The 57,671-nt window shown below is 66.5% G+C and carries 50 protein-coding genes, 1 tRNA gene and 1 pseudogene (2 of these 52 cut by a window edge); 13 read left to right on the forward strand and 39 right to left on the reverse strand.

The features are described 5' to 3' along the window. Both hisD and AC1DIP_RS14535 read right to left on the reverse strand, forming a co-directional pair. Nucleotides 1-1,241, reverse strand: partial view of a histidinol dehydrogenase gene (hisD, locus tag AC1DIP_RS14530; protein WP_477734146.1) — the 5' portion only. It extends 133 nt beyond the left edge of the window; the window shows 1,241 of its 1,374 coding nt (coding positions 1-1,241); the start codon lies at nt 1,239-1,241; its stop codon lies off the left edge, out of view. A gap of 4 nt (nt 1,242-1,245) precedes the next feature. After that, entirely contained in the window at nt 1,246-1,779 is a 534-nt protein-coding gene (locus AC1DIP_RS14535) for a hypothetical protein (RefSeq protein ID WP_477734147.1), read from the reverse strand. A 127-nt stretch (nt 1,780-1,906) separates the two neighbouring features. Here AC1DIP_RS14535 and AC1DIP_RS14540 point away from each other — a divergent pair, with 127 nt between their 5' ends. Beyond that, complete coding sequence (locus AC1DIP_RS14540; RefSeq protein WP_141160838.1) at nt 1,907-2,407, forward strand: flavin reductase family protein; 501 nt, start codon at nt 1,907-1,909, stop codon at nt 2,405-2,407. 73 nt (nt 2,408-2,480) lie between these two features. Here the strand turns inward: AC1DIP_RS14540 and dnaE are convergent, their stop codons facing one another. The 23 genes from dnaE to dinB all read right to left on the reverse strand — a co-directional run bounded on the left by dnaE (nt 2,481) and on the right by dinB (nt 29,402). Beyond that, nucleotides 2,481-6,038: a DNA polymerase III subunit alpha gene (gene dnaE, locus AC1DIP_RS14545; protein ID WP_476210545.1), complete on the reverse strand. Its 3,558-nt coding sequence runs from the start codon at nt 6,036-6,038 to the stop codon at nt 2,481-2,483. A 49-nt stretch (nt 6,039-6,087) separates the two neighbouring features. Next, nucleotides 6,088-7,014, reverse strand: a complete 927-nt coding sequence (locus AC1DIP_RS14550; RefSeq protein ID WP_477734148.1) for an RluA family pseudouridine synthase — start codon at nt 7,012-7,014, stop codon at nt 6,088-6,090. After that, a complete protein-coding gene (lspA, locus tag AC1DIP_RS14555; RefSeq protein WP_476210542.1) occupies nt 7,007-7,579 on the reverse strand; it encodes a signal peptidase II in 573 nt (190 codons plus the stop codon). The genes AC1DIP_RS14550 and lspA overlap by 8 nt, the downstream gene beginning before the upstream one ends. A gap of 94 nt (nt 7,580-7,673) precedes the next feature. Further along, nucleotides 7,674-8,360 (reverse strand): DivIVA domain-containing protein, encoded by a 687-nt coding sequence (locus AC1DIP_RS14560; RefSeq protein WP_477734149.1) that lies wholly within the window; start codon nt 8,358-8,360, stop codon nt 7,674-7,676. 175 nt (nt 8,361-8,535) lie between these two features. After that, nucleotides 8,536-8,823, reverse strand: coding sequence for a YggT family protein (locus tag AC1DIP_RS14565; protein WP_141160843.1), 288 nt, complete (start codon nt 8,821-8,823; stop codon nt 8,536-8,538). A gap of 135 nt (nt 8,824-8,958) precedes the next feature. Next, nucleotides 8,959-9,489: a cell division protein SepF gene (locus AC1DIP_RS14570; protein WP_141160844.1), complete on the reverse strand. Its 531-nt coding sequence runs from the start codon at nt 9,487-9,489 to the stop codon at nt 8,959-8,961. Between the two features lie 90 nt (nt 9,490-9,579). Further along, complete coding sequence (locus AC1DIP_RS14575; protein WP_477734150.1) at nt 9,580-10,326, reverse strand: YggS family pyridoxal phosphate-dependent enzyme; 747 nt, start codon at nt 10,324-10,326, stop codon at nt 9,580-9,582. Continuing rightward, entirely contained in the window at nt 10,319-11,008 is a 690-nt protein-coding gene (locus AC1DIP_RS14580) for a purine nucleoside phosphorylase YfiH/LACC1 family protein (RefSeq protein ID WP_477734151.1), read from the reverse strand. Before AC1DIP_RS14580 ends, AC1DIP_RS14575 begins: the two co-directional genes overlap by 8 nt. An 8-nt stretch (nt 11,009-11,016) precedes the next feature. Next, the gene (ftsZ, locus tag AC1DIP_RS14585; protein ID WP_476210535.1) at nt 11,017-12,270 is read right to left on the reverse strand and encodes a cell division protein FtsZ; all 1,254 of its coding nucleotides are present in this window, start codon (nt 12,268-12,270) and stop codon (nt 11,017-11,019) included. 185 nt (nt 12,271-12,455) lie between these two features. Then, on the reverse strand, nt 12,456-13,379 hold the full coding sequence (locus AC1DIP_RS14590; protein ID WP_477734152.1) for a cell division protein FtsQ/DivIB: 924 nt from the start codon (nt 13,377-13,379) through the stop codon (nt 12,456-12,458). Beyond that, nucleotides 13,372-14,748: a UDP-N-acetylmuramate--L-alanine ligase gene (murC, locus tag AC1DIP_RS14595; protein WP_477734153.1), complete on the reverse strand. Its 1,377-nt coding sequence runs from the start codon at nt 14,746-14,748 to the stop codon at nt 13,372-13,374. The genes AC1DIP_RS14590 and murC overlap by 8 nt, the downstream gene beginning before the upstream one ends. After that, entirely contained in the window at nt 14,745-15,845 is a 1,101-nt protein-coding gene (murG, locus tag AC1DIP_RS14600; RefSeq protein WP_477734154.1) for an undecaprenyldiphospho-muramoylpentapeptide beta-N-acetylglucosaminyltransferase, read from the reverse strand. Before murG ends, murC begins: the two co-directional genes overlap by 4 nt. 6 nt (nt 15,846-15,851) lie before the next feature. Further along, nucleotides 15,852-17,186 (reverse strand): putative lipid II flippase FtsW, encoded by a 1,335-nt coding sequence (gene ftsW / locus AC1DIP_RS14605; RefSeq protein ID WP_477734155.1) that lies wholly within the window; start codon nt 17,184-17,186, stop codon nt 15,852-15,854. Nucleotides 17,187-17,188: 2 nt separating this feature from the next. Then, nucleotides 17,189-18,766 (reverse strand): UDP-N-acetylmuramoyl-L-alanine--D-glutamate ligase, encoded by a 1,578-nt coding sequence (gene murD, locus AC1DIP_RS14610; protein WP_477734156.1) that lies wholly within the window; start codon nt 18,764-18,766, stop codon nt 17,189-17,191. Next, nucleotides 18,748-19,857 carry a phospho-N-acetylmuramoyl-pentapeptide-transferase gene (gene mraY / locus AC1DIP_RS14615; RefSeq protein WP_476210526.1) on the reverse strand — a complete coding sequence of 370 codons (1,110 nt, stop codon included), beginning with the start codon at nt 19,855-19,857 and terminating at the stop codon, nt 18,748-18,750. The genes murD and mraY overlap by 19 nt, the downstream gene beginning before the upstream one ends. Continuing rightward, nucleotides 19,854-21,317, reverse strand: a complete 1,464-nt coding sequence (locus AC1DIP_RS14620) for a UDP-N-acetylmuramoyl-tripeptide--D-alanyl-D-alanine ligase (protein WP_477734157.1) — start codon at nt 21,315-21,317, stop codon at nt 19,854-19,856. Before AC1DIP_RS14620 ends, mraY begins: the two co-directional genes overlap by 4 nt. 6 nt (nt 21,318-21,323) lie before the next feature. After that, nucleotides 21,324-22,955, reverse strand: coding sequence for a UDP-N-acetylmuramoyl-L-alanyl-D-glutamate--2,6-diaminopimelate ligase (locus AC1DIP_RS14625; RefSeq protein WP_477734158.1), 1,632 nt, complete (start codon nt 22,953-22,955; stop codon nt 21,324-21,326). A 96-nt stretch (nt 22,956-23,051) separates the two neighbouring features. Then, nucleotides 23,052-24,854, reverse strand: a complete 1,803-nt coding sequence (locus AC1DIP_RS14630; RefSeq protein WP_477734159.1) for a peptidoglycan D,D-transpeptidase FtsI family protein — start codon at nt 24,852-24,854, stop codon at nt 23,052-23,054. Between the two features lie 48 nt (nt 24,855-24,902). Then, entirely contained in the window at nt 24,903-25,595 is a 693-nt protein-coding gene (gene ftsL / locus AC1DIP_RS14635) for a cell division protein FtsL (protein ID WP_476210519.1), read from the reverse strand. After that, on the reverse strand, nt 25,592-26,584 hold the full coding sequence (gene rsmH, locus AC1DIP_RS14640) for a 16S rRNA (cytosine(1402)-N(4))-methyltransferase RsmH (RefSeq protein WP_477734160.1): 993 nt from the start codon (nt 26,582-26,584) through the stop codon (nt 25,592-25,594). Before rsmH ends, ftsL begins: the two co-directional genes overlap by 4 nt. A gap of 167 nt (nt 26,585-26,751) precedes the next feature. Beyond that, nucleotides 26,752-27,180 (reverse strand): division/cell wall cluster transcriptional repressor MraZ, encoded by a 429-nt coding sequence (gene mraZ / locus AC1DIP_RS14645; RefSeq protein ID WP_018763545.1) that lies wholly within the window; start codon nt 27,178-27,180, stop codon nt 26,752-26,754. A gap of 365 nt (nt 27,181-27,545) precedes the next feature. Then, complete coding sequence (locus tag AC1DIP_RS14650) at nt 27,546-27,917, reverse strand: DUF3040 domain-containing protein (protein WP_476210514.1); 372 nt, start codon at nt 27,915-27,917, stop codon at nt 27,546-27,548. 252 nt (nt 27,918-28,169) lie between these two features. Continuing rightward, complete coding sequence (gene dinB, locus AC1DIP_RS14655) at nt 28,170-29,402, reverse strand: DNA polymerase IV (protein WP_476211871.1); 1,233 nt, start codon at nt 29,400-29,402, stop codon at nt 28,170-28,172. 124 nt (nt 29,403-29,526) lie between these two features. On the opposite strand from dinB, the gene AC1DIP_RS14660 reads away from it, so the two are divergent. Both AC1DIP_RS14660 and AC1DIP_RS14665 read left to right on the forward strand, forming a co-directional pair. Beyond that, nucleotides 29,527-30,045, forward strand: a complete 519-nt coding sequence (locus AC1DIP_RS14660; RefSeq protein ID WP_476210513.1) for a hypothetical protein — start codon at nt 29,527-29,529, stop codon at nt 30,043-30,045. Further along, entirely contained in the window at nt 30,042-31,136 is a 1,095-nt protein-coding gene (locus AC1DIP_RS14665; protein ID WP_476210511.1) for a polyprenyl synthetase family protein, read from the forward strand. Before AC1DIP_RS14660 ends, AC1DIP_RS14665 begins: the two co-directional genes overlap by 4 nt. Nucleotides 31,137-31,145: 9 nt before the next feature. On the opposite strand, the gene AC1DIP_RS14670 is transcribed toward AC1DIP_RS14665, so the two are convergent. After that, nucleotides 31,146-31,499 carry an Rv2175c family DNA-binding protein gene (locus AC1DIP_RS14670; RefSeq protein ID WP_168223113.1) on the reverse strand — a complete coding sequence of 118 codons (354 nt, stop codon included), beginning with the start codon at nt 31,497-31,499 and terminating at the stop codon, nt 31,146-31,148. Nucleotides 31,500-31,748: 249 nt separating this feature from the next. Here AC1DIP_RS14670 and AC1DIP_RS14675 point away from each other — a divergent pair, with 249 nt between their 5' ends. Both AC1DIP_RS14675 and pknB read left to right on the forward strand, forming a co-directional pair. Next, nucleotides 31,749-33,146 carry a lytic transglycosylase gene (locus AC1DIP_RS14675; RefSeq protein ID WP_477734161.1) on the forward strand — a complete coding sequence of 466 codons (1,398 nt, stop codon included), beginning with the start codon at nt 31,749-31,751 and terminating at the stop codon, nt 33,144-33,146. A 101-nt stretch (nt 33,147-33,247) separates the two neighbouring features. Next, nucleotides 33,248-35,326, forward strand: a complete 2,079-nt coding sequence (gene pknB, locus AC1DIP_RS14680) for a Stk1 family PASTA domain-containing Ser/Thr kinase (protein WP_476210507.1) — start codon at nt 33,248-33,250, stop codon at nt 35,324-35,326. A gap of 48 nt (nt 35,327-35,374) precedes the next feature. Here the strand turns inward: pknB and AC1DIP_RS14685 are convergent, their stop codons facing one another. Continuing rightward, on the reverse strand, nt 35,375-36,766 hold the full coding sequence (locus AC1DIP_RS14685) for a class II 3-deoxy-7-phosphoheptulonate synthase (protein ID WP_477734162.1): 1,392 nt from the start codon (nt 36,764-36,766) through the stop codon (nt 35,375-35,377). Between the two features lie 97 nt (nt 36,767-36,863). Further along, the gene (locus tag AC1DIP_RS14690) at nt 36,864-37,685 is read right to left on the reverse strand and encodes a 1-acyl-sn-glycerol-3-phosphate acyltransferase (RefSeq protein ID WP_476211870.1); all 822 of its coding nucleotides are present in this window, start codon (nt 37,683-37,685) and stop codon (nt 36,864-36,866) included. Between the two features lie 110 nt (nt 37,686-37,795). Here AC1DIP_RS14690 and AC1DIP_RS14695 point away from each other — a divergent pair, with 110 nt between their 5' ends. From AC1DIP_RS14695 to AC1DIP_RS14705, 3 genes are read left to right on the forward strand one after another with little or no spacing between them, the layout of a single operon-like run. Then, nucleotides 37,796-38,584, forward strand: a complete 789-nt coding sequence (locus AC1DIP_RS14695) for an alpha/beta fold hydrolase (RefSeq protein WP_476210503.1) — start codon at nt 37,796-37,798, stop codon at nt 38,582-38,584. After that, the gene (locus AC1DIP_RS14700; protein ID WP_476210501.1) at nt 38,581-39,387 is read left to right on the forward strand and encodes an alpha/beta fold hydrolase; all 807 of its coding nucleotides are present in this window, start codon (nt 38,581-38,583) and stop codon (nt 39,385-39,387) included. The genes AC1DIP_RS14695 and AC1DIP_RS14700 overlap by 4 nt, the downstream gene beginning before the upstream one ends. Next, nucleotides 39,374-39,934: a hypothetical protein gene (locus tag AC1DIP_RS14705; RefSeq protein ID WP_476210500.1), complete on the forward strand. Its 561-nt coding sequence runs from the start codon at nt 39,374-39,376 to the stop codon at nt 39,932-39,934. Before AC1DIP_RS14700 ends, AC1DIP_RS14705 begins: the two co-directional genes overlap by 14 nt. A 31-nt stretch (nt 39,935-39,965) precedes the next feature. On the opposite strand, the gene AC1DIP_RS14710 is transcribed toward AC1DIP_RS14705, so the two are convergent. Beyond that, entirely contained in the window at nt 39,966-40,964 is a 999-nt protein-coding gene (locus AC1DIP_RS14710) for an ROK family glucokinase (protein WP_477734187.1), read from the reverse strand. Nucleotides 40,965-41,226: 262 nt separating this feature from the next. Between AC1DIP_RS14710 and AC1DIP_RS14715 the strand changes: the two genes are divergently transcribed. Further along, nucleotides 41,227-43,035 carry an AMP-dependent synthetase/ligase gene (locus AC1DIP_RS14715; protein WP_477734163.1) on the forward strand — a complete coding sequence of 603 codons (1,809 nt, stop codon included), beginning with the start codon at nt 41,227-41,229 and terminating at the stop codon, nt 43,033-43,035. Nucleotides 43,036-43,129: 94 nt separating this feature from the next. Then, nucleotides 43,130-44,170: an AAA family ATPase gene (locus AC1DIP_RS14720; protein ID WP_476210496.1), complete on the forward strand. Its 1,041-nt coding sequence runs from the start codon at nt 43,130-43,132 to the stop codon at nt 44,168-44,170. Between the two features lie 151 nt (nt 44,171-44,321). On the opposite strand, the gene AC1DIP_RS14725 is transcribed toward AC1DIP_RS14720, so the two are convergent. Continuing rightward, nucleotides 44,322-47,720 carry a pyruvate carboxylase gene (locus AC1DIP_RS14725; protein ID WP_477734164.1) on the reverse strand — a complete coding sequence of 1,133 codons (3,399 nt, stop codon included), beginning with the start codon at nt 47,718-47,720 and terminating at the stop codon, nt 44,322-44,324. A gap of 301 nt (nt 47,721-48,021) precedes the next feature. Here AC1DIP_RS14725 and AC1DIP_RS14730 point away from each other — a divergent pair, with 301 nt between their 5' ends. Further along, a complete protein-coding gene (locus tag AC1DIP_RS14730) occupies nt 48,022-48,840 on the forward strand; it encodes a ParA family protein (protein ID WP_477734165.1) in 819 nt (272 codons plus the stop codon). Nucleotides 48,841-48,907: 67 nt separating this feature from the next. Here AC1DIP_RS14730 and AC1DIP_RS14735 read toward each other — a convergent pair whose 3' ends face one another. The 5 genes from AC1DIP_RS14735 to gcvH form a co-directional block, all read right to left on the reverse strand. Further along, nucleotides 48,908-49,501, reverse strand: a complete 594-nt coding sequence (locus AC1DIP_RS14735; RefSeq protein WP_018763528.1) for a MerR family transcriptional regulator — start codon at nt 49,499-49,501, stop codon at nt 48,908-48,910. A gap of 233 nt (nt 49,502-49,734) precedes the next feature. Further along, nucleotides 49,735-50,238, reverse strand: coding sequence for a bifunctional nuclease family protein (locus tag AC1DIP_RS14740; protein ID WP_056331728.1), 504 nt, complete (start codon nt 50,236-50,238; stop codon nt 49,735-49,737). Next, complete coding sequence (gene ftsR / locus AC1DIP_RS14745; protein ID WP_477734166.1) at nt 50,238-50,954, reverse strand: transcriptional regulator FtsR; 717 nt, start codon at nt 50,952-50,954, stop codon at nt 50,238-50,240. Before ftsR ends, AC1DIP_RS14740 begins: the two co-directional genes overlap by 1 nt. A gap of 23 nt (nt 50,955-50,977) precedes the next feature. Further along, nucleotides 50,978-51,454, reverse strand: coding sequence for an FHA domain-containing protein (locus AC1DIP_RS14750; protein WP_141160875.1), 477 nt, complete (start codon nt 51,452-51,454; stop codon nt 50,978-50,980). 157 nt (nt 51,455-51,611) lie between these two features. After that, nucleotides 51,612-51,998 (reverse strand): glycine cleavage system protein GcvH, encoded by a 387-nt coding sequence (gcvH, locus tag AC1DIP_RS14755; protein ID WP_141160876.1) that lies wholly within the window; start codon nt 51,996-51,998, stop codon nt 51,612-51,614. A gap of 168 nt (nt 51,999-52,166) precedes the next feature. Here gcvH and AC1DIP_RS14760 point away from each other — a divergent pair, with 168 nt between their 5' ends. After that, nucleotides 52,167-53,036: an Fpg/Nei family DNA glycosylase gene (locus AC1DIP_RS14760; RefSeq protein ID WP_477734167.1), complete on the forward strand. Its 870-nt coding sequence runs from the start codon at nt 52,167-52,169 to the stop codon at nt 53,034-53,036. 125 nt (nt 53,037-53,161) lie between these two features. After that, nucleotides 53,162-54,943, forward strand: coding sequence for a polysaccharide deacetylase family protein (locus AC1DIP_RS14765; protein WP_477734168.1), 1,782 nt, complete (start codon nt 53,162-53,164; stop codon nt 54,941-54,943). 165 nt (nt 54,944-55,108) lie between these two features. On the opposite strand, the gene AC1DIP_RS14770 is transcribed toward AC1DIP_RS14765, so the two are convergent. The 4 genes and pseudogenes from AC1DIP_RS14770 to cmk form a co-directional block, all read right to left on the reverse strand. Further along, nucleotides 55,109-55,185 (reverse strand) — tRNA-Pro (locus AC1DIP_RS14770). Between the two features lie 137 nt (nt 55,186-55,322). Continuing rightward, nucleotides 55,323-56,870: a ribosome biogenesis GTPase Der gene (gene der, locus AC1DIP_RS14775; protein ID WP_477734169.1), complete on the reverse strand. Its 1,548-nt coding sequence runs from the start codon at nt 56,868-56,870 to the stop codon at nt 55,323-55,325. Nucleotides 56,871-56,880: 10 nt separating this feature from the next. Continuing rightward, nucleotides 56,881-57,559 (reverse strand): annotated as a pseudogene (locus AC1DIP_RS14780) (lysophospholipid acyltransferase family protein). 31 nt (nt 57,560-57,590) lie between these two features. Further along, on the reverse strand, nt 57,591-57,671 hold the 3' end of the coding sequence (gene cmk, locus AC1DIP_RS14785; RefSeq protein WP_476210482.1) for a (d)CMP kinase. Its footprint extends 633 nt past the window's final position; 81 of the gene's 714 nt are visible here — the last part of the coding sequence; its start codon lies off the right edge, out of view — the gene reads right to left on this strand; its stop codon occupies nt 57,591-57,593.

Below are 57,671 nucleotides of genomic sequence, written 5' to 3' on the forward strand. Positions count from 1 at the left end.
CGCAGGAAGGTGGTCACGTTCAGGCCGGAGGAAAAAGCGGCCGTACCGCTGGTGGGCAGCACGTGGTTGGAGCCGGCGCAGTAGTCACCCAGGCTGACCGGGCTGTAATCGCCCACGAAGATGGCGCCGGCGTTGCGGATGCGGGCGGCCACAACGGCAGCATCCCGGGTCATGATTTCGAGGTGCTCCGCGGCGTAGGCGTCACAGGCTGCGATGCCTTGCTCCAGCCCGTCGACCAGCACCACGCCCGACTGCGGGCCGGAGAGCGCCTCCTGCACCCTGGCGGAGTGCTTGGTGGCGGCCGCCTGCAGCGCCAGTTCGGCACGCACGGCGTCGGCCAGGTCCTCGGAGTCGGTGATGAGCACTGACGCGGCCTTGGGGTCGTGCTCGGCCTGGCTGAGAAGATCGGCGGCCACCAGGGCGGGCTGGGCGGAATCGTCGGCCAGAATGGCAATCTCCGTGGTTCCGGCCTCGGAGTCGATGCCCACGACGCCCTTGACCAGGCGCTTGGCCGTGGCGACGAAGATATTGCCGGGACCGGTCACCACATCCACCGGCTCCAGCGCCGGGCCCGCCCCGGCGGCTTCGATGCCATAGGCGAACGCGGCGATGGCCTGAGCTCCCCCGATGGCGTAGACCTCGGTGATGCCCAGCAGCGCTGCCGCCGCCAGGATGGTGGGGTGTGGCAGGCCGCCGAATTCCTTTTGCGGGGGCGAGGCCAAGGCAATGGACTCCACGCCGGCCGCCAGGGCGGGCACCACGTTCATGATCACCGACGACGGGTACACGGCGAGGCCGCCGGGAACGTACAGTCCCACACGGGCAACGGGCACCCAGTTCTGGCTCACCACGGCTCCGTCGCCGAGTTCGACGTCGACATTGCGTGGGCGCTGCCCATCCGCGAACTTCCGCGCGCGGCTGATGGACTCCTCCAGCGCGGCCCGCACGGCCGGGTCAAGCTGCTCCAGCGCTGCGGCGATCGCCTCCCCGGGAACCAGCGGGTGCTGCTGCTCCACGCCGTCGAACCGTTCCGCCAGCTCTGCCAGTGCCGCGAAGCCGCGCTGCCGGACGGCCGAAATGATCTGCAGGACCTTCTCCTCGGCGTCCGCCACGGTCTGGCCCTTGGCACGCGGCACGGCGGCCCGCAGGGCCTGGAGGGTCAGGTTGCGGCCCCGAAGGTCGATGGTGCGGAAGTCGACGGCGGCTGTCACGGGGGCGGGGAACTCCGGGGATGTGGTCACCGCTCTATTTTACGGGGCTGTTCGCCCCGGCCGTTTCCATCCCGGCTTCGTCGGGCTTCCTGCCGGTTGCTCCCACCAGTTCCAGGATAAAGACCGATACAGCGGTCGCGGCCGGCCAGAGCAGCAGGACCGGCCAGGCCCGCAGCGAGAAGGCGATACTGGCATTTGCTCCGGCGTCCACGGCAGGGCCCCACAGCCGTCCGGCCAGGACGCCTGTCCCCCAGGCCACGGCGCTGCCTGCCATCGCCCCGGCCAGCCCGGCCAGCAGGGCCGCCTGCGGGTCGGGCCGTTTGCCGTCGGCCAGGAATACGGCCAGCAGGCAGCCGGCGAGCACCAGGATGCCAGCGAGGGTGAGGTCGCGCGGCAGCCACGCCAGGGGCGCCGTTCCCGCCGCCAAGGCCGGATCCCGGGTGATCAGGTTCAACCCGCCCGGCGCCAGGATCCACCAGAGGAGTCCCGCCGGAATGCCTGCCGCCGCCGGGACCAGCAGCAGGGACCAGGGCAGCCGCCGCCTGGCGGGGCGGGCGAAGTTCGTCATGCAACACACCTTAACAAAGGTTCCTGCAAGGTCATCCGCGGCACTGCTGCCGCCCCCTGTTTTCCGGCCATGACCGCGGGCCAATACGCTTGGGGAAAGAGTTACGCCACCTAGTCCAGGAGTTCCGGTGACCGACAACAGCGAGCCGTTCGAGCAGACGTTCAGGGAGATGTTCCGCCGGCATGCCGCGGGCGTCGCCATCATCACCGTGAATTACCAGGATGAGCCGTATGGCTTTACCGCCACGTCGGTGGCGTCCCTGTCGGCGAAGCCGCCGCGCTTCACCTTCAACATGGCGCGCAGTTCCAGGTCCTGGCCGGCCGTGGCCAACACGCAGTACCTGGGCGTGCACATGCTGGGCCTGGACAACCAGGAGCTGGCAGCGCGCTTCGCCCGCCCCGGCAACCGCTTCGAAGGCAACCATTGGGAAATCGGTCCCCACGGGGTACCCATCCTGAAGGATGTCGCCGGGTGGCTGATCGGCGAGATCCAGATGCGGCTTTCGTTCGAGAACAACGCCGTGGTGGTGGTCCAGGTAGTGGACGGCCAGGTGGGCGGTGAAGGATCGCCGCTGCTGTACCACGGGGGCGCCTATGGGCAGCCGGTGCCGCTGGACTACGAGATCTGACCCCCTCGGACCCGCGCGGCACAAACGGGCGGCCGACGGCGGGAGGTGATTCCCGGCGTCGGCCGCCTGTTTGTCAGGCGTCCAGGCAGGCAGGGCCCAGCAGGACCTTCAGGTCGCCGAACAGCGACGGGCTGGGGTTCACCCGAAGGTGGACGGGCAGGCCCATGATTTCGGTCCGGGTGTCACCTTGCAGGTGCAGCCGGACCTCGGAGTTGCCCCGGTGGGTGCGCAGCACGTCCCCCAGCTCCGTGACCACGGCCTCGGTGGCCTTGTGCGTGGGCATGGTGATCACCAAGGGCCCGTGCAGCCCTTCGCTGAGGTCCGGAACGGAAAGCTCCATGCAGTTCAGCGTGATGGCGCCGTCGTCGCGCTTCTGGAGCCTGCCCTTGACCACTACGATCAGGTCCTCGGCGAGCACGGAGGCGATCGGCCCGTAGACCTGGCCGAAGAACATGACTTCGATCGAACCGCCCAGGTCCTCGATCTCCGCCCGGGCGTAGGCGTTGCCGCTGGCTTTCGCGATGCGGCGGCTCAGGGAGGTAATCATGCCCGCGATGGTGATGATGGCACCGTCCTGCGGGCCGTCCTCGCCCAGGATGGTGGTGATGCTCATTTCGGCGTGCTGGGCCAGGAGGCCTTCGAGCCCCTGCAGCGGGTGGTCGGAGACGTACAGGCCCAGCATGTCGCGTTCGAAGGAGAGTTTGTCCTTCTTCTCCCACTCGGGCAGGTCGGGAATCTCGATGCTGAGGGAGGCTTCCGATTCGGCCTCCTCGAAGCCGGCAAAGAGGTCGAACTGGCCGATCGCCTCGTTCCGTTTCAGTGTGATGACGGAGTCGATGGCCTCTTCGTGGATCATCGCCAGCGCCCGCCGGTGGTGGCCCAGGGAGTCGAACGCCCCGGACTTGATCAGGGATTCGATGGTTCTCTTGTTGCACACCACCGCCGGCACCTTCATCAGGTAGTCCTTGAAGGAGGTGTAGGCGCCTTCGCTCTCGCGTGCCGTGACCATGGCTTCGACGGCGTTGGCACCCACGTTGCGGATGGCGCCCATGCCGAAGCGGATGTCGTTGCCCACAGGGGTGAAGTTCAATGCGGACTCGTTGACATCCGGCGGGAGCACCGTGATGCCCATGCGGCGGCACTCGTTCAGGTAGATGGCGGACTTGTCCTTGTCGTCGCCCACGGAGGTCAGCAGCGCCGCCATGTACTCGGGTGCGTAGTGCGCCTTCAGGTACGCGGTCCAGTAGGAGATGACTCCATACGCGGCGGAGTGTGCCTTGTTGAAGGCGTAGTCGGAGAAGGGCAGGAGGATGTCCCAGAGGGTCTTGACGGCTTCCATGGAGTAGCCGTTGTCCTGCATGCCCTGGGAGAAGCCGGCGAACTGCTTGTCCAGCTCCGACTTCTTCTTCTTGCCCATGGCGCGCCGGAGGATATCGGCCTGGCCAAGCGAGTAGCCGGCCAGCTTCTGCGCCACGGCCATGACCTGCTCCTGGTACACGATCAGGCCATACGTGCCGCCCAGGATCTCCCTGAGCGGTTCCTCCAGCTCCGGGTGGATGGGAATGACTTCCTGGATCCCGTTCTTGCGCAGCGCATAGTCGGTGTGGGCGTTGGCGCCCATCGGGCCGGGCCGGTACAGCGCCAGCACGGCGGAGATGTCTTCGAAGTTGTCAGGCTTCATGAGCTTGAGCAGGGACCGCATGGGTCCGCCGTCGAGCTGGAACACGCCCAGGGTGTCGCCGCGGGCCAGGAGTTCGTAGGACGGGGCGTCGTCGAGCTCCAGGTTTTCCAGGTCCAGGTCGATGCCGCGGTTCATTTTGATGTTCTCGAGGGCGTCGGAAATGATCGTTAGGTTCCGCAGGCCCAGGAAGTCCATCTTGATCAGGCCCAGGCCCTCGGACGTCGGGTAGTCGAACTGGGTGATCACCTGGCCGTCCTGGAAGCGGCGCATGATGGGGATGACGTCGATGATGGGGTCCGAGGACATGATGACGCCGGCGGCGTGCACGCCCCACTGGCGTTTCAGGCCTTCGATGCCCAGGGCCGTCTCGAAGACCTTGGCCGCCTCCGGGTCCGTGGCGATCAGCTGCCGGAAGTCGCCGGCCTCGCTGTAGCGCTTGGAGTCCGGGTTTTGGATGTCCGCGAGGGGGATGTCCTTGGCCATGACCGCGGGCGGCAGGGCCTTGGTCAGCGTCTCGCCCATGCTGAACGGGTAGCCCAGGACGCGCGAGGAGTCCTTGAGGGCCTGCTTGGTCTTGATGGTGCCGTAGGTGACGATCATCGCCACGCGTTCGTCACCGTATTTGCGGGTCACGTAGTCGATGACTTCCGAGCGGCGCCGGTCATCGAAGTCGACGTCGAAGTCAGGCATGGAAACGCGGTCCGGGTTGAGGAAGCGTTCGAAGATCAGGCCGTGGCGCAGCGGGTCGAGGTCGGTGATGCGCATGGCGTAGGCGACCATGGAGCCTGCACCCGAGCCACGGCCGGGGCCAACGCGGATGCCGTTGTTCTTGGCCCAGTTGATGAAGTCGGCGACTACCAGGAAGTAGCCGGGGAACCCCATGGACGTGATGACGCCGAGCTCGTAGTCGGCCTGCTTGCGGACCTCGTCCGGGATACCGCCCGGGTAGCGGTACTGCAGGCCCTTGTCCACTTCCTTGACCAGCCAGGAGGTTTCATCCTCGCCTGGCGGGCAGGGGAACCGCGGCATGAAGTTGGCGTCGGTGTTGAAGGACACTTCGCAGCGTTCGGCGATCAGGAGGGTGTTGTCGCAGGCGTCCGGGTGGTCACGGAAGAGCTCGCGCATCTCCTGCGGTGACTTGAGGTAGTAGCCGCTGCCGGAGAAGGCGAACCTCGAGCCGCCGTTGTCGTAGGTGGGTTCCAGCAAGGTGGAACCGGACTGGATGGCCAGTAGGGCCTCGTGCGCCTTGGCGTCGTGCTCGTGCGTGTAGTGCAGGTCGTTGGTGGCCACCAGGGGCAGGTTCAGGTCCTTGGCGAGCCGCAGCAGGTCGCCGGTGACCCGCCGTTCGATGTCCAGCCCGTGGTCCATCAGTTCGCAGAAGTAGTTCTCCGCGCCGAAGATGTCGCGGAACTCGGCCGCCGCCTCGAGTGCTTCGCGGTACTGGCCGAGACGGAGCCGGGTCTGGACCTCGCCGGAGGGGCAGCCCGTGGTGGCGATGAGTCCTTCCGAGTAGGTGTTGAGCAGTTCCCGGTCCAGCCGGGGCCACTTGCCGAAGACCGAGTCCAGGGAAGCGATGGACGAGGCCCGGAAGAGGTTCCGCATGCCCACGTTGTTGTAGCTCAGGAGCGTCATGTGCGTGTACGAACCGCCGCCGGAGACGTCGTCCTTGCGCTGGGACTCTTCGCCCCACCGCACGCGTTCCTTGTCCGTCCGAGCAGTCCCGGGCGTTACATACGCTTCGACGCCGATGATCGGCTTGATGCCCTTGTCCGTGGCCTTGCGCCAGAAATCGAACGCGCCGAACAGATAGCCGTGGTCGGTGGTGGCGAGGGCCGGCATGCCCAGGCGCTCGGTTTCATCGAACAGCTCCCCCAGGCGGGCAGCTCCATCCAGCATGGAATATTCGGTGTGGGTGTGCAGGTGGACAAACGAATCATTGCTGGAACTCACCGCACTATTCTAAGCGCTGCCCCCGGCCGGTCCGGCCAGGCGGCCCGTGTCAGGCCTGGCCCGACTCCAGCACTTCCAGTGCGTAGGCCAGGTCCTGCGGGTACTCGCTGCTGACGGTGACCCGCTCCCCCGTCACGGGGTGGTCGAAGGCCAGCTCACGGGCATGCAGCCACTGCCGGGTCAGCCCCAGGGTGGCGGCCAGGCGGGGATCGGCGCCATAGGTCAGGTCACCGGCGCAGGGGTGCCGGAGCGCGGAGAAGTGGACACGGATCTGGTGCGTGCGGCCCGTTTCGAGGTGGACTTCCACCAGGCTGGCCTTGCCGAAGGCCTCCAGGACCTCGTAATGGGTCACGGAGGGCCGCCCGTCCTCGATGACGGCGAAACGCCAGTCGTGCCCGGGGTGGCGGCCGATGGGGGCGTCGATGGTGCCCGTCAGGGGATCGGGCAGGCCCTGCACTACGGCGTGGTAAACCTTGTCAACGGTGCGCTCCTTGAAGGCGCGCTTGAGGGATGTGTAGGCGCGCTCGGATTTGGCCACCACCATCACCCCGGAGGTGCCGACGTCGAGCCGGTGCACGATTCCCGCCCGCTCCGGAGCGCCCGAGGTGGAGATGCGGTACCCGGCGGCAGCAAGGCCGCCCACCACGGTGGGCCCCACCCAGCCCGGTGAAGGATGGGCTGCCACGCCGACGGGTTTGTCGACGACGACGAAATCGTCGTCGTCGAGCAGGATATTCAGGCCTTCCACGGCTTCCTCCACGACTTCAAGCGGGTCCCGCCGTTCCGGGACGGTGACCTCGAGGGTGTCCCCGGTGACGAGTTTTGCCGACTTGCCCAGGGCCTTGCCCCGATTGAGCACGTGCCCGTCAGCAAGCAGTGAGGCAGCGACGGACCGCGAGACGCCCAGGATGCCTGCCAGGCCGGCATCGGCACGTGCCCCGCCGTACTCTTCCGGGATAACGACGTGGTCAGTCATGGCCGGGCGTGTCCTTGGGTGCGCTCCCCAGCCGGGTCCCGTCCAGGGCGATCCCGCGGATGGTCAGGATGCAGATGATGGCGACGGCGGACACGACAGCGGAGTCGGCAATGTTGAAGATCGCGAAATTGGGAAGCTGGATGAAGTCCACCACGTGTCCCATGCCGAAGGACGGTTCACGGAAGAGCCTGTCAGTAAGGTTGCCCAGCGCCCCGCCCAGCAGCAGGCCCAGGGCCAGGGACCACCAGGCGGAGCCCAGCCGGCGGACCTGGAAGAGGATGGCGATGGCGACCCCGGCCATGATGATCGAAAACACCCAGGTGACGTTCTCTCCAATGGAGAAGGCAGCCCCGGAGTTCCGGATGAAGTACCAGTGGAGCAGCGGCGGCAGAACGGGGATCCGCTCCCCTTCCACCATGGTGGAGGTGACCCAGAGTTTGGTCAGCTGGTCCAGGACGTAGGCGAAGACCGCGAACCCCGCGAACAGGGACAGCAGCACGGCCCGGCGGGGGCGCGGCGAGGGTGGGACAGGGCGTGCCGCGTCGGCGGCAAGTTCGTCAGTCATGGTGCTTTCAATTCGTGGAACTTGGGTGTAAATGCCAAAAGCCGGTGGCCGAGGAATCCTCAGCCACCGGCTTTCAGAATACGTGCTGCCAGCCTTAGTTGGCTTCGCTGACTTCCGGGGTCGCGACGGAGCCGCGGGCATCCAGGTCGCGGAGCTGGCCCTCGATGTAGGCCTTGAGGCGTGAGCGGTAATCGCGTTCGAAGCCGCGGAGCTGCTCCACCTTGCGTTCCAGGACGGAGCGCTGCTGTTCCAGGGCACCGAGGATCTTGCGGGACTTTTCCTGAGCATCGTTGACGAGGCTGCTGGCTTCGATCTGCGCTTCGGCGATGATCTTGTCCTTCTGGGCCTGGCCGTCGGCGACGTGGCGGTCGTGCATCTGCTGTGCCATGGCCAGCAGGCCGGCGGCGGATTCAGCAGAAGGCGTGGCGGCAGCGGCGGGCGCGGCCGGTGCGGCTGCAGCCGGGGCGGCCGGCTGGACGTCCTTCTTCTTGTTGGCTTCGGCGGACTTGGCCTCTGCCTCTGCCTTCTCGCGGGCTTCGTCCTTGTCGGACTTGACCGGCGCGGGGACCTTCTCCACCACGGGAGCGGCGGAAGAGCTTGCCGGAACGCTGGAACCTGCGTCGGCGAGCTTCTTGCGGAGCTCGTCGTTTTCCTGGTTCAGGCGGCGGAGTTCGACGACGATTTCGTCCAGGAAGTCGTCAACTTCGTCCTGGTCATAGCCCTCACGGAACTTGGTGGGCTGAAAGCGCTTGTTGACAACGTCTTCTGGCGTCAAAGCCATCTGGTCACCTCACTGGTCTGGTTAGTCAGTAGGCCTTCCGGCCGTCAAAACTAAGGTACCTAAATTTGGTCTGCTTACTCTAATTCAACACTGCGGTGTCAAACGGGAGGTTTCTTCGCTTTACAGTAGCTGTTCCGGGAGGGAACAGGCTGCATTGCCGGGCCTGGCGGAAAAATCAGGCCAGTCCCCTGGTGACGTTCATGGCGATGCTGACGCCGATGAACAGGATCAGGAAGCCAAGGTCCAGGGAGACTCCACCAAGCCGGAGCGGCGGGATCAGCCGCCGCAGGCCCTTCAGTGGCGGGTCCGTGATGGAGTAGACGGCGTGCGCTGCCACCAGGGCCGCGCCGCGGGGCCGCCATTCCCTTGCGAACATCTGCACCCAGTCGAACACCAGGCGGATGATGAGGGCCACGAAGAACAGCAGCAGGGCGAGATAGAGAAGTCCGAAAACAATTCCCATGACTTATTTCATATCTCCAGATTCATGCGGCCCATCCGTGGCGGCGGCCGCTGTCGTACTGCTGTTGTCTTGTCTATTTCAGCACAGATGCCAGACAGGTGTCCCTGCCTGGCATCTGTGAACAGCCTGTGGTGCTTAGCTTTGGTTGAAGAAGCTGGCCTGCGTGTCGCTGGCCTTCTTGTCGTCACCGATCACTTCGACGTAGGACGGTGAGAGCAGGAACACTTTGTTGGTGACCCGTTCGATGCTTCCGCGCAGGCCGAAGACGAGCCCTGCCGAGAAGTCCACCAGGCGCTTGGCGTCGGCCTCACCCATGTCCGTGACGTTCATGATCACCGGAATACCGTCCCGGAAGCTCTCGCCGATGAGCTTGGCATCGTTGTAGGAGCGTGGGTGGATGGTGGTGATCTGGCGCAGGCCGGTGTTCTCTTCACGGCTCGAAGCCGCACGCTTTATGGGGGTCACAGGGGCGCGGTATTCCTCTTCAGGGGCGTAGGACGCCTCGCGGCTGACTTCGCGGACCGGCGCCGGAGCACGGCGTTCCTCGCGGTCGACTTCCATCGGTTCGTCCTCATCCTTACGTGTGGTCTGTTGCTCGGGCTCGTAATGCTCATCGCCGTCGGCGAGCCCAAGATAGATCATTGTCTTGCGCAGAGCGCCGGCCATGGTCGACTCCTAATCGTGTCCCGTAAGCGGGCCGCCCAATGATTTGACAGCACTGGAGTCCCCCGCCCATCACTTCCAATAGGTCCGACGCTACCCCACGGCAGGACGGGAACCGAGAATATCGGAACCGATTCGCAGGTGTGTCGCCCCGAACTTGATGGCAGGCTCCAGGTCCTGGCTCATACCGGCTGAGATGGCGCCGGCACCGGGGTACTCCGCCACCAGCCGGGCGGAAACGGCTGCCAGTTTTTCGAACGCCGGCCCTGGCGGGGCACCCAGCGGGGCCACTGCCATGACGCCCGCCAACTTGAGCCCATCGGCACCGGCGATCCGTTCTGCCAGGAGCGGCACGTCGGCGGGTGCTGCCCCGCCGCGGTGGGTACCGGCGTCGTCCTCAAGGCTGACCTGGATGAAGCACTCCAGCTGCGCACGCCCGCTGGAATCCATCTCGTTCCGCACTGCCTTCGCCAAGGCATCCACCAGCTGCGGCCGGTCTACGGAATGGACGGCGGCCGCGTAGCGCGCCACGGACTTGGCCTTCTTTGTCTGCAGCTGGCCGACAAAATGCCACGCCAGCCCGAGATCAGCGAGCTCCAGCGCCTTGGCGGCAGCTTCCTGGTCACGGTTCTCGCCCACATCCGTGACACCCAGGGCGGCCAGGCGCCGGATGTCAGCTGCCGGGTGGAACTTGGTGACCACGATCAGCGAGGGAAGGTTGTCACTTCGACCCGCGTCGTTGGCGGCTGCGGCGATCCGCTTCCGCACTACGGCGAGCCGTTCGGCAAGCTCTGCGCTGCGGGGATCATGTTCGGGCCTGTCGTCCGGCTGCTCAGTCATGGCACCAGACCAATCCGGCGAAGCGGCCCGTGTTCCGGTCCCGGCGGTACGAGTACAGCGAGTCCGTTTCCAGCGTGCAGGCGCCGGCGTATTCCACCTGCACCCCCGCAGCCTCCAGTTGGGCGCAGGCACCGGCGGGCAGGTCCAGCGCCGGCGTTCCCCAACTGGTGGTGCTCCGCGTTGCCGGAACCAGGGCTGCAACCTCGTCACGCAGGGCGGCGGGGACTTCGTAGCAGGACCCGCAGATCGAGGGACCCAGCCACGCCCGGATCCGGGCGGCACCCAGGGACTTCATGCTGTCCACGGCGGCCGGCAGGACACCGTTGGCGATCCCGGGGCGGCCGGCATGGACGGCGGAAAGCACGGGCCCGCTCCCGGACTCCCCCGCCAGCAGGACCGGAATGCAGTCCGCCACCATGACCGCGAGGGGCAGGCCGCGGGACACCATGGCATCGGCTTCAGGCGCGGGTGACGCGGCGTCCATGATGGCCACAGTATTGCCGTGCACCTGGTTCATGAAGCGCAGCGAGCCGGGCGCCGCGGCGATGGACTCTTCCAGTCGCAACCGGCGCTCCCGGACCGCGGCGGGATCGTCCCCCACGTGCAGGGCAAGGTTTCCCGCTCCCGCGTCGGTGAATGCGGCCGACACCCCGGGAAGGATGTCGGCACGCCAATGGAACAAGCCGCTGCCTACTTCAGGAAGTCGGGAACATCCAGGTCATCCGGGTGGGTTCCGGTGAGATCCGGCTCCACCACGGAGGGCAGGTCGACGTCGAAGCCGGAGTCAGCGGGAACGGCCTGCGGACGCTGCTGTCCCCAGTTGCTGAGTCCCGCGGCGCCAACACCCGCGTGGATCGGCTGCACGTTCTGCTGGTGGCCTCCGTTGCCCTGGTGGTTCCCGTTGTTCGAGTGGGCCGAGGCGGGAGCAGCAGCAGGGGCGGCGGGCCGCTGCGGCGCGGACTGCGGCTGGGACTGGTCCATGGAGGGTGAGGTTGCCTTCACGTCGTCGAAGCCTGCAGCGATCACAGTGACGCGTGCTTCGTCGCCCAGGGCGTCGTCAATGACGGCGCCGAAGATGATGTTCGCCTCGGGGTGGGCCACTTCCTGCACCAGGCGGGCTGCCTCGTTGATTTCGAACAGGCCCAGGTCCGAGCCGCCCTGGATGGACAGAAGCACGCCGTGGGCGCCATCGATGGACGCTTCCAGCAGCGGGGAGGCAATGGCAAGTTCCGCGGCCTTCACGGCGCGGTCTTCGCCCCGCGCGGACCCGATGCCCATGAGGGCCGAGCCCGCGCCCTGCATGACGGACTTAACGTCAGCGAAGTCAAGGTTGATCAGGCCCGGGGTGGTGATGAGGTCGGTGATGCCCTGGACACCGGAAAGCAGGACCTGGTCGGCGGAGCGGAACGCGTCAAGGACGGACACGTTCCGGTCGCTGATGGACAGCAGGCGGTCGTTGGGGATCACGATGAGGGTATCCACCTCGTCGCGCAGGGCGTCGATGCCTGCCTCGGCCGAACCGGCACGGCGGCGGCCTTCGAAGGTGAAGGGGCGGGTGACGACGCCAATGGTCAGGGCACCCAGCGAGCGGGCGATCCGGGCGACGACGGGCGCGCCACCGGTGCCCGTGCCGCCGCCTTCGCCGGCGGTGACGAAGACCATGTCGGCGCCACGGAGGACTTCCTCGATCTCGTCCGCGTGGTCCTCGGCGGCCTGCTTGCCTACCTCGGGGTTGGCGCCTGCACCGAGGCCACGGGTCAGCTCGCGCCCGACGTCGAGCTTCACGTCGGCGTCGCTCATGAGCAGGGCCTGGGCGTCGGTGTTGATGGCGATGAATTCAACACCCCTGAGGCCGACCTCGATCATGCGGTTGACTGCGTTCACGCCACCGCCGCCGATGCCGACGACTTTGATGACGGCCAAGTAATTCTGCGGAGCTGCCACGTTACGTGTCCCTTGTTCGTGTCTTATTGCGAAAACTGATGGTGAGCTTGAAACCCTCAACCCTAACCCTCCGGTTGAAGGTTAGAGTTATGTCAAGTAACTCTTGTCTGTGACGGTATTTCCTCTGGTTCCGACATTCAATGACCGGGTCCGCGTGTCGGATTAATACCGGGGAAAGAAAGCGCTCAGCGCGTCACGGGGTGCCGGGGCACACTGACATCGTAGACCCTGACCGGGTTCTTGGGGTCCACCGGAGCCTTGAGGAGGGCGGCCAGGACCTTGGCTTTAAGTTCCTTCTCCGAGGCGTTGCCCCACACGATCGTCTGGCCGTCAACCAGCTTGAGCTCCACGGCATCCACGGACTGCGCGGAGGCATTGGACAGCTTGGCCAGGATGTCTGCCGGGAGCGCACCAAGCACTGCCGCGGTGGCGCGGAACAGGTCCTGGCCGATCGCGCCGGCACCGCCGTCGATGACCGGAAGCGACGCTGATCCGGGATCAGCCGTGGTTGCCAGCTGGACGCCGTCGACGTCCACCAGCTGGTACTGCTCCCCCTGCTTGACCAGGGCCACGGGCACCCGCTCATGCACGGCAACGGCGAGGGTGGACGGCGGCCGCGCCTCCACTGATATGGATTTGACCTGGACCATGGACCCCAGGAGTCCCCGAACGTCGTCGTCGCTGATCTGGGGCAGCGGCTTGCCGCGCAGGGGTTCGAGCGCAGTCTGCACCTGGGCAGGGGTCACGAAGTGCGTCCCCGTCACCGAGATGGTCTGCAGGGCCAGGACCGGCGAATAGATGGCGGCGGCCAGCAGTCCCGCCACCAGCGCCAGTACTGTTCCCGCGGCGAGCAGGACTTTCTTCCTGCGGCGCCGGCCTTTGGGCTCGGGGAAGGCGAGGACCGTTGCCCCGGAGGGCTTTTCCGCCTTCGCCTGCTTGGGCGCCGACGGCTCCGGGACGCTGCGGGACGCCGTAATGACGTCGGAACCGGCGGTGCCCTTCTGGGATGCGGCGGACCGTGCCGCCGTTTCCGCGTTGTCCGCGGCCGGCGCGGCGGGACGGCCGTTCCGCTTGGGCGGGGCGTAGGTGGGCCGGCGGGAGCTAGGCACGCAGCGCCTCCACGATCAGCGGGCCGTAGGCGGTGACGTCACCCGCGCCGACGGTGAGCACCACATCGCCGTCCGCAGCGGCTTCCACCAGGGTCCCGACGGCGTCGGCCGCCGCAGCGAGCCGCCCGCCTTGGGTGAGGTGGTCGGCGATGAGCTGGCTGGTGACGCCCGGGATGGGGTCCTCCCTGGCGGGATAGATGTCCAGGACCAGTGCGGTATCGGCAAGGTTGAGGGCGTCCGCGAACTGCTCCGCGAACTCCCGGGTGCGGGAGAACAGGTGCGGCTGGAACAGGACGTGGACCCGGTGGCCGCCCGCTACCGAACGGGCTGCGCTGAGGGCGGCCCGGACCTCCGTGGGATGGTGGGCGTAGTCATCGAACACCCTGACGCCGCGCGCCGAGCCCTTCAGTTCGAACCTGCGTGAGGCGCCGGCGAAGTGTGCCAGGCCGGCGGCGGCTGCCGCCGGTTCCACGCCGAGTTCCAGGGCCACGGCAAACGCGGCCGCGGCGTTCAGCGCGTTGTGGCGTCCGGGAACCTGCAGTGACAACCCGTACCCGGCGCCATGCGCCTCCACTGCAACCTGGCCTGGGCCGTCGTCGTGCAGGCGCACGTCCGCAGCCTCGTTGGTGCCATACAGGAGCACCCTGGTGTTGCCCCTGGCCCGGGTCCGTTCCGCCAGGGCCAGCGCCCCGGCGTCGTCCGCGCAGGCCACCAGGAGGCCGTCGGCGGGCAACAGGGCAGTGAAGCGGTCGAAGGACTCGTACACGGCCTCAGCTGTGCCGTAGTAGTCCAGGTGGTCGGGCTCCACATTGGTGACGACGGCGATGCGGGGCAGGTAGTTCAGGAAGGAACCGTCGGATTCGTCCGCCTCGGCAACGAAGATGCCGGACGTGCCGTGCGCGGCGTTGACGCCCAGCGCAGGGATGGTGGCGCCGACCGCGAACGACGGGTCCAGTCCCGCCGCCTGCAGCAGGACTGTGACCATGGACGTGGTGGTTGACTTGCCGTGCGTGCCGGCCACCGTGACCACGGTGTCATCGCCCATGGTCGCCGCAAGGGCCTGGGAGCGGTGCAGCACCGGCAGCCCTGCCTGCCGCGCCGCCGCCAGTTCCGGGTTGTCGTCCCGAATGGCCGAACCCGCCACGACGGTCTGCGCGTCGCCCAGGTTGCCGGCGGCGTATCCGACGGCGATGCGCGCACCGGCCGCGGCCAGGTCCGCCATCACGGGGAGCTCTTTTGCGTCTGAGCCGCTGACCGGTACTCCGCGCGCCACCATGATGCGGGCCACGGCGGACATTCCTACTCCCCCGATCCCGATGAAGTGCACCCTGCCGAGGGAGGCCAGCTGGGGGGTGGTGTGGGCGTTCATGCAGATACCGCTTCCAGGACAAGACCAGCCATGCGCTGGTCGGCGTTTCGGATGCCGAGCCGGTAGGACTTCGCCTCCATGGCTGCAAGCCGTGCTTTATCGGTGGCCAGCGGGACCAGTTCCCGGGCGACCCATTCCGGGGTGAAGTCGCGGTCGGCCACCAGTACTGCGCCACCTGCGGAAACCAGGCCCGCTGCGTTCAGTGCCTGTTCCCCGTTGCCGATCGGGAGTGGCACCAGGACCGCCGGTACGCCGACGGCGGCGACTTCGCATACCGTGGCAGCCCCGGACCGGGCCAGCAGGAGGTCGGCCGCGGCGTAGGCCAGTTCCATGCCGTCGATGTACTCCACCTGCCGGTAACCCTCAGCGGCAAGGGGATGCCCCGCCTGGTCCAGGACGGTCTTTCCGCGGCCGGTGACGTGGAGGGTCTGGATGCCGGCCTCCGCAAGAAGGGCCAGAGAGGCTGCGATGGTCCGGTTGATGCTTTGTGCTCCCGACGATCCGCCGGTCACGATCAGGGTGGGTTGCTGGGGATCCAGCCCAAGGGCCTCGCGTGCCGGGGTGCGGGCAGTCTTCCGGTCCAGGCCGGAGATTTCCTTGCGCATGGGCATGCCGACGTGCACGGCGTTCCGGAGTGGTGTGCCCTCGAAAGCCACGGCAACCCGGCCCTTGAGGAAGGCCCCCACGCGGTTGGCCAGCCCGGGACGGGCGTTGGCTTCATGGATCACGATGGGAATTCGGCGTTTCCGTGCCGCCAGGTACAGGGGGGTGCAGACATAGCCGCCGACGCCCACCAGTACGTCGGCCTGCGCCCGGTCCAGGATGGCGCCGGCCTGCCGGACTGCCCCGGCGAGCCGCCCCGGCAGGCGGAGCAGGTCTGCGGAGGGCCGGCGTGGAAACGGCACACGGTCGATCGTTGCCAGCTGGACGCCGGCGGCGGGAACCAGCCGCGTTTCCATTCCGGATGGAGTTCCGACCGCCAGGATCGAGGCATCCGGGGCTTCGCTGCGCAGGGCCGCGGCGATGGCGAGGAGCGGGCTGATATGGCCGGCCGTGCCGCCACCTGCCAGGACAATGGAAGGGTGTGTCGGAGTCATAGGGTGTCAGGCACGCTTTCTGGAATTCTTGGGCTGATTCTTGTCCCGCCCCGGCTTCAGCTTGAACTTCAGCATCCGTTTGGGGCGCATGGCAGGAGCCATTTGCTCGCGGGCCAGGGACAGGACCACGCCTACGGCACACAGTGACATCAGCAGGGCCGAGCCGCCGTAGGAAATAAACGGCAGCGGAACACCGATGACGGGCATCAGGCCGGTGACCACTGACATGTTCACGGTGGCCTGGCCCAACAGCCAGACCATGATGGTGCCGGCGAGGACGCGGTGGAACATGTCTTCCTGTGCCACCACCACACGGTAGATCGCAGCGCCAAGGATGGCGAAGAGCACCAGGACGACGACGGTTCCCACCAGGCCGAGTTCCTCGCCGATGATGGCGAAGATGAAGTCGTTGTGGGCTTCGGGGATCCAGCTGTACTTCTGCCGGCTCTGCCCCAGGCCGACCCCCAGCCAGCCGCCGGAGGCAAGGCCGTACATGCCGTTGGTTGCCTGGTAGTTGGCGTCAATGCCATCGGCGCAGGACTGTCCTGTCCACCAGGAGGTGATGCGGCACATGCGGTTGGAGCTGGTGACGGCCATGACGGCGGTGCCGGCGGCCGCGATGATGCCTGCAATGCCGAAGAGGTAGAGCGGAACGCCGGCGAAGAACAGCGCCGCCGCCATGATCAGCATGATGATCATGGCGGTGCCAAGGTCGTTGCCCACCAGGATCAGGACAATGACGATGGCCGCCATGGGTATGGCGGGTACCAGCACGTGCTGCCACCGGTTCAACAGCTTGCCTTTCCTCGCCAGCACCGTCGCCAGCCACAGGGCGAGGGCAAGTTTGGCCGCCTCGGAAGGCTGGAACGTGATGCCGCCAAGGTCGATCCAGTTCCGGTTGCCGTTGATCTCGGTACCCACCACCTGGACCAGGCCCAGGAGCAGCACGGCTACCCCGACGGCGGGCCATGCGAGGCGCTTCAGCCAGACGACGTTGATGCGTGAGAGCACGAACATGGTGAAGATGCCGATGGCGGCGAAGACACCCTGCTTGAGGGCGTCGCCATAAGGGGACTTCCCGGCGGCGATGGATTCAACGCTCGAGGCGGAGAGCACCATCATGATGCCAATGGCCGTCAGGGCCAGGGTGGCGCCAAGGATGAGGTAGTAAGTGGACCCGTTCCGGGACTTGCCGGTGCCCTCCAGTGCGGACCAGAACCGGCGGTACAAGGTACGCAGCTGGGCGCCGGCAGCGGCAGGCTGCCGGACGGCGCTTGAGCCGGGCCGGGGTGTACCGCCCTTCGGCGTGGCACCCTGCTGCCGGGTGGGCGTGCTGACCATTGTTACTCCTCGCCGGTCTGGGCCTGCCCTTCCACCAGCTCGCGGACAGCGTCGATGAAAGTACCACCACGATGAGCGTAGGAAGAGAACTGATCCATGGAAGCAGCTGCCGGAGCCATGAGCACGGTGTCGCCGGATTCGGCGAGCCGGGCCGCTGAAGCAACGGCCCAGGACATTACCTGTTCTCCATTGCCGGGGGTACCGGCAGGGGTGCCACCGGGCGCCGGAGCAGTCTCCACTCCTTCAGTGTCACCTGCCCCCGGTTCGATCACCGGGACATCTGGCGCGTGTCGCTGGAGGGCTTCCCGCAGGTGCGAGGTGTCGGTTCCGATCAGGACAACCGCCTTGAGCCGGGATGCGTGGTCACGGACCAGGTCGTCGTAGCTCACGCCCTTGGACAGGCCGCCGGCGATCCAGACCACCTTGCTGAAGGCCGACAGGGATGCCGACGCGGCATGGGGGTTGGTGGCTTTGGAGTCGTTGACCCACAGGACACCGTTCATGCGGGCGACGGGCTGGATGCGGTGGTCGCCGGGCACGTAGTCAAGGATCCCCTGGCGGACAGCCTTGGCGTCAACGCCGTACGCGCGCACGAGGCCGGCAGCCGCAAGGGCGTTGGCCACCATGTGCCGGGGGGCCAGCGGGCCGAGGTCGGCCATCGAGGCAAGTTCCGCTGCGCTGTCCCGGCGTTCCTCGATGAAGGCCCGGTCCACCAGCAACCCCTCCACCACACCAAGCATGCTGATGGCCGGCGTCAGTGTGGTGAAGGCAACGGCGCGGCAGCCTTCCACCACGTCGGCGTTTTCCACCATGCGCTCGGTTTCCACCTGCTCGGCGTTGTAGATGCAGGCTTTCTGGGTCCGCTCGTAGACCTTTGCCTTGTCGGCCAGGTAGGAATCGTAGGAGCCGTGCCAGTCGACGTGGTCTTCGGCCACGTTGAGGCACACGCTGGCTACGGGCGAGACCGATTCAGCCCAGTGCAGCTGGAAGCTGGAAAGTTCGACGGCGAAGACGTCGTACTCCACGGGGTCACGAAGGGCATCGAGGATGGGGGTGCCCACGTTGCCGACGGCGATGGCCTTCAGGCCCGCGGCCCGCAGCATCGATTCGGTGAGGCCCACAGTGGTGGTCTTGCCGTTGGTGCCGGTGATGGCAAGCCAGTCCGCCGTCTTCCGGCCTTCCCTGACCCTTACCCGCCAGGCAAGTTCGACGTCGCCCCAGACCGGGATGTGCGCCCGTGCCGCCGCGGCAAGCAGCGCCTGGTCCGGCCGCCAGCCCGGCGAGGTCACGATCAGTTCCGGAAGTTCGCCATCGATCTTCGGCAGGTGGGCCACCGCGTCCGGGCCCAGCAGAACATCGGCGGCACCCACGATCTTCAGGGTGTCGGCATGTGCACGGGCCGTGTCGCTGGTGGCGGCATCCACCACCACCACGCGGGCACCGAGCTCGATCAGGGTGTCAGCGGCGGCAAATCCGGACACGCCGATGCCCGTCACGGCCACGCGCAGGCCGGCCCAGTCGGAGTCCCAGGAAACGAGGTTTGCCAGGCGCGGGGAAACGGTCACAGCAGTACAACCCATTCAGCGTAGAAGATGCCCAGGCCCGCGGCGACGAACAGTCCGCCCAAAATCCAGAACCTGACCACGACGGTCACCTCGGCCCAGCCCTTCAGTTCGAAGTGGTGCTGCAGTGGCGCCATCTTGAACACACGTTTCCCGCCGGTTGCCTTGAAGTAGCCCACCTGGATGATGACGGACAGCGTGATCAGCACGAAGAGGCCGCCCACGATGCCCAGCAGCAGTTCGGTGCGGGACAGGATGGCGAATCCGGCCACGGCCCCGCCGATGGCCAGCGATCCGGTGTCGCCCATAAAGATCTTTGCCGGTGACGTGTTCCACCACAGGAAGCCCACCAGCGCGGCGCTGAGGATTGCGGCCAGGAGGGCCAGGTCCAGGGGGTCCCTGACCAGATAGCAGCCGCTGCCGGCTTCCCGGGGGGAACCGCAGGCCTGGTTGCTCTGCCAGATGCCCATGAGGGTGTAGGCGCCGAACACCATGATGGAAGCTCCGGCGGCCAGGCCGTCCAGTCCGTCGGTGAGGTTGACGCCGTTGGTGGCTGCGGTGACGATCAGGTTGGACCAGATCACGAACAGCACCGCACCCAGGACGGTACCGCCAAAGGCGAGGTCCAGCCAGGGAACGTCCCGGACCAGCGAGATCTTCGTTGATGCGGGGGTCAGCCCGGCGTCGTTGGGGAAGTTCAAAGCCAGGACGGCGAAGATGATGCCGACGGCTGCCTGGAGGATGAGCTTGGCCTTGGCGTTCAGGCCAAGGCTCCGCTGCCGGGAGATCTTGATGAAGTCGTCCAGGAAGCCCACCAGGCCCATGCCGACCATGAGGAACAGCAGGATAAGGGCGGAGGCCGAGGGTCCGGGTGAATCCGGGTTCATCATCAGCATGATGAGGTGGGTGAGCCCGTAGCTCAGCAGGACCGCAGCCACCACTACGGTGCCGCCCATGGTGGGCGTTCCGCGTTTGGTGTGGTGCGATGTGGGGCCGTCGTCACGGATGAACTGGCCGTAGCCACGGCGCACCAGCAGGCGGATGAACAGCGGGGTGCCCACCAGGGCAAAGAGCAGGGCAAGGCCTGCGCCGATCAGCAGAGCAATCACAGCAGAGTGCTCCTTTCGTCGGCAGGGGTCGGGGCTGGGGGTAATGCTATCCGATCGCCCAAGTGGCGGAGTCCCACGCTGTTGGAGGACTTGAACAGCACCAGGTCACCTGGCTCGAGTTCTGCGGCAAGGACGTCGTAGGCCTCCTCAAGCGTTTCCGCGAAGAGGCATTCGTCGCCCCAGGAGCCCTCATTGACGGCCGAAACGTACAGGGCGCGGGCCTCGCGTCCGATCACCAGCAGCCGGGAGATGTTGAGCCGCACCACCTGCGTGCCGACGGCGGTGTGCTCGCGGATGGAGTCCTCGCCCAGTTCCAGCATGGCGCCGAGCACGGCCCAGGTGCGGCGTCCGCGGCCCAGATCGGCCAGGGTCCGCAGCGCGGCACGCATGGATTCGGGGTTGGCGTTGTACGCATCGTTGATGATGGTGACGCCGTCCGGCCGTTCGGTGCGTTCCATGCGCCAACGGCTGGCAGCCGCCTGGTTGCCCAGGGACTCGGCGATGTGGTCTCCCGGGACGCCCGCAGCCCAGGCGGCCGCTGCGGCTGCCAGCAGGTTCCCCGTGTGGTGTGCTCCGATGAGCCTGCTGCTGACGTGCCGGGCCGCGGCCCCATCGGGCAGCTGGAGGTCGAATTCGGGGCAGCCTCCGGCGTTGGTGTCGGCGTTCAGCGCCTGCACCTGGGCATCCTGGCGGCCTTCCGCGGAAAAGCCGAGGACCTTGGCGTGGGTGCGGCTGCGCATGGCGGCAACCCGTTCGTCGTCAAGGTTGATGATGGCGGTCCCCCCGGCCGTGAGGCCCTCCACCATTTCCCCCTTGGCCAGTGCGATGTTTTCCACTCCGCCGAACTCGCCGGCGTGGGCAGTGCCCACCGCGAGCACGACGCCGATATCCGGTTTGACCATCTCTGCGAGGTAGCGGATGTGGCCGATGCCGGTGGCTCCCATCTCGATCACCAGGTAGCGGGTGTCGGTGCCTGCCCGGAAGACCGTGAGCGGGACGCCCACCTCGCCGTTGTACGAACCCTGGGGTGCCACGGTGGTGCCCTGTGTGCCCAGGATGCCGGCCAGCAGGTCCTTGGTGGTGGTCTTGCCGGCCGATCCGGTAATGCCGACGACAGTCAGCTGGCTGCCGGCTTCTGCACGCGCGGCGCGGATGCGGCGGACTGTTTCGGCGGCGAGGGCCCCCATTGCCAGGATGGCGTCGGGAACCAGGACGGAGGGGTAGGCGGTGCCGTCGGGTCCGGCCACGGGACGCTCGACCAGGGCCAGGACGGCACCGGCGGCAAAGGCCGCGTCGATGAAATCGTGGCCATCGGCATGCTCGCCCGGCTTCGCGACGTACAGCGAACCCGGGGTGGCTTCGCGTGAATCCGTCACCACCGAGAGGGGCGTAATTCCGGGATCGGCGTCCAGGCGCCCGCTGGTGATTTCGGCGATTTCCGCCGCAGTAAATGCAATCATCTCGGTCTAGGACTCTATCCGGTCGTCATGGAGAACGTTGAATCCCCTGGCTGTCAAGGCGGTCCGCAGTTCCACCCTGTCGTCCAGGGCGATATTGACGCCTTTCACTTCCTGCCATACTTCGTGGCCGCGGCCCGCGACCAGGATGGTGTCCTGCGGACGTGCCAGCGCCACGGCGTGCCGGATGGCCTCCGCACGCGGGAAGACCTCCTGCAGTTCGGCGGCCAGGGCCTCGTTGTCGAGGGCTTCGCGGGCGCCTGCCATGACATCGGCCCGGATTGCCGCAGCATCCTCGTCGTGGGGGTCGTCATCGGTGATGATCACGGTGTCGGCGAGGCGGGCGGCGATGGCTCCCATGGCCGGCCGCTTCCCTTGGTCCCGCTGTCCCGTGGCACCGAAGACAACGATCAGGCGCGAGTCCGGTTCCGGTGAGCGGACCGCTTCCAGCGCCCGCGCCAGGGCGTCGGTGTTGTGGGCGAAATCCACCACGGCAGCCGGCCGGTCGGAGACCAGCTGCATCCGTCCGGGCACCGCCACCGTGAAGGGGTCCGCGGTGTCCAGCGCAGCCTGCAAGGCAACAGTATCGACGCCGGACGCCAGGACCATGAGGACGGCCAGGGCGGCATTGGCGACATTGAAGCTTCCGGGCAGTCCGGTGTGGACCTCGAGGGTGGCACCGCCGGGTCCGGTGAGCGTGAACGCGGTCCCGAGGCCCCGGGGAGAGGCAGCCGTGACGGTCCAGTCCGCCGGGCCCGATCCCGTGGTGCTGAGCGTGGTGACCGGCACCGGGGCGCTGCCGGCCAACCGCCGGCCCCACTCGTCGTCGACCGTTACCACCGCACGCCGGGCGCGGCCCGGCGTGAAAAGCTCTGCCTTGGTGGCGAAGTACTCATCCATCGTGTTGTGAAGGTCCAGGTGGTCCTGGGTGAGGTTGGTGAACCCCGCGACGTCGAAGGTGAGCCCGTCCACCCGCTGGTATGAAATGGCGTGCGAGGACACTTCCATGGCTGCAGCGTCGAGCCCGCGTTCACGCATCAGGGCGATGAGTCCGTGCACCTCGGTCGATTCCGGGGTAGTCAGGAGGCTGGGAATCGGCTCTCCTCCGGCCAGGATCTCGATGGTGCCGATCAGTCCGGGCTGCCGGCCCAGGGCACGCAGCAGCGAGGTGATGAAGTAGGTGGTGGTGGTCTTGCCGTTGGTACCTGTAACAGCGAAAAGCTGCAGCGGTTCCCCGCCTGGCGGCTGGCTACCGTAAATCATGGCCGAAAGCGGCCCCACCACGTTGCGGGGCTTGTCGACGACGAGCACGGGCACCGGCGTGTCCGCGGAGAGCGCGAGCAGGCGTGCGCCTGCGTCGTCCGTCAAAACGGCCGCCGCTCCGGCTTCGATGGCGTCAGTGGCAAAATCGGCCCCGTGCCTGCTGGCACCGGGCAAGGCTACGTAGAGGTCCCCGGGCTCCACGGTGCGCGAGTTGAGGGATATGCCGGTGATCTCCATATCTGCGGCCGGAGCGGGTACCGCCACACCAAGGGCCTGCCCGACGGCGGCCAGTCGGACGGGCGCTACGGCCGCTGGGCGGAAGCGGCCTGCTTTTTCATTCCGGGCAGCGTCGCTGCCGGGCGTGGTGAACTCTGACAAGGGGATCTCCGATAGTGCTAGTGCGAGCCCGGCATGGTTCTCCCCGGGCACTGTGATGCGCTGGATGCTGCTGGTACTTCCGGCCTGGAACAGCAGCTACTTGGCGTACTGGGGCATCCTGGCCGGCTCGCCGGTTGAAGGCTGGACGTTGTAGGTCCGCAGCGCCTGGCTCATCACGGACCGGAACACCGGTCCGTTGGTGATGCCGTAAATGCTGCCCTTCGGCCGCTGGAGCACCACCTCCACAATAAACCGCGGATCATCCATTGGTGCCATTCCCACGATGGAGGCGGTGTAGCCGCAGTAGCCGGACTTGCCGTCGTCGCAGGGCGATTCGGACGTACCGGTCTTGGCCCCTACCCGGTAACCATCGATGCCGGCATCCTTGATTTCGCCCTCGGTAACGGCACTTTCCAGGATGTCCTGGACCTGCTGGGCCGTACTGTCCGAAACGATCTGCCGGGGCGGCTGGGCGGGCACTTTCTCCTCGGTGCCGTCAGGCGAAATGTAGGAATCGATCAACCGGGGCTGCAGCATGACGCCGTTGTTGGCAATGCTTTGGTAGGCGCGGACCGTCTGGAGCGTGGATTGGGAAACGCCCTGGCCAAACAGGACGGTGTACTGCTGGCGCCCGTCCCACTGGTCCGAGGGTGTCAGGATGCCCGATGCCGTGGCGGGCAGTCCGATGTCCGGGGCCTCGCCAATGCCGAACTTCTTCAACCAGTCGTAGCGCTGTTCCTTGCTCAGCCGCTGTCCGGCCATCACGGTCCCGGTGTTCATGGAGTACCCAATGATGCCGGCCAGCGTCCGTTCCTCCGTGCCATGGGTGAACGCGTCGCTGAAGGTCTGCCCGTCAACCGTGTAGGTGGGTGGAATGGTGAACGTATCCAGCGGCTTGGCCAGGCCTTCATCGATCACGGCTGCCGCCGTCATCATCTTCTCAACCGAACCTGGCTCATAGGCCGCGGTCACGGAGCGGACGCCGCGGTCCTTGGCGGCCACAGCGCCGGGGTTGTTGGGGTCGGGGGCGTTCGTATCGGCCAGGGCCAGCAGGTTGCCCGTCTTGGCGTCCATCACGATGATGACGCCCCATTCTGCACTCAGTTTGTCTGCCTGACTCTGGATGGCCTGCTGGGCAAAGTACTGGAGATCGGAGTTGAGGGTGAGTTTGACATCCTTGCCGTTCTGGGGCGGTGTCAGCTCGTCCAGGCCAACCGGGATGCGGAGCCCGTCGGCGCCGATCTCGAACAGGCGCTTGCCGTCCGTTCCCTTGAGCTTGTCATCCTGCGTCTGCTCAATACCGGCCTGCCCGGTGGTCCCGTCCTGGAGGAATCCCACTACTCCCCCGGCCACGGCTCCATTGGGGTAGACGCGCTTGCTGACGCCCTCGGCAACGATGCCCGGAACCTGGAGCTTGGAAATCCGGTCCTCGACGTCAGGCTTCACGTCCTTGGCCACAATGTAATACGGCTGCGTTCCGGTGACCGCGTCACGGACGGCATTGGTGTCCATGCTCAGGGCCGCCGCAAGTTCGGAGATGGCCTGGTCGCGGCTGACGTCCACCAGCTTTTCGTGCCCGTCAGTTTGGTCGAGCCGTTTGTATGACTCAGTTTTGGTGTTGACCCGCTGGTCGACCACGATGTTGTAGCGGATCACACTGTTGGCCAGGACGGTGCCCCGGGAGTCCAGGATGCTGCCCCGCTCGGCGGGCAGGATGGCTGAGGTCATGCGGCTGTTCAGGGCAGCTTCCGCCATGCCGCCGACATCCAGCCCCTGGACCAGGAAGAGTTTGCCGCCCACCACCAGCAGGAGAGTGAGCATGATACCCAGTCCCAGGCGCAATCGCTTCGTGGCGTTGGGTACCTTGCTTTTTACTGCTTTGCCGGTCGTCTTCGCCACCGTGAATTTCCTTGCTGCTCGACGATACTGCCTGGCCTGCGTGCCAGCCTACTGTCCGGGGACCTTTTGCTGGGGAGCCGGAACCGAGCCGCCGTGAAGTTCAGGAGCCGGGGTTGCTGCCGCCTGTGCGGCTGCGGCCTGCGCAGCGGCCTGGGCCTGTGCTGCCGCCTGGGCCGCTTCAGCCGCCGGGGCGGAGGAAGTCCGGCCCGCGACGGGAGCCGTTGCGTTGCCTGCGGCCGCGTCCTTGGGAGACGGTACGATCTGTTGCCCTGCGACTGCCGGCGCGGGGATTACCGCTCCCGCCGGTGCGCCCTTGACCGCGGGGGTGGCCTTGCCGGTTACCGAGAGCGTGGAAAGGTCAATCTGGCCCTTGACGGTGGAGGCGACCATCCCCAGCTCAGTGGCCTTGGCTGCGAGGTTCTGGGGAGCTTCGAAGCTCTGCACCTGCTGGGTCAGGTCCTGGTTGGTCTTGGTCAGGGAGCTCTGCTTGGCGCGCAGCTCCACCAGCTGGTACTGGGCGGTGGACACCGAGATGTTCAGGACCAGCACCGCGACCAGAGCCACTGCGAGCATGGCGAAGCACAGCACGACGAAGGGTGCACGGCGCTTCCGCGGCGCCGAGCGGACCACGGAGAGCGGCGTGCGGGCCTTCTGTCCCCCGCCCGGTTTGCCCGCCGGCCGGGTGTCGGGCGCCGAGCTACCGGAAACAACGGGAAAGTTCTTGACGGCGGCGGTGCTCATGCAGCTCTCCTGGCTCTGATTCGTTCTGCCGCACGAAGCCTGGCGGAGGCAGCACGCGGGTTTTCGGCGATTTCGACGGCGGTGGGCACCTCGGTGCCTTTGGTCAGGGTCTTGAGTTCGGGTTTGTGTTCTTCCAGTTCCACCGGGAAGCCGAGGGGAGCCGAAGACTTGGAGCGGGACTGGAAGACACCTTTGACGATCTTGTCTTCCAGCGAGTGGTAGGACATGACCACGATGCGTCCTCCCATGGCCAAGGACTCGACGGCGGCGGGAACGGCCCGTTCCAGGACATCGAGTTCTTCGTTGACCTCGATCCGCAAAGCCTGGAAGGTGCGCTTGGCCGGATGTCCCCCCGACTTGGCAGCGGAGGCCGGGACCACGGAACGGATCTGTTCCACGAGTTCGCCGGTCGTGGTGAATTCCTTCACGGCACGCGCCGCCACGATCCTGTTGGCGATCCGGCCGGCGAACTTCTCCTCGCCCCATTTGCGGATGATCCGTACCAGGTCTTCTTCGCTGTAGGTATTGACCACGTCCGCGGCAGTTTGGCCACGGCTGGTGTCCATGCGCATGTCCAGTGGCGCGTCGAAGGAGTAGGCGAATCCCCGCTCACGTTCGTCAAGCTGCAGGGAGGAGACGCCCAGATCCATGAGGATTCCGTGCACCTCGGCGACGCCGAGGTCAGCCAGGACATCCTGGATCTCGTCATAGACCGCGTGGACCAGGTCAGTCCGGGCGGCGAAGGGTGCCAGCCGCTCCCCGGCGAGTGAAAGGGCTTCCTCGTCGCGGTCAATGCCGATGAGGTGGAGGTCGGGGAACCGCTGGAGCATGGCCTCTGAGTGCCCGCCCATGCCCAGGGTGGTGTCCACGGCAATGGGGGTTTCGCCGCGGAGCCTGGCCGCCTCGAATCCAGGTGCCAACAAATTGATGCACCGGTCGCGAAGGACCGGTACATGGCGTTCGGACGTGGGCTTGGGTTGATCGGTCACGCCTTGTCCTTTCCCGCCGTCGTTGTCCCCTGTTGTTCCTGGGATCAGATCCCCATCCGCGCCTACCGTCCTGCCCGCCTGGCTCCGGGGAAGGTGAGCCAGGTTGGCAGCCGATGGGCCGGCTGGAGATCTCATCCAAGAAACGTCCCTGCCGTTCCCTCCGGAATTCAGAGAATGCCCGGGATGGGATCGTCAGTTTCGGAAAAGGCTGTTTCCTTCTCCGCGAGGTATTCATTCCAGGCCTGGGCGTCCCAGATCTCGGCGCGGGTACCGGCGCCGATGACGGCAAGTTCCCTTCCGAGTCCTGCGTATTCCCGGAGCGCTGGTGGAATTGTCACGCGCCCCTGCTTGTCAGGTACCTCGTCCGAGGCTCCAGAGAGAAAAACGCGGATGTAGTCACGTGCCTGCTTGGAGGAGATTGGAGCCTCCCGCATCTGCTCGTGGACCCGCGCAAATTCCTTCTCACTGAAGACGTAGATGCATCGTTCCTGGCCCCTCGTGAGCACCAGGCCGCTGGCAAGTTCCTCGCGGAACTTAGCGGGGAGAATGATCCGTCCCTTTTCATCCAGACGCGGCGAGTGAGTGCCCAGAAACACTGGCCCACCGCCTGTCCGCCGTCAGGAACTGCACATCCCCTATGTTGCAACCACCCTCTTATGTCCTCCACATTACTCCACTTTCCACCACAGTCAACGCAAAACCGCCCCCCACGAAAGCAAATAATGGGAAACATCCCGCGAAATGCCGCGGATTCGAGGCGGTGGTGGGAAGTGGAGGAATTTTCCCCCAGCGACGCCCGCCGGATGCCACGGGACTGCAGGGTGGATGGCATTCGCAGGAAGGATTGCGGATTAAAAGCGAAAAGACCCGCCGGAGCGGGTCTTTTACGTCAATCCCCCGTGGTCAGGGGAGCAAAATGGAGGAGCCTGTAGCCGCAACGCGGCCGGGGTGGCGCCGGGGGTTAGGGTTCACCCCTGCGTCGTTCATCCCAGCGCTCTTCCAGGCTGCTCATGAATGAACTGCGCTGCTTGCCGGGCTTTCCGCCCGCCGCCTTGGATCCGGCCTTGCCGCGCGAGCTGCGCATCGTGGCGAAGTAGACTCCCCCACCCATCACCACGAATCCCAGCACTCCCACGAGGATGCTTTGCAGGGTGACGCCCACCAGCAGCAGGAACACGCCCGCCAGCGCGCCGAGGACACCAATGACCACATGCCTGGTTGACCATGAACGCCCCGGATCCGAACCCATTGAGTTCGCGAATTTCGGGTCGTCCTCGTGAAGCTGCTTCTCAAGCTGCTCAAGCAGCTTCTGTTCGTGCTCCGACAGCGGCATCACGACCTCCTTTTGTAGGCCAACGTCCGGGCTGATCCCAGCCACTACTTCTACTCCGTAGAACGCCTGCTGTTGCTGGAAAGTTCCCGCCTGGCCGGCCTTGGCCAAAACGGGAACCCAGCATGCGGTCGCGGGAGCGGGAGCATGTCCAAGAGGGTCCGGCAGTAAGTCCATTCACTCGAAACTATGTATCTCTAAGGATAGATTGTCGAGGGCTGATCTGAAAGACGGCAATGACTTCGGCGGACCCCGTCAGGCGGGCCGTTCGGTACTGCCGTCCGGCCGGTTTTCGGGCTCCATCAGACGGGCGGGAAGGACCGATTTGTCGCCGAATTTCCGCGCCACTTCGTCGAGTACCTGCTCGGCCGCGCGCCAGTTGTCATCCCTGCGGTCAATGCTCAGCTGGAGCGAGGTCCGGGCTGCTTCCTCGAGCTGTTCAGCCCTGACTCCCACCAGCCGCACGGCCATGGCCCTGGTTCCGACGGATTCGAGGAGCTGGAGTGCCACGGCGTAGAGCAGCTGGGCGCTGTCCACCGGGGTCTGGACGGTCCTGCTGCGGGTGATGGTGGAGAAATCGGCGAACCGTAATTTCAGGGCCACGGTGCGGGCAACCATTCCGGAGCTCCGCAGGCGGCCGGCGGTGCGGTGGGAAAGGCGGAGGAGTTCCCGGCGAAGAAGGGCGTCGTCGTCGGTATCTGTGGCAAAGGTCTCTTCCGCGCCGATGCTCTTTTCAAGCCGCACCGGCGTCACCGGGCGGGGATCGATGCCCCAGGCGAGCTGGTGGACGTGCTCCCCCGTTGCGCCGAGGACCTTCTTCAACGACGACACCGGAGTTGCGGCCACGTCCGCCACGGTACTGATTCCCATCTTCGCCAGCACCTCCTTGGTCTTGGCGCCCACACCCCAGAGGGCACCCACGGGCAGGCTGTGTAAGTACGGCACCGTCTGGTCGGGGCCAATGAGCAGCAGCCCGTCCGGCTTGCACCGTGTGGACGCGATCTTGGCAACGAACTTGGTCTCCGCAATGCCCACGGAGGCGGTGATGCCGAGCTCCGCGGCCACCCGGCGGCGGATCAGCTCCCCGATGCCGCGGGGCGGTCCCAGCCTGCGGAGCGCACCTGTGACGTCCAGGAAAGCCTCGTCAACGCTGAGCGGCTCGACCAGTCCGGTGATGGATTCAAAGATGGACATCAGCTGCCCGGACACCTCGTAGTAGAGCTTGTGCCGCGGTTCGATCACCACGGCCTGCGGGCACATCCGCAGTGCCACGGCCATGGGCATGGCAGATTTAACCCCGAAGGCCCGGGCCTCATAGGAGCCGGAGAGGACTACCGAACGCTCACCCGGGAAGCCTACGATCACCGGCTTGCCCCGCAGTTCGGGCCGTGTGCGCAGCTCCACCGAAACGAAGAAGGCATCCATATCGACGTGCATGATGCACGTGCGCCGGCTGCCCTGGAGGCGCGCGGCGGATACCTGGTTCATACCTGCTGGCCCCACGGCTGCAATCCTATCGGTTTGTCCGGACCGGGCTGGTTTGTCGGGAGGCCATGGCAGGCTGGCTAAACTGGAGGCTGGTTCCGCCAACAACACCAGGAGGAAAGTCTTCGTGACGGCTATTGGATACTTCAAGCCAGCTGGCCTGGCCGCGCTTGCCGCTGTTGGGGCGCTGGTCCTGGCCGGTTGCAGCCAGACACCGTCCGGACAAGCCGAGCCGTCCCCGTCCGTTGCCGCTTCCCAATCCGCCCTTACGGCTTCACCCAGCCCTTCGGCGTCGCCCAACACGTCCGCAACCGTGGGCGCAGTGGTGGAGGGATTCCCGCAGCAGCTCCTTCCCCTCATGCCGGGGGCAACGGTGGTTTCCAGCAGCTTTGACAAGGCGTCCACTCCAGCAACGGCAGCACTTGTGGGCACTGTGACGGCTCCCACCGCAGCCGTCATCGACTTTTACAGCAAGGCTTTGGAAGGCCAGGGGTTCAAGGCCGTCCCCGGCGACAAGGTGGGCGGAGTGGCCTCGAAGGATTTCGTCCGCGGTGACAACGAGACTGTCAACCTCTCCGTGGTTGAAGCCGCGGGCGTGTCCACCTTCACCATCGGTGCCAACGTGGCAGCTGAGTCAGCCAAGTGACGGCCGCCGAGCAGCTGAGGAACGAACAGGCCGACTTTGTGGCGGGGGTGGCCGGTGAGCTCACCGGCTTCCTGACGGCACGGCAATCCGTGATGTCCGGCATCTCCCCCGACATCGAACCCATCATGGGCTCGATCTCCAACCTGGTGACCGGCGGAAAGCGCCTCCGCGCCCTGATGTGCTACTGGGGCTGGCGGGGCGCAGGCGGCGAAGCGGGGGCGGCCCAGGTGGTAACGGCCGGCGCCGCGCTGGAGCTGTTCCAGGCGGCCGCGCTGATCCACGACGACATCATCGACCGTTCGGATACCCGGCGGGGCGGTCCCAGCGTGCACCGCCGATTCAGCCAGCTTCACACCTCGCAGGGCTGGGCCCTGGACAGCGAAAGGTTTGGCCAGGCTGCTGCCATCCTTGCGGGCGACCTTTGCCTGTCCTTCAGTGAGGAGGCCTTCACTGACATCGGCGAGCGGGCCGCATCCGGCAGCAGGGCGCGGCTGATCTTCAACCTCATGCGGGCCGAGGTCATGGCGGGCCAGTACCTGGACATCCTGGAGGAAGTCGCCGGTCCGGTGCGGGACCGGGCCGGTGCCGTCGGCAGGGCACAGTCGATCATCCGGTTCAAGAGCGCAAAGTACTCCACCGAACACCCCCTGGCCCTGGGCGGGGCCCTGGCGGGCGCCACCAACGATCTGCTTCGGGGCTACTCAGCGTTTGCCCTGCCGCTGGGCGAAGCGTTCCAGCTGCGGGACGACGTCCTGGGCGTGTTCGGTGATCCGTTGACCACCGGCAAGCCCGCGGGCGATGACCTGCGTGAGGGAAAGCGGACGGTCCTGGTGGCACTGGCCCTGGACCAGGCGTCCGCGGAAGAGTCGGCCTTTATTGATGCAAGCCTTGGCAGCCCCGACTTGTCCGACGCCGACATCCTGGAAATCCGTCGGATAATCGAGGATTCCGGTGCACTGCAGGCCACCGAAGTGCTCATCAGCGAATTCGGCGCGGCCGCTTTCGAGGCGCTCGACGGGCTTGAATTGGAAGAGCTGCCCAAAACCGCCCTGCGGAGGCTGGCTGAAGCAACGGTCAGCCGAGCCTCCTGACGGGGGCTGTTACCAGGCCAGGGTTTGGGCCCTGCGCCGGATTTCCGTCTTGCGGCCTTCGCGCAGGGCGTCGATCGGACGGCCGCGGAGCGATTCGTCTTCCGTGAACAGCCACACGATAAGGTCCTCATCTGAGTAGCCGGCATCGGCCAGCACCACGATGGTTCCCTTTAAGCTGTCCACCACCTGGCCGTCCTGGATGAACTCCGCGGGCACCGACCGGATTTTCCGCTCGCCCACGCGCAGGGCCGCCAGGGAACGCTCGTCAATCAGGCTGTGCACCTTTGTGACTGAAACATCCAATAAACGGGCGACGTCGGGCAGCGGCAGCCACTGGCCCACCAGGTTTTCTACATTACTCACGGATCAAGGTTGCCACGCCGCCCGCCCCGGCGCCTAGTCGGACTAATGCAATCCGCCCCTGGCCTGCGGACACTCCCAAAAAGAAGCCATTACCCGAATTCCGAAAATTCTTGTGCTATCCGCAAATTCATGAGAGATTCACACACATCACAGTTGTAACACTATTAACTTAAGTCACAGTAGTATCAAGATTGGCAGCGGCATCCCCGTCCGCGTCCGCACCCGCAGTTGAGAAGAGGATTCTTTCCGATGACGATGTCCCGCTCGCGCAAGCAGCCCCCCAAGCCGAGTCTGCCCATGATTGCCGCCACCACAGCGGCGCTGCCAGCGGTCGTTTTGTCATCATTAGCCCTTGCCGAGCCGGCCACGGCCCAGCAGCCCGCGAGGAACATTCCCAGCAGCCTTGCGGCAGCAATGCAGGCCCAGGCCGAAGCGAAAGCGGCCGGAACCTTCATTCCTGCTGCCGTTGTCTCGACCACCATTCCCGCAGCGTTCCAGCCCGCGGAGCCCTCGGCACCCGCGGAGTACACGATCGTCCGTGGGGATACCGTCAGTGGGATCGCCGGCCGGTTCGGCCTGGATACCGGGGACATCCTGAGGCTGAACAACCTGCAGGCCAACACCATCATTTATCCGGGCCAGAAGCTCAAGCTGTCCGGCTCAGCGCAGCCTGCCGCTCCCGCGCCGGCCGCTGCCCCTGCAGCGCCGGCACCCGCGGGCGGGGCAACCTACACGGTGAAGGCCGGGGACACCCTGGGGGCCATCGCCGCGAAGCACAACGTGTCCCTCTCGGACGTCTTCGCCTGGAACAACCTCTCCATGCGCTCCATCATCTATCCGGGACAGAAGGTCAAGGTGGGCGGCGGCGACGCCGCTCCTGCCCCCGCAGCCCCGGCACCGGCAGCCCCGGCCGCACCCGCACCTGCACCTGCCCTGGCAAACACCGCCGCGCCGGCAACAGGCTCCTACACCATCAAGGCCGGCGACACCCTCTCCGCCATTGCGTCCCGCCACGGCGTCAAACTGTCGGACCTCCTCGCGGCCAACAAACTGGGCATGACTACTGTCATCTACCCGGGCAGCAAGCTGGTCATTCCCGGCGGCTCCGGCCAGCCGGATGCGCAGCCCGCGGCGGCAGCACCCCAGCCGGCTGCCGCACCCCTGGTGCCCAGTTCCTTCCTGGGCTTCAGCTACCCGGCCGCTGTTGTCAGCTCAGCCAACGAAAACAAGGCACTGCTGAACGCCTCTCCCGTTCCTTCCCGGGATGAGATGAAGAACATCGTTGCCGACACTGCACGCCGCATGGGCGTGGATCCCTCGCTGGCCATGGCCTTCGCCTACCAGGAATCCGGCTTCAACCAGCGGTCCGTCTCACCGGCCAATGCAATCGGCACCATGCAGGTCATTCCCAGCTCCGGGCAGTGGGCATCAGACCTGGTGGGACGGAAGCTGAACCTGCTGGACCCGTATGACAACGCCACGGCCGGCGTAGCCATCATCCGGCAGCTGCTGGCCACCAGCAAAGACCAGGACACCGCCATCGCGGGTTACTACCAGGGCCAGTACTCCGTGAGCAAGAACGGCATGTACGACGACACCAAGGCGTACCTCGCCGCCATCAAGGCACACCAGAAGAACTTCAGCTGAGCTTCGGCCACTGACAGCTGCAAGTCTGCGGGTCCGAACCGTTACCGGTTCGGACCCGTTTTCATTTCGGACGCGTTTTGCTGCGGGACTAGGATCGTAAGGTGCAGGAACACGTGTCAGACCCAGTTGTCGGGACGCTGGTGGACAACCGCTATGCAGTCACTTCCAGGCTTGCCCGTGGCGGGATGTCCACCGTCTACCTGGCGGTGGACCAAAGGCTGGACCGCGAGGTGGCGCTGAAGGTGCTCCATCCCCACCTCGCTGCCGACGAAAACTTCCTGGGCAGGCTGGGCCGGGAAGCCAAGGCTGCTGCCCGGCTGTCCCACCCGCACGTGGTGGGAGTCCTCGACCAGGGCAACGACGGCAACACCGCCTACCTCGTCATGGAATACATCAAGGGCCACACGCTCAGGGACGTCCTCAAGGACAGGGGCGCGCTGACACCCCGGCTGGCGCTGGCTCTGATCGATCCGGTGGTTGAGGGCCTCGCTGCCGCCCACGCGGCCGGCTTCATCCACCGGGACGTAAAACCGGAAAACGTCCTGATCGCCGACGACGGCCGGATCAAGATCGGCGACTTTGGCCTGGCCCGTGCCGTCACCAGTTCAACCAGCACCGGCGCGCTGATTGGAACAGTGGCCTACATCTCGCCCGAACTGGTCCTGGGCAAGCCGGCGGATGCCCGCAGCGACGTCTATGCCGTAGGCATCATGCTGTACGAAATGTTGACCGGGCGGCAGCCGTTCGAGGGCGAAGTACCCATCCAGGTGGCCTACCAGCACGTCAACGATGTGGTGGGGCCGCCGTCGGACCTCGTCCCGCAGTTGGCCGGCGAAGTGGATGAACTGGTGCAGTGGTGCACCGCCAACGATCCGGAGAACCGGCCCGTGGACGGCAGTGCGCTGCTCCAGGAACTGCGCCACATCCGCACCAACCTCACCGATGCTGAACTGGACCTGCAACCGCCGGCCGCAGCGGCGGCTGCCGCCATGCACCAGACCGAGGTCCTGGGCCGCGCCAGCAACCCGACAACCATGATGCCCCCTTCCCGGCCAGCTGCACCCGCCTATCCGCCGCGGCAGTACCAGCAGGCGGAGGCAAACCCGACGGAGCAGGTTGCCTACCACCGGCGGCCGGGACTCACGCTGCCCGACGACGACGATGCCGGCAGCGGCTGGTCTCCCCCGCCGCCGCGGCTGGGCAAGCGGGCACAACGCAAAGCGGACAGGGAAAGCGAGAAACTCCGCGCCGAAGCGGCCGCCACGCCGGTGCGCACCCTGCGGGAAGGAAATCCGCGCCGCCGCGGCCTCCTGTGGGTCGTGCTCCTTATCCTCGCTGCCCTCCTGGCAACGGGTGCGGGATGGTTTTTCGGCATGGGTCCCGGTGCCGCCGCCGCTGTCCCCGCGGTGGCCAACAAGACCGTGGCCCAGGCCCAGCAGCTCCTGGACGGGGTGGGCTTCCACTCCACCACGAGCGACGTCTTCGACGACGACGTGCCCACCGGACTCGTGGTGGGCAGCGAGCCGGCGGCGGGGACGGAAATACGGAAGTTCCAGCCGGTCTCCCTGCTGGTGTCCAAGGGGCCACAGCTTTTCCCCCTGCCGGACCTCAGCCGCGGGAACCTGGACGATGCCAAGAAGGCCCTCAACGGGGCGGAGATGGCGCTGGGCACCGTCACGGAAAAGTTCGACGACCAGGCAACGGCCGGAAGCGTCCTGTCCCAGGATCCAGCCGCAGGCACTCCGGCCCGCCACGGGACTCCCGTCGGAATCACCGTTTCCAAAGGCCCGCAGCCACTTCCGGTGCCGTCGGTCGTGGGAAAGAACGGGAACGATGCCGTTGCCGCCATTGAGGCAGCAGGCCTTACGGCCAAGGTGGCGCCGGACCGGGTGTTCGACCGGAATGTTCCGGAGGGCGCAGTTGTCAGCCAATCCCCGGCCGACGGGACACTCACCCGGGGCGGGGCCGTCACCCTGACTATTTCCAAGGGTCCCAAAATGGTGGCGGTCCCGAGCTTTATCGGCAAGCAGGCCACCGAAGCAGAACAGGCCCTGAAGAAGCTGGGATTCGAAGTCCGCCGGAACAACATCCTGGGCGGCTTCTTCGGCACGGTCCGGGACCAGTCGCCGGTGAACCGGGAAGTCCCGGAAGGCTCCGTCGTCACCATCACCGTGGTGTAGCCCGGTGGGCCGGCCAGGCCGGCCCACCGGGACGCGTTGGCTCCGTCGCTAGTGCTTGGCCAGGGCGCCGGCCACCAGGAAGGCCATCTCCAGTGACTGCATGTGGTTCAGGCGGGGATCGCAGACAGACTCGTAGCGGTCCAGGAAAGCATCCTGGTCGATCGGGTCAGCGCCGCCAAGGCACTCTGCCACGTCGTCGCCCGTCATCTCCACATGCAGGCCGCCCGGTACCGTGCCCAGGCCGTGGTGCACCTCGAAGAAGCCACGCACCTCGTCGATGACGTCGTCAAAGTTGCGCGTCTTGTACCCGTTGGGCGAGGTGACCGTATTGCCGTGCATGGGGTCGGTAACCCACAGGACCTGCGCACCGGAGGCGGTGACCTTCTCGACGACGGCGGCCAGCTTCTCGCGGATGTTGCCTGCGCCCATGCGGGTGATGAACGTGAGGCGGCCGGGTTCGCGGTCGGGGTCGAGCTTGTCGATAAGGCGCAGTGCGTCATCGCCGGTGGTGGAAGGGCCAAGCTTGACGCCGATGGGGTTGCGTACCCGCGAAAGGAAGTCGACGTGGGCGTGGTCGAGCTCCCGGGTCCGCTCGCCGATCCACAGGAAGTGCGCCGAGGTGTCATAGGGGAAGCCGGTACGGGAATCGATGCGGGTCAGCGCGCGTTCGTAGTCCAGCAGCAGCGCCTCGTGGCTGGCGAAGAACTCCACGCGCTTGAGGGCTTCGAAGTCGGCGCCGCACGAGTCCATGAACTTGATGGCACGGTCAATGTCGCGGGCCAGCGATTCATAGCGGGCGTGGGCCGGGTTTTCGGTGAACCCCTTGTTCCACTGGTGGACGGAGCGCAGGTCCGCGAAGCCGCCCTGCGTAAAGGCGCGGATGAGGTTCAGGGTGGAGGCCGACGTGTGGTAGGCGCGCAGCATGCGGGCGGCGTCGTGGCCGCGGGACTCGGGGGTAAAGTCGTACCCGTTGACAATGTCGCCGCGGTACGCGGGCAGCGTCACGCCGTCACGGGTTTCGTCATTGGAAGAGCGCGGCTTGGCGAACTGGCCCGCCATGCGGCCCATCTTGATGACCGGCATCGCGGCGCCGTAGGTGAGCACCACTGCCATCTGGAGGATCGTCTTGACGCGGGCGCTGATCTTGTCCGCCGTGGCGGCGTCGAAGGTCTCCGCGCAGTCGCCGCCCTGCAGCAGGAACGCCTTGCCCTGGGCGGCGGCGGCCAGCCGCTCGCGCAGGACATCCACTTCACCTGCAAACACCAGGGGCGGAAGGACCGACAATTCCTTCACGGAAGCCTCAAATACATCCTTGTCCTGCCAGCTGGGTTGCTGGGAGATGGGGAGGTCCCGCCAGTGGTCCAGTCCGGGATAGTTGGCCGCTCCGCTCTGGGCGGTGCTGGACAGAGAAAAGGCTGGTTTTGCAGATAGCTCAGTCACCCTCTAAGACTAGCGGCAGCGCGGCAGCGGCGGACACCGGACCGTCACGGTGCCCGCTGTCCCCGTCACAACCGCCGCCCGGCAGCCGGGGGTTCCGCTATCCCCTGGCCTTTGTGCCGCCGTCGTCCTTCACCACCGGCTGTGGGGCCGCTTCGCCGGAACCGGCCTCCTGGACGAATCCTGCGTCGGACGCCGCAGGGGCGGCAAGTGGCTCGGCGGCGGCAAGGGGCTCCCCGGGCTTGCCGGCGAGCCGCAGCTTCACCACCGCCGCATATTCGTCCACGTACTCCTGGCCGGAGAGCCGCAGCAGGCGGGACATGATCTGGTCCGTTACCTGGCGCTGGACTGCCCGGTCCTCGGCCTGGTCCCGGTACTGGCTGAAATCCAGCGGTTCGCCGAAGATCATGCCAATCCTGCGGATATTGGGCAGCCGCTTGCCAATGGGCTGGACCTTGTCGGTGCCGATCATGGCAACCGGGATCACGGGGACCCCCGCCTGCAGCGCCAGCCTGGCGACCCCAACCTTTCCGCGGTACAGCCGCCCGTCCGGGCTTCGCGTGCCCTCCGGGTAGATGCCGAGCAGGCCGCCGGCATCCAGCACATCCATCCCGGCGTTGAGGGATGCTGCGGAGGCGGCACCGCCTGAGCGGTCCATGGGCAACTGGTTGGTCAGGCGGAAGAACGCGGCCGTAAGGCGCCCCTTAATTCCGGTTCCCGTGAAGTATTCCGACTTGGCAAGGAACACCACCGGGCGCCGCACCATGAGCGGCATGAAGATCGAATCGGAGAACGACAGGTGGTTGGAGGCGATGATGGCGGCCCCCTGCGCCGGGATATTGTCCAGGCCCTTGACCCAGGGCCTGAAAAGCAACTTGATCACTGGACCGAGGAAGATCCGTTTCATGACCCAATAGAACACGTGGTGAACCTCTCCGGAAGGCAGCCCCAGGCCCAGCGTCGGGCCTGGCCAGCGATTCAATGCAACCCTACTCTAGTGAGATTTGGCTGGAACAGTGACACGATGGACTCATGACTGAAAGCAGCACCCCGTCCCGTCCGGCCGCTTTCAGTTACCCGGGCCATGGCGCCAATGCCCGCACCGGGGTGGCCATTTGCCACGGTTTTACGGGCAGTCCCCTGAGTGTCATGCCGTGGGCGGAGCACCTGGCGGACCTGGGATATGCAGTCTCCGTTCCCCTCCTTCCGGGGCACGGCACGGACTGGCGTCAGCTTGCCCGGACAGGCTGGAAGGACTGGTACCGCAGCTACGAGAAGGCCCTGCAGGATTTGTCGGAGCGAACGGATTCCTGTTTCGCCGCAGGGCTGTCAATGGGCGGTGCCGTCGCACTGCTGGCGGCGTCCCGGCATCCGGTGGCGGGGGTCAGCGTGGTCAATCCGGGCCTGAGCTTCTACGACTGGCGGGTCCGGGTCATCGGACTCCTTAAGTATGTCCAGCGCACCACCGTCCCCATCCAGGAGGACCAGACCGGCGCCCCCGCCACCGACGATGGCGACTATTCGCTGACCCCGCTGGCCTCCGTGCATGAGCTCAAGAAACTCTTCGGCGCTGCCGTACGATCCCTGCCGGCCGTGGACGCCCCCGTCCAGGTCTTCAAATCGCGCACGGACGCTGTGGTGCCGCCGACGTCGCTGGCCTTGCTGCGGAAGGGACTGGGCAGAAACCTCGCCGAGGTGGTGGACCTTGCCAGCAGCGGACATGTGGCTACTCTGGACGTTGACGCGCCCTCGATCTTCGCCAAGTCGGGCGAATTCGTCGCCGCCCATGCCCGCCGCACCAGTACCTTGGAGACGCCATGACCTCCGGACCGGACCACAGCCCGTTTTCCAGCGCCTTCAGCGGCGAAGGACCCCGCACCGGGGTAGTCCTGTCCCACGGGTTCACGGGAAGCCCCCATGGCCTGCGCGCCTGGGCTTCGGCGTTCGCTGCCGCGGGTTTCGCTGTCCGGATGCCGCTGCTTCCGGGCCATGGAACCACGTGGCAGGACCTGGCACGCACCCGCTGGCAACAATGGCACGGCGCCCTTGATGACGCTTTCCTGGAACTGGACGCTGAATGCGACCAGGTGTTTGCGGCCGGCCTGAGCATGGGCGGAGCCCTGGCGCTGCGCATAGCCGCCACCCGGTCCGTGGCTGGAGTGCTCCTGGTGAACCCGTGCCTGGTGGTTGACGATCCCCGGGCGCCGTTGGCAGGAATCCTGAAGCTGGTGCTCAAAAGCACCCCGTCCATCGGCAACGACATCCTCAAGGCCGGGATGGATGAGGGCGCGTATGCGCGCACGCCGGTGGCCGCTGCCCACGAACTGAACAAGATGTTCCGGGATACGGTCCGGCTCCTTCCCCGGGTCACCGCGCCCGTGCAGGTCTACCGCTCCACCGTCGACCACGTGGTGTCGGACGCCAGCATGAACCTCCTCCGGCGGGGGTTGACGCACGCTCCGCTGGAAGTGGTGCGGCTGGAGAACAGCTACCACGTGGCTACCCTCGACAACGACGCCGACCGCATCTTCGAAGGGTCCGTGGACTTCATCAAGCGGGTCCAGCAGGATTCAGCCGCCCGCCCGGCGGGACCGGGACAGGAGGTCCGCCGTGAACAGGCCTGACTCCGACCAGCCGGACCAGGGCGCCAACCAGGACGACGCCGTCTGGCTGGACCTCGTGGCCCGGCTCGAATCGGACACCGTGGCCATCCGGCCCGATGCCGCCCCGCGGGAACAAGCACCCACCGGCACGGCGGCCGCTGCGCCCGAGGCGCCGGCACAGCCCTCGTTCCGCGACTTTGATCCCCTGGGCCTGGCGGGGACTCCGCCCGCCGAAAAGTCTGCAGCTGAGCGCGAGGCTGCGGCGCAGGCCGGTCCCGAAACGGATATGCCCGCAGAGGGACCCAGGGACTATGACGTGGACGACGAGGGCGGGGAGTTCGTGCCGGAGGAGCCGCCCAGCCTTGCCGGCACGGACCCGTTGACCATGCTCGCCTGGCTCGGGGCCGTGGGCGGACCCGTGGCGCTGCTGCTCTCGGCCATGTTCTGGCGGTCGGCGCCCCTGCTGGCGATCGTTGGCATCGTGGCCATATTCGTGCTGGCAACGGTGTACCTGATCATGAAGCTGCCCGAGGAAAAGAACGGCGACGACGACGGCGCAAGGGTTTAGCGCCCGGCGGGCAGCCAGCCCGCCGTCGTCCTCAGCCGTGGACGCGGCTGCTGACGCGGGACAGGTCGGCCGCTCCGATGAGGCCCGCGTTGGGGCCCAGGGCCGCCAGTTCGATCCCTGCAGCCGGGCGGAACCCGCGCCCTGTCAGGTTCCGCGCGAACGCCTTCCGGGCCGGCCCCACCAGCAGGTCACCGGCTGAGCAGAGCCCGCCGCCGATGACGAACAGGCCGGGGTCCAGGGCCGCGGCCAGATTGGCCAGCCCGAGCCCTAGCCATTCGCCGACCTCCTCGATCAGCTCCTGGGAGGCAGGATCCCCCGCCAGGGCCAGTTCAGTCACGATGGCTCCGGTGATTGCTTCGGGATGTCCGTCCACGGCTGCCAGCAGGTCCTGGGCCACCGGCGAATTGGACCGGGCCAGTAGCCGGGCTTCCCGTCCCAGTGCGTTGCCTGAGGCGTATTGTTCCCAGCAGCCGCGGTTGCCGCATTCGCATCGGTGTCCGCCCGGCATGATGATCTGGTGGCCGAACTCCCCGGCAACGCCGAACCGGCCCCGTTCCACCCTGCCGTCCATCACCATGGCCCCGCCGATGCCCGTCCCCAGCGTGATGCAGACCAGGCGGTCCTCCCCCTGGCCCGCACCGAAGCGCCATTCCGCCCAGGCTGCGGCGTCGGCGTCGTTGGTCAGGAGCACCGGGCGCCGGAGGAGCCGCTGGAGGTTTTCCCGCAGCGGCTCGTTGCGCCAGGCCAGGTGGGGGCTGAAGAGGACGGTGCCGCCGGCCAGGTCCATCCAGCCGGCAGCGCCGATGCCGACAGACCAGATGCGGTGGCCCCGGCCCAGTTCCTCCACGAGTTCCACGATGACCTGCTCCACCGCCCGCGGGTCGGTCCCGGGCGTGGAGCGGCGGGCCTCGCTGAGGATCCGGCCTTCGGCGTCCACCACGCCTGCGGCTACCTTGGTTCCGCCGATGTCAATCCCGATGGCGAGTCCCTTGCGGCCCAGGCGGAGGTGGCCGCCGACGACCCCGTGCATTTGTCCGGCACGGTGGTTGGCGGGACGGCGGCGCCAGGGTGCCGGTCTTTTCAGGGGGCCGGCCTGATCGCCGGGCAACGGTCCGTACATAGTCCACCATTCTAGGCCGGGAGGCAGGATTGCCTTGACAAAAGCCGCGCTCCGAAGCGTCCATTGACGCCTAAGTTACTGGCCAGTAGGTTTGTGTACTGCACTGTTCCGCCCTGGGTACTAGTCTTTAGGCAACCCCCTGCGCGGGACTTCGGATATCAAAGGAGCTATAGTGCGCGAATTCAGTGTTCCGCCCCTGGTTGTGGTCCCACCCGAAACCAACATCACGGATCTGGTGTTGCGCCAGGCGGTCAAGCCCAGCAACCCGGCACTGTTTTCGCGCCTGGATCCTGCGGGCACCTGGCGGGACGTTCCCGCCACCGAGTTCCTCGCCGACGTCCAGGCCCTGGCCAAGGGGCTCATCGCCAGCGGAGTGGGCGCCGGCGACCGCGTCGGCATCATGTCCCGCACCCGCTACGAATGGTCCCTGGTGGATTTCTCCATCTGGTTCGCGGGTGCCGTCTCGGTGCCCATTTACGAAACCTCCTCCCCTTCCCAGGTGGCGTGGAACCTCGGTGACTCCGGTGCCGTCGCCGCCTTCGGCGAATCTGCCCACCATGAGAATGTCATCAGGCAGGCGGTCACAGCCGAGGGGCTTACCGACGTGCAGCACGTCTGGCAGCTTGAGGGCCAGGGACTGGACAGCCTCCGCGAGGCGGGCCGCGGCGTCAGCGACGAAGAACTCGAGGCGCGCCGCAGCACAGCCGGGCTGCAGGACGTGGCCACCATCATCTACACCTCCGGAACCACGGGACGCCCCAAGGGGTGCGAACTCACGCACGGCAACTTCGTGGAGCTCTCGGACAATGCCCTGGCCATCATCGGCGAGATTGTCCATGAGAAGGCCAAGACCATCATGTTCCTGCCGCTGGCCCACGTGTTTGCCCGGTACATCTCGGTGCTGGCCATGGCCGCCGGAACCACGGTGGCCCACACGCCGGACATCAAGAACCTCCTCGCTGACCTGCAGAGCTACGAACCGACGTTCATCCTGGCGGTGCCCAGGGTATTCGAGAAGGTCTACAACTCGGCCCTGACGAAGGCCGAGGACGGCGGCAAGGGCGCCATCTTCCACCGGGCAGCGGAGACTGCCATCGCTTACTCGAAGGCCAGCCAGGACGGACGGGTGGGGCTGGGCCTGAAGCTGCGGCACGCGTTGTTCGACAAGCTGGTCTACGGCAAGCTCCGCGCGGCCATGGGCGGGCACGTTGCCCACGCCGTGTCCGGCGGCGGTCCCCTGGGTGAGCGGCTGGGCCACTTCTTCCAGGGCATCGGCCTGCAGGTACTGGAGGGATACGGGCTTACCGAAACCACCGCGCCCATCACCGTGAACACCCCGTCGCGGATCAAGATCGGCTCCGTGGGCAAGCCCCTCCCGGGCAACTCCGTCAAGATTGCCGACGACGGCGAGATCCTGGCCAAGGGAGTGTGCGTCATGCGGGGCTACTACAGGCGTGAGGACCTGACCGCGGAAGCCTTCACCGATGGCTGGTTCCATACCGGGGACATTGGGCAGATCGATGACGAGGGGTTCGTCTGGATCACCGGCCGGAAGAAGGAAATCATCGTCACCGCGGGCGGCAAGAACGTCATCCCGGCCCTGCTTGAGGACCAGATCCGGGCCGATGCCCTCGTGTCGCAGGTCCTCGTGGTAGGCGACAACAGGCCCTTCATCGGGGCCCTGGTGACCCTGGACCAGGAGGCCCTGCCGGGCTGGCTCCAGCGCCACGGCCTTCCCGCAGACACCACCCTCGAGCAGGCAGCCGCCAACCCGGTGGTGAAGGCGGCAGTCCAGGACCTGGTGACCGCAGCAAACACCTCGGTCTCCCAGGCCGAGGCCATCAAGTCCTTCCGCATCGTCCCGGCCGACTTCACGGAAGCCTCCGGCCACCTCACCCCGTCCATGAAGGTGAAGCGGGCACAGGTGATGAAGGACTTCGAAACGGTCATCGAGGAGATGTACTCGGCCCCGCGTCCCTGACGCCGGCAACGATGAAAGGGTCTTTCCGCAAGGGAGGGCCCTTTCCCCATTAACTGTCCACCCCTGGCACGGGATCGGGTACTACAGTGGTTGCATGGCTGCCAGCCGCAAACCGCTCGACGACCTGCGTGAAACGCTCGGCCACCTGGCCGATCAGCTCAAGCTGCCCGGATCGGAGCGCGTAGACGATCTTGTGGGCGACCTCATGGGTGCCAGGCCCGGGCCGGCCCGGCCGCTGTCCGAGCTGCAGGCGGAGCTCGATGCACTGGTGGGCCTGGAGACCGTGAAGGAACAGGTGCGCGCCCTCGTCGCACTGCTCCAGGTCCAGGCGCGCCGCAAGGCGCACGGCCTGCCGGAGGTGGCCACCTCCCAGCATCTGGTGTTCCTCGGAAACCCGGGCACGGGCAAGACCACCGTGGCACGGCTCCTGGCCGAGATGTACCGGGCGGTGGGCCTGCTGCAGAAGGGCCACCTGGTGGAGGTGGACCGTTCGGGCCTGGTAGGGCAGTACGTCGGGCAGACTGCCATCAAGACGGACCGGGTGATCAGGCGTGCGCTGGACGGTGTCCTGTTCATCGACGAGGCCTACGGCCTGGCCCCGGAAGACGGCAGGATGGACTTCGGCCCCGAGGCGATCGAGGTCCTGTTGAAGCGGATGGAGGACCACCGCCACCGCCTGGTGGTAATCGTGGCCGGGTACCCGCGGCTGATGGAGTCGTTCCTGCTCTCTAACCCTGGCCTGCGTTCCCGCTTCGCCCGCGAGATCACCTTCCCCGACTACTCTGTTGAAGCACTCCAGACGATCTTCCACCAGATGCTGGCCCAGCACGAGTACATGCTGGAGCCGGGGGCGGACCAGATGCTGCGCCGAATCTTTACCGGGCTGCACGCGGGCGAGGACTCCGGCAATGCACGGTTCGCGCGCACGTTGTTTGAGCAGGCGCTTAACCGCCAGGCCCTGCGGCTCTCGCTCGACGAGGAACAAAGCCTCGAGGCGCTTGACCGGGAAGCTGTCATGACCCTTACTGCCGACGACATTGCCGGGGCCGCGCTGGCCCTGGGCGAGGAGCCGGATCTGGAACCTGGGCCGGTACCGGAACCGGCGCAGTCACGCTGGTGGCGCTGGCTGGCCTGACCGGCCACCGCCTTGGTTGCCCGCCGTCCGGGGTTCGCGGACAGCTCCTGGTCATGGAACTGCTCCCCGAAGATCTGCACTGGATTTCCAGGTGCAGTCCTCGGGGAGCAGCCAACGAACGGAGTGACCCTTTCGGCGTCCTCGGATCGTCCTACTGTTCGATGACCAGCAGCAGGTCCCCGCCCTGGACCTGCTCCACCGCGGAGATGGCGAGGCGGGACACCTTGCCGGTCACCGGCGTCGTAATGGATGCTTCCATCTTCATTGCCTCGATGGTGGCCACGGTGTCTCCCGCCTTGACCGTCTCCCCCGGTTTGACGGTGACGGTGACGGCCCCGGCGAAGGGAGCGGCCACCTGGCCGGGCTGGGCGGGATCGGCTTTCTCGGCGGCCTTGACGTTGCTGACCACGGAGCGGTCGCGGACCACCACGGGCCGGGACTGGCCGTTGAGGGTGCACATGACGGTGCGCATGCCCTTCTCGTCCGGCTCCGACACCGCCTCCAGGGAGGCAATCAAGCGCACGCCGCGCTCCAGCTGGATCTCGTGCTCGGTGCCGCGCTGCAGGCCGTAGAGGTAGTCGCGGGTATCCAGGACCGAGATGTTGCCGTACGTCTCCACGCTCTTGAGGTAGTCCTTGGTGGGACCATCGAAGAGCAACCGGTTCAGCGTGTGCTGGCGGGTCTTGGATTCTGACTTGAGCGCTGCGCTGTCTTCGGCGCTGAGCTCCACGTCGCGGACCTTGACGCTCCTGCCCTGCAGGGCCTTGGTGCGGAACGGCTCAGGCCAGCCCCCGGGAGGATCGCCGAGTTCGCCCGACAGGAAGCCGATGACGGAATCGGGGATGTCGTAGTTCTGCGGGTTCGCTTCGAAGTCGGCAGGATCAGCGTTGAGGCCTACCAGGTGCAGGGCGAGATCGCCAACCACCTTGGAGGACGGCGTTACCTTCACCAGGTGCCCCAGGATCCGGTCCGCTGCGGTGTACATGTCCTCGATCGCCTCGAACTGCTCCCCCAGGCCAAGGGCCATGGCCTGCTGGCGCAGGTTGGAGAGCTGGCCACCCGGGATCTCGTGCTTGTACACGCGGCCGGTGGGGCCGGGCAGGCCGGACTCGAACGGCGCGTAGACGCGGCGGACCGCTTCCCAGTAGGGCTCGAGCGAGCTGACGGCGTCCAGGCTGAGGCCGGTGTCCCGCGGCGTGTGGGCCAGGGCAGCAACAAGGGCCGACGCCGACACCTGGCTGGTGGTGCCCGCGAGGGATGCGGAGGCCACGTCCACCGCGTCCACGCCGGCGTCGACGGCCGACAGGAGCGTGGCCAGCTGGCCACCTGCGGTGTCGTGGGTGTGCAGGTGGACGGGCAGGTCGAAGCGCTCACGCAGCGCGGCGACCAGCTTGGCGGCGGCAGCAGGCCGGAGCAGGCCGGCCATATCCTTGATGGCCAGGATGTGGGCTCCGGCGTCGACGATCTTCTGCGCCAGCCCCAGGTAGTAGTCCAGGGTGTAGAGCTTCTCTTCGGGGTCCAGCATGTCGCCGGTGTAGCAGAGGGCCACCTCTGCGACGGCGGTGCCGGTGGCCCGGACGGCTCGGATGGCAGGAGCCATCTGGCTGACGTCGTTCAGGGCGTCAAAGATGCGGAAGATGTCGATGCCCGTGGCGGCAGCCTCGTTGACGAAGGCTTCGGTGACTTCTTCGGGGTAGGGCGTGTAGCCCACGGTGTTGCGGCCGCGCAGCAGCATCTGGATGCAGATGTTGGGCATGGCCTTGCGCAGGGCGGCGAGCCGGTCCCAGGGGTCCTCGCCCAGGAAGCGCAGGGCCACGTCATAGGTCGCACCGCCCCAGGCCTCGACGGAGAGCAGTTGCGGCATGAGGGCCGTAACGGCGGGGCCGGCGGCGACGAGGTCGCGGGTGCGGACTCGCGTGGCCAGCAGGGACTGGTGCGCGTCACGGAAGGTGGTGTCGGTGACGGCAACGGCATTCTGCTCGCGCAGTGCCTTCGCGAAGCCTTCCGGGCCCAGCTCAAGAAGCTTCTGGCGTGAACCGGGCCCGGCCTGCATGTCCTTGACGTCGGGGAGCTTGTGGGCCGGGTCCGAGTGCACGGCCAGGTCGCCGTTGGGCTTGTTGACGGTGACGTCGGCCAGCCAGGTCAAGAGCTTGGTGCCGCGGTCGGCCGATACGCGGGCCTTGAGCAGTTCCGGGCGCTGGTCGATGAAGTTCGTGGCCACATCCCCGGCGATGAAGTCGGGGTCATCCAGCACAGCCTGGAGGAAGGGGATGTTCGTGGAGACGCCGCGGATGCGGAACTCCGCCAGTGCGCGGCGGGCGCGGGCAACCGCAGCGGGGTAATCCCTGCCGCGGCAGGTGAGCTTGACCAGCATTGAGTCGAAGTGGGGGCTGATCTCGGCGCCGGAGTAGACCGTGCCGCCGTCAAGGCGGACACCGGCGCCGCCTGCCGAACGGTATCCGGTGATCTTTCCGACGTCGGGGCGGAACCCGTTGGCGGGGTCTTCGGTGGTGATGCGGCTCTGAAGGGCGGCGCCGCGAAGCTTGACGCTGTCCTGGGAAAGCCCCAGGTCCGCGAGCGTCTCGCCGGAGGCGATCCGCATCTGCGCCTGGACCAGGTCCACGTCCGTGACTTCCTCGGTAACCGTGTGCTCCACCTGGATGCGCGGGTTCATTTCGATGAAGACGTGCTGGCCTGCGCGTTCGCCCTCGGTGTCCACGAGGAATTCGACGGTACCGGCGTTGACGTAGTTCAGTGCCTTGGCGAACTTCACGGCATCCCGGTACAGGGCCTGGCGGATGCCCTCATCAAGGTTGGGCGCGGGGGCGATCTCGATGACCTTCTGGTGCCGCCGCTGGATGGAGCAGTCGCGCTCGAAGAGGTGCATGACGTTGCCCTCGGCGTCCGCGAGGATCTGCACTTCGATGTGCCGCGGGCGGAGGACCGCCTGCTCCAGGAACATGGTGGGATCACCGAACGCAGCATCGGCTTCGCGCATGGCCGACTTCAGTGCTTCGGGCAGTGCCTCGCGGGTATCGACCCGCCGCATGCCGCGGCCACCGCCGCCGGCAACGGCCTTGGCGAAAATGGGGAATCCGATCTCATCGGCCGCGGCCAGGAGTTCGTACAGGTCCTTGGACGGCTCGCTGGACTTCAGGACCGGTACCCCGGCCTCGCGGGCCGCCTTCAGCGCCGCCACCTTGTTGCCGGCGAGCTCAAGCACCTCGGCGGGCGGACCCACGAAAGTGATGCCGGCGTCCTTGGCCGCGCGTGCCAGTTCAGGGTTTTCCGAGAGGAACCCGTAGCCGGGGTAGATGGCGTCTGCGCCGGCCTCTTTCGCGACCCGCACCACCTCGGCCACGTCCAGGTAAGCCCGGACCGGGTGGCCTTCCTCGCCAATCAGGTAAGCCTCGTCCGCCTTCTGCCGATGGATCGAGTTACGGTCCTCCTGGGGAAAAACGGCAACGGTCTTTGCGCCCAGCTCATAGCCGGCGCGGAAGGCCCTGATCGCGATTTCGCCGCGGTTGGCCACCAGAACTTTGGAAAACATACTTCTCCTGCATCATTGCGGGTGGATCGATGAGTGGTCACAGTGTCTAGGACCTGCAAGGACAAACACAAATCTTTGTGGCCACGGTCACAGATTTTCCCGTCATGGACCGAACGCTTTGGGCCTGGCTGGCGGAAACCGCCCGGGCAGCACAGTCGGTGCCATGCCGACGCCCGATAAAGCAGGATTCGCCGACGCATCAACATATGATGAGTAGGGCGGCAGGACCGTCCGGCTTCGGCTCTGCCGAGGCAAACATTACCCCCAACACGGCATCCGGCGTTAGGTTTTGGTCTCTCAAGTGCAAGTAGTCAGCATCAGCAGCCTCAAGGGTGGAGTCGGCAAGACTTCCGTCACCACAGGATTGGCGTCTGCGGCGCTGGCCGCAGGAGTCCGCACGCTGGTGGTGGACCTCGATCCGCACGCCGATGCCACCACGGCCCTCGGCGTCCAGCCCGGTGACCAGCTGGACATCGGCAGGATGCTGAAGAGCCCGCGCCGGGCCAAGCTGGCCGAGAACGTGGTGCGCAGCAGCTGGGCCGACCGTGGCCCGTCCGACGGTTCCGGACCTGCCGTCCTCGATGTCGCCGTCGGCTCCGCTTACACCGGAATCTATGACCGCCCGGACCTTGGGCGCCGTGATCTCCGCCGGCTGTCCTCCGTCCTCGCCGGCGCAGACGCTTACCAGCTCGTCCTGGTGGACTGCCCTCCCTCGCTCAACGGCCTGACCCGCATGGCCTGGGCAGCAAGTGACAAGGTGGCCCTGGTTGCCGAGCCGGGCCTGTTCTCGGTAGCCGGTACCGAACGCACCATGCGGGCCATCCAGCTGTTCAAGCAGGAGTTCGCGCCCAACCTTTCACCCGCAGGAATCGTGGCCAACCGCGTCCGGAGCGGCTCCTCGGAACACACCTACCGCCTGGCGGAGATGGAGTCGATGTTCGGCGAACTCCTGCTCAGCCCGCGGATCCCCGAACAGGCTAACTGGCAGCAGATCCAGGGTGCCGCCCACCCCGTACACCACTGGCCCGGCGATTCGGCCAAGTCCGCGGCCGGCCTGTTCGATGACCTGCTGTTCAACCTGATGGCCGCAGGATCCGGGCTGCGCAGCCGCGCCCGCTAGGACCACGTTCCAACGAATAAGGGCCACCCTCCGTCAGGAGGGTGGCCCTTACTTCTGGAACTCTGTGTCAGCTGATTTTCCGCGCTGCCCGCCGCTTACTCAGTTCGTCGTCCGGAAAGGACTGCTCGGCGGCGTGCTCGCTGGGCAGCGAGGCAAGGCTTCCTTCGACCTCGCGCCATACGCGTCCCACGGCGATGCCGAAGACGCCCTGGCCACCCTGCACCAGGTCAATGACCTCGTCAGCAGAGGTGCATTCGTAAACGCTGGCGCCGTCGCTCATGAGCGTGATCTGGGCCAGGTCCTCAACTCCACGCTCCCGCAGGTGCTCCACTGCGGTGCGGATCTGCTGCAGGGACACACCGGTGTCCAGGAGCCGCTTGACCACCTTGAGGACCAGGATGTCGCGGAACCCGTAGAGCCGCTGGGACCCCGATCCTGCTGCGCCGCGGACCGCGGGCTCAACCAGGCCGGTCCGCGCCCAGTAATCCAGCTGGCGGTAGGTGATACCGGCGGCCTTGCAGGCGGTGGGACCCCGGTAGCCGGCGTCCTCATCCAGTACCGGCAGGTCTTCGGTGAACAGGAGGCCCTGTGCACCGCTCACGGGCACAGCAACACCGGCCGTGGGCTGTTTAAGCCCGCCTGCTTCGCCTTTGGGACTCACCTGGATCCTCCTTGTCGTACGCTCCCCCGGAACGACTACAGCAACCGTGGCAGGAAGGCCATGGGTGTAATTTCTCCGCGGGGCGCACTTTCCAGTGTGACTTGCGCGGCTGCCGTAAGCAAGGGAACTTGATACTTCGACGTTAGGCCCGGCGGGTCCCGAGGTCAAAGACCTTGGGGGCTTCGAAGAGGCGTGTCGAAACTTTCAGCCTTAACTTTAACCTTAACGTGACCTTAGCCGTCGAAATCCTCGGGTTCCACGTCATCCAGGAACTCCCTGAAGCGCCGCAGTTCGCGCTCCTCATCGACGGTGGGACCCGGCTCGGCGTCCTCGCCCTCATCATGCTCCGTAATGCGCACACCGGCCTCGTCCATCACAGAATCGGCGCACCAGATCCTGCACTTGGCCCGCAGGGCAACCGCCAGCGCATCCGAAGCACGGGAACTCACCGTGGTGCCGTTTTCAAACTGCAGCTGGCCATAAAAGATGTTGTCCTCCACGGCGACAATGTTGACGCTGACCACGGAGTGGCCCAGCGACTCCACGACGTCCACGAGGAGGTCATGGGTCATGGGCCTGGGCGGGACCACGCCCTGCTGGGCCAGGGCGATGGCACTGGCTTCCGGCGTGCCAATCCAGATCGGGACGTGGCGTTCGCCGTGCATCTCTTTGAGCAGGACCAGCGGCTGGTTGGAAGGCAGTTCAATGCGAACGCCAACAATCTCGACTTCGATCATCAGATGTCCATGCGTGAGATATGGTCCTGCACCAGGGCCCGGTGCAGGGTGAGGCAAAGATCGCTGATCTCGCGCGCCGCCTCCGCCGCGCGTGCCTGTGATGCCGAGTCCTTGCGTGAGGCCAGTGGCGCGACGGCTCGTTCCACCAGGCCGAATTCCCGTTCGGCCGCAGCCTGGAAAGGCCTGAGGTGCCGGGGTTCCAGGCCGTGGCTTTCCAGCTGCACGCAGGCGCGGGCAACCTGCAGGGCATGCTCGTCGAACTGGCCGTTGCTGTGGCTGATGAGGCCGAAGCTCAAGAGCGACTGCAGCAGGGGGACGCTGGCCCCGGACTCGGTGCGGAGCTGCTCCTCGCTCAGCTTGCGGCCCCGGTTCTGCAGTTCGGCAGCCAGTTCATCGGAAACAATGCGGGGCGAAACCACGACGCCGGGCGGGAGGTTCTCCGGCCGCTCTCCCCTGTCGATGGCGTCAAGGTAGTCCTTGATGACCCTCAGGGGGAGGTACTGGTCCCGCTGAAGGGCCAGCACGAAGCGCAGCCGCTCCACATCGCCGTCGGAATACTGACGGTAGCCCGCAGGTGTGCGGCGGGGGTTGATCAGTCCCTTTTCCTCAAGGAACCGGATCTTCGACGCGGTCATGCCCGGGAAGTCGGCGCTCAACTGGGCGAGGACTTCACCAATGTTCAGGACCTGGGGGCCCCGCCGTTCCGGTTGTGCCATTGCCACAGGCAGCGGTCCCCGGTTCAGCTGCGGCCTGCAGCCGTGGCAGGGCTCAGGTAGAAGGTGAGGCGGAACTTGCCGATCTGGACTTCGCTGCCGGACTTCAGTTCCACGCTGTCCACGCGGTCGTGGTTGACGTAGGTGCCGTTGAGGCTGTTCTTGTCCACCACTTCGAAGCTGCGGGCGGTGCGCCGGAACTCCACGTGGCGCCGCGATACCGTGACGTCATCCAGGAAGATGTCCGCGTCCGGGTGGCGGCCCGCAGTGGTGACATCCGAATCCAGCAGGAACCGGGCACCGGCGTTGGGGCCGCTGTGGGCCACCAGCAGGGCCGAGCCGGCGGGCAGGGCCTCCACCGAGTTGCGCTCGTCCGAAGACAGCCTCGGAGCGATGGTGGGTTCGTCGGTGACGGGGGTGAGGTGGATCGAGGTGGTCTCCGACGCCCTAGCCGCACCCGTGCCGTAATCCCCATCGGCAGGGTTGTGTCTGTGGCCAGCCATGGATTCCTCCTCTTAGATGTTGCGGGTATGGAACCCGCAACCAACGGTTAGTCTCCGGCCCTGCCCGGCAGGTCCGGCACCGGCTCCCGATCCGGGCTCTGACGTGCGGAGACGCCATGCCCGCGACGCGGGGCCGGACCGGAAATACCGGTTAGCTTTAGCCTACCTGTTGTTCGTACTCGGATGCACTGAGCAAGGACTCAACGGCGTCGGCTTCGGCCAGTTTGATCTCGATCAGCCAGCCGTCACCGTAAGGATCGCTGTTGATCAGGGCCGAATCGCTGTCCAGGGACTCGTTGCGGGCCACGACTTCACCGGAAACCGGGGCGTAGATGTCGCTGACGCTCTTGGTGGACTCGACCTCGCCCACCACTTCGTTTGCCGTAATCTTCGTGCCGACCTCGGGCATCTGGGCGTAAACGACATCCCCAAGGGCGTCCTGGGCAAAATCGGTGATTCCCACGCGGACCACGCCGTCGGCATTCGGGGAGGTGACCCACTCGTGTTCGGCGGTGTAGGACAGGTCTTCGGGAATGTTGCTCATGGGAGGCCTTTCATCGGGGTACGCGCCTATGTCACAAGGGGCCCGGAAATCGGGCCGCCGCTGAAAGTATAGGCACATCTGCCGGGGCCGCCACCGGCGTTTCTGACAAGATGGGAGCCATGAGCGCAAGCACCGGTGCAGCATCCTTTGGGACAGTGCAGGTAGGCCATGCCGGAACTGCCTGAAGTCGCCGGCCTCGCCGGGTTCCTTGACGAACAGCTGCGGGGCTGTGTGGTCACCAAACTGCAGATTGTCTCCTTCGCCGTGCTCAAGACGGCGGATCCGCCCTTCGACGCCCTTGAAGGCCGCACGGTCTCCGGCGTCCGGCGCTTCGGGAAGTTCATCAGCATCGATACCGGCGGCATTTCCCTGGTATTCCACCTGGCGCGCGCGGGCTGGGTGCGCTTCACCGACTCCCCCGCCGACAGCCAGCTTCGGATGGGCAAGGGCCTCATCGCGGTCCGGTGCGCGTTCTCCGGGCCCAACGGACCGCGCGGCCTGGATCTGACCGAGGCGGGCACCAAGAAGAGCCTGGCCGTCTACGTGGTGCGGGATCCGCAGGAGGTACCGGGAATCGCCTCGCTGGGTCCGGATCCTTTTACGGAAGCGTTCGACGCCGACATGCTGGCAGAGATCCTGGGCGGCAGTTCGCAGCAGATCAAGGGACTCCTGCGCAGCCAGAGCGTGATTGCGGGCATTGGCAACGCCTACAGTGACGAGATCCTTCACGCGGCGCGGATCTCACCGTTCGCCATCGCGAAGTCACTGGACCGGGAGAGCGTGCGGGTGCTGTACGACGCCATCCACAGCGTGCTGGGCGAGGCACTTAAGGAGGCTGCGGGCAAGCCGCCCAAGGATCTCAAGGACGTTAAGCGCAGCCACATGCGGGTGCATGCCAGGGCCGGCCAGCCCTGCCCCGTGTGCGGTGACACCGTCCGGGAGGTGTCGTTCGCGGACACCGCGCTGCAGTACTGCCCCACCTGCCAGACCAAGGGCAAGGTCCTGGCTGACCGGAGGACGTCGAAGTTCCTGAAGTAGGCAGGCCCGGAATGGCCCGTGGCCGCGCGGGAAAATTCGGGACTTCCGGTCCTGCCCGCGCAAGTCTCCCGGGCGTAGCGTCTTGATTAAGGCTCGCAAGTCTCGATCAGCACGAAGGGGCCACAATGCGCAGGTCTCGACCCGCCGTCCTCGGAATGGCCTTGGTCCTCGCCCTCGGCGGTGGGCTAGGGGGTACAGCCCTGGGTCCGCCCGTGGCCGGGGCGTCAGCGGCAGCCACGCACCAGAGCATTCCGGCGTCGATGGCGGTCCTGCAGGTTGGCGACGACGCCATCAGCCAGCATTATGAACAACTTGGCGGCGGCGCATCATTCCTCGGCACGCCACTCGGCAGCACCTACGACATCGCAGGAGGTCGTGCCCAGGACTACACGGCCGGCACGATCTACTGGAGCCCCGCCACCGGAGCACACGAAGTGCACGGCGCAATCCGCGGACGCTACCTGGCACTGGGCGGTCCCGCCGGGTTCTTTGGCTTCCCCTTAACGGATGAGACCACCACTCCCGGAGCGGCGGGCCAGTACAACGACTTTGCCCGCGGCAGCATCTACTGGAGCCCCGCCACCGGAGCACACGAAGTGCACGGCGCGGTCCGCGGATGCTATCTGGCACTGGGCGGACCGGGCGGCTATCTGGGCTTCCCGCTCACCGACGAATCCACCACTCCCGGCGCCGCCGGACAGTACAACGACTTCGCCCGCGGCACCATCTACTGGAGCCCCGCCACCGGAGCACATGAAGTGCACGGCGCAATCCGCGGCGAGTACCTCGCATTCGGCGGACCCGGCGGCTACCTGGGCTTCCCGCTCACCGATGAGACGGCCACTCCCGGCGCCGCCGGCCGGTACAACGACTTCGCCCGCGGCACCATCTACTGGAGCGCGGCCACGGGAGCACATGAGGTACACGGCGCGGTCCGCGGACGCTATCTCGAGCTTGGCGGACCGTCGGGCGCGCTCGGATTCCCCGTGACGGATGAGGCCGGCGCCCCCGACGGGGTGGGCCGGTACAACCACTTCAGCGGCACGTCCGCCGGTTCGTCGATTTATTGGTCGCCCACCACTGGGGCCCACGAGGTGTACGGAGCCATCCGCGCCCAGTGGGCGGCCCTCGGTTGGGAACGCAGCAGGCTCGGCTACCCGACCAGCGGAGAGTATGGCATTACGGGCGGGCGCCGCAACGACTTCCAGCACGGCTCGATCCTGTGGCACGCGGACAGCGGCAGGACCGAGGTTATCTATGCCAGCGTCCCGCCGTCGCTCCTGGGCGTGGATCTCGAGCGACTTCCGACCACGCAGAAGATTGTGGCGCTCACCTTCGACGCCGGCGCGAACGACGCCGGCCTCCGATCGATCCTCGCTACCCTCGCAGCGAACGGCGTCCCGGGCACGTTCTTCCTTACCGGAGACTGGGTCGACCAGTTTCCCTCCGACCCGGCGCTGATCTACAACGCGGGACACAGGATCGGCAACCACTCCATGACCCACCCTGACTTCACCACCCTGACCGACGCCCAGATTGCGGGCGAAATCAGCGGCGCGCAGAGGAGCATCGAGGCTGCGGGTGGCGACCCGCTCCCGTTCTTCCGCTTCCCGTTCGGCGCCCGCGATTCCCGCACGATTGCCTCCGTCAACGCCGCCGGCTACGCAGCGGTCCGGTGGACCGTTGACACGCTTGGCTGGCAGGGCACCCTGGGTGGAACGCGCGGACCCGGCTTCGTCGTCCAGCGTGTCATGGCATCCGCGCAGCCCGGGGAGATCGTCCTGATGCACCTCGGTTCCAACCCCGACGACGGCTCAACGCTCGACGCCGGGGCCCTCCCGCAGGTGATCTCCCAGCTGCGGGCGGCCGGCTATGGCTTCGTCACCCTCGACGCCGCCCTCGGCTAGCTGTATAGACCACGGACCCGGAAGAGCGCAGAACACCCCCGTCCGGACAAATCACCCCGGGCCCCCGGGCTGATTTGTCCATGGGAAGGTGCGCGGGCCGAAAATGCCCGCAGAACCCAAAAAAGCGGAAGGCACCGGAGAAATTCTCCGGCGCCTTCCGCTCTCTGGTCGGGCTGACAGGATTTGAACCTGCGACCCCTTGACCCCCAGTCAAGTGCGCTACCAAGCTGCGCTACAGCCCGCTGGTTCCGCCGTTCTCCGCTGAACCCAAACCCGAAGGTTTTCATCAGCAGTCCGGCCGAACCACCTAGAAGAGCTTACACGATCCGGAGGGGTGCCAGTGACACTTTCCGGTGATCAGCCCCAAGGTGTGTCGCAATTAACGCTTGCGGCCACGCTTCTCGCGGACGCGCATGCTCACCTCGATGGGCGTGCCCTCGAATCCGAAGGTCTCGCGAAGGCGCCGCGTGATGAACCGGCGGTACCCGGGATCCAGGAATCCGGTGGTGAACAGCACGAACTTCGGCGGACGGCTGGAGGCCTGGGTGCCGAAGAGGATGCGGGGCTGCTTGCCGCCGCGGACCGGGTGCGGGTGTGCGGCAACGAGCTCGCCCAGGAAGGCGTTGAGGCGCCCGGTGGGGATGCGCCGGTCCCAGTTCTCCAGGGCCAGGTCCAGGGCCGGGACCAGGCGGTCCTTGTGCCAGCCGGTCTTTGCCGAGATGTTGACCCGCGGCGCCCAGTCGACGTGGGCCAGGTCCTGTTCGATTTCCCGTTCCAGGTAGCGGCGGCGTTCGTCGTCCAGGAGGTCCCACTTGTTGAAGGCCAGGACAAGGGCGCGGCCGGATTCGATGGCCAGCTGGAGGATGCGGACGTCCTGTTCGCTGAGGACCTCATCGACGGCAAGGAGCACGACGGCGACTTCCGCCTTCTCGAGCGCGGCCTGCGTCCGGAGGGAGGCGTAGTAGTCCGCGCCCTGCGCCATGTGCTGGCGGCGGCGGATGCCGGCGGTGTCCACGAAACGCCAGGTGCGGCCACCGAGCTCGATGAATTCGTCCACGGGGTCTCGGGTGGTGCCGGCGGTGTTGTCCACCACCACTCGTTCAGAGCCTGCGAGCTTGTTCAGGAGCGAGGACTTGCCCACGTTCGGGCGTCCGATCAGGGCGATGCGCCGCGGACCGCCGGAGCGTTCCACGCCCTCGACGGTGGAGAACTCGGGCAGGACGTCCATGACGTGGTCCAGGAGGTCGGCCACGCCGCGGCCGTGCAGGGCTGACACCGGGTAGGGCTCGCCGAAGCCAAGGCCCCAGAGTGCTGCGCTGTCGGCTTCCTGGGCAAAGTCGTCCACTTTGTTGGCCACCATGATGACCGGCTTCTTGCTGCGGCGCAGCATCTTCATGACGCCTTCGTCCGTGGCGGTGGCGCCGACGGCGGAGTCCACCACGAAAAGGACGGCGTCGGCGAGCTCCACGGCCATCTCAGCCTGCTCGGCAACCCTGGCGTGGATGCCGCGGGCGTCGTGCTCCCATCCCCCGGTGTCCACCAGGGTGAAGTTGCGGCCATTCCAGTTCGCGGAGTACATCACGCGGTCGCGGGTGACGCCGGGGGTATCCTCAACCACTGCTTCGCGGCGGCCCAGGATGCGGTTCACCAGCGTGGACTTGCCCACGTTGGGACGGCCGATGATGGCCAGGACGGGGTCCAGCTTAAGGGGGCCTTCGAGGTCCTCGTCGCCGTACTCGCCGCTCAGCAGGGCTGCGTCGTCCTCGTCAAGCTCGTAGTCTTCCAGGCCGGCGCGGAGCGAGGCGGCACGAAGCTCCGCTTCGTCGTCCCCGATCGCTTCCAGGCGTTCGGCAACCTGGTCGGTGCCGGTGGGGGTGTATTCGTCGTCGGCGCCGGAGTGCCCGGTAGCCTGGGTGGTGTCGCTCATTGCACTGTCCTTAGTGGTCATCTGCCGGCGTCCCCGGCTACTGCTGTCAAGTCTTGGTGTCCAGCGGACGGCAAGGGCTGTCCGCTGAGTTGAATGGTGTCCTGGACGTGCCCTGCCAGCGCTGCACGGATGTCCTGCGCGGCCCTGTCCATTGAAGCACGGCCGGTTTCGCCGGCGCGGCGGGCCAGGGTAAGGGCCGCCCCGAAGCTGACGTGGAAGCGGCGTCCGGGCCGTGGAACGAAGTCCAGGTGCTCCTCGCCCTGCCGGGTGCCCAGGATGGCTACCGGCACCACCGGCGCCCCGGAGTTCAGCGCCAGCCACGCCACTCCGCCGTTGATGTCCGAGGCTGCGCCGCTCCCCCGCGTCCCTTCCGGGAGAATCCCAACGCAGCGCCCGGCGTCGAGCACGTCCTTACAGCGCTGCAGCGCGGCACGGTCACCGCGGCGATCCACGGGCAGCTGCCCGGACGCGGTCAGGACCCGGCCCAGGAAACCCTTGAACATCTCCTGTTTAACCAGGATGTGCATGGGGCGCGGAGCGGCGCCAAACATCACCGGCCCGTCGAGGAAGCTGATGTGGTTGCCGGCGAAGATCACCGGGCCGCCCGTGGGCACGTTGGTCCTGCCGGTCACGGTGGTCCGGTAGACCAAGTGGTCGAGGATCCATCCCACCGGCCTGCTCCAGGCCATGGTCAGCCCGGAGGGCAGGCCCGCGCATGCGTCAGTCACGGTTGAGGACCTTGGTGACAATCACGAGGGCAGCATCCACGGTCTGTTCGAAGTCCAGATCCGAGGAGTCCAG

It is taken from the genome of Pseudarthrobacter sp. 05T312 (assembly GCF_056396685.1).

Coding starts and splice junctions, on each gene's coding strand:
- AC1DIP_RS14535 (WP_477734147.1), bottom strand. CDS start 1,779: ATGACGAACTTCGCCCGCCCCGCCAGGCGGCGGCTGCCCTGGTCCCTG.
- AC1DIP_RS14550 (WP_477734148.1), bottom strand. CDS start 7,014: ATGACTGACCACGTCGTTATCCCGGAAGAGTACGGCGGGGCACGTGCC.
- lspA (WP_476210542.1), bottom strand. CDS start 7,579: ATGACTGACGAACTTGCCGCCGACGCGGCACGCCCTGTCCCACCCTCG.
- AC1DIP_RS14560 (WP_477734149.1), bottom strand. CDS start 8,360: ATGGCTTTGACGCCAGAAGACGTTGTCAACAAGCGCTTTCAGCCCACC.
- AC1DIP_RS14565 (WP_141160843.1), bottom strand. CDS start 8,823: ATGGGAATTGTTTTCGGACTTCTCTATCTCGCCCTGCTGCTGTTCTTC.
- AC1DIP_RS14570 (WP_141160844.1), bottom strand. CDS start 9,489: ATGGCCGGCGCTCTGCGCAAGACAATGATCTATCTTGGGCTCGCCGAC.
- AC1DIP_RS14575 (WP_477734150.1), bottom strand. CDS start 10,326: ATGACTGAGCAGCCGGACGACAGGCCCGAACATGATCCCCGCAGCGCA.
- murC (WP_477734153.1), bottom strand. CDS start 14,748: ATGAACGCCCACACCACCCCCCAGCTGGCCTCCCTCGGCAGGGTGCAC.
- murG (WP_477734154.1), bottom strand. CDS start 15,845: ATGACTCCGACACACCCTTCCATTGTCCTGGCAGGTGGCGGCACGGCC.
- ftsW (WP_477734155.1), bottom strand. CDS start 17,186: ATGGTCAGCACGCCCACCCGGCAGCAGGGTGCCACGCCGAAGGGCGGT.
- murD (WP_477734156.1), bottom strand. CDS start 18,766: ATGGGTTGTACTGCTGTGACCGTTTCCCCGCGCCTGGCAAACCTCGTT.
- AC1DIP_RS14620 (WP_477734157.1), bottom strand. CDS start 21,317: ATGATTGCATTTACTGCGGCGGAAATCGCCGAAATCACCAGCGGGCGC.
- ftsL (WP_476210519.1), bottom strand. CDS start 25,595: ATGAGCACCGCCGCCGTCAAGAACTTTCCCGTTGTTTCCGGTAGCTCG.
- AC1DIP_RS14650 (WP_476210514.1), bottom strand. CDS start 27,917: ATGCCGCTGTCGGAGCACGAACAGAAGCTGCTTGAGCAGCTTGAGAAG.
- dinB (WP_476211871.1), bottom strand. CDS start 29,402: ATGAACCAGGTATCCGCCGCGCGCCTCCAGGGCAGCCGGCGCACGTGC.
- AC1DIP_RS14675 (WP_477734161.1), top strand. CDS start 31,749: ATGACGATGTCCCGCTCGCGCAAGCAGCCCCCCAAGCCGAGTCTGCCC.
- AC1DIP_RS14695 (WP_476210503.1), top strand. CDS start 37,796: ATGACTGAAAGCAGCACCCCGTCCCGTCCGGCCGCTTTCAGTTACCCG.
- AC1DIP_RS14700 (WP_476210501.1), top strand. CDS start 38,581: ATGACCTCCGGACCGGACCACAGCCCGTTTTCCAGCGCCTTCAGCGGC.
- AC1DIP_RS14710 (WP_477734187.1), bottom strand. CDS start 40,964: ATGCACGGGGTCGTCGGCGGCCACCTCCGCCTGGGCCGCAAGGGACTC.
- AC1DIP_RS14720 (WP_476210496.1), top strand. CDS start 43,130: ATGGCTGCCAGCCGCAAACCGCTCGACGACCTGCGTGAAACGCTCGGC.
- AC1DIP_RS14725 (WP_477734164.1), bottom strand. CDS start 47,720: ATGTTTTCCAAAGTTCTGGTGGCCAACCGCGGCGAAATCGCGATCAGG.
- AC1DIP_RS14740 (WP_056331728.1), bottom strand. CDS start 50,238: ATGATCGAAGTCGAGATTGTTGGCGTTCGCATTGAACTGCCTTCCAAC.
- ftsR (WP_477734166.1), bottom strand. CDS start 50,954: ATGGCACAACCGGAACGGCGGGGCCCCCAGGTCCTGAACATTGGTGAA.
- AC1DIP_RS14750 (WP_141160875.1), bottom strand. CDS start 51,454: ATGGCTGGCCACAGACACAACCCTGCCGATGGGGATTACGGCACGGGT.
- gcvH (WP_141160876.1), bottom strand. CDS start 51,998: ATGAGCAACATTCCCGAAGACCTGTCCTACACCGCCGAACACGAGTGG.
- AC1DIP_RS14760 (WP_477734167.1), top strand. CDS start 52,167: ATGCCGGAACTGCCTGAAGTCGCCGGCCTCGCCGGGTTCCTTGACGAA.
- AC1DIP_RS14765 (WP_477734168.1), top strand. CDS start 53,162: ATGCGCAGGTCTCGACCCGCCGTCCTCGGAATGGCCTTGGTCCTCGCC.
- der (WP_477734169.1), bottom strand. CDS start 56,870: ATGAGCGACACCACCCAGGCTACCGGGCACTCCGGCGCCGACGACGAA.